The sequence below is a fragment of the Meiothermus cerbereus DSM 11376 genome (assembly GCF_000620065.1).
GTDB lineage: Bacteria > Deinococcota > Deinococci > Deinococcales > Thermaceae > Meiothermus > Meiothermus cerbereus.
Genome location: NZ_JHVI01000015.1, coordinates 57,235 through 98,058 on the forward strand (window position 1 = coordinate 57,235; position 40,824 = coordinate 98,058).

Below are 40,824 nucleotides of genomic sequence, written 5' to 3' on the forward strand. Positions count from 1 at the left end.
AGGCACTATAGTTTAGTCTTGCTGGCAGGTATGCCAGAAATGTGCGGGCGTGCCGGGATGGCGGAATTGGTAGACGCACCCGACTCAAAATCGGACGGTTAACAGCCGTGTGGGTTCGAGTCCCATTCCCGGCACCAACCAATCCCAAGCGCAGTGGAGGCCTTACGTGGAGTTCTTGCAAAACGTCCTAATTTTCTTCTACATCGCCGTGGCCGGGTTCCTGGTCTATCTGGTGCTTTCCCAGGAACCCAAACAGGGCGCAGGCGATATGTTTGGTGGTTCGACCGATCTTTTCAGCACCCGTGGGGTTACCGGTGGCCTGTACCGTATTACCGTAGTGCTGGGCATACTCTTTGTGGTGCTGGCCTTCTCGTTCCGCTTCTTCCCTCGATAAACGCCGCTTGGTGAAGGCCTTGCTTTGAGCCTCGAGGCCTCTGTACCGGGCGCTCGCAGGCCTGGCGTTTCCCAAAACCGTTGTGCTGGTCACGCGAAACCGTGCTTGATAAGGCGCTAAAACCCGCCTTTCCCTGCGGTTTTGTGTGCTTGCCGGCCCGGCAATAAAGTTGCTTTGCCAGTGGAATGTCGCAGCTTAATCTGCGGAAGCCTGCCCGCCCAAAGCTGGCAACCCCTAAATCCCAAGCCCGCTGCCCAGGGCCGATTATATTGTTCTGGACGCTATTTGACTCACATCAAAAGCGCTGCGACTAAGCCTTATCCACCGTTCGGTGGATGTAATTTCGACTGCATTTACACCTCCAGGCCTTGACAGCCGCTTGATGGCTTTATAGCTTTGTACCAAGTCCATCTGGCTCTGATGCTTTTTTTACAAAAGAGCGAGGGTGGTGAACTGTCCAAACTATAGTAGGAGGCTAAGAATGAAGAAACTGTTGGTCTTAGGAATGCTTGCCCTGGCTGGACTGGCTATGGCCCAGCCCAAGGTGTTCAAGGGCACTGAGCCAGGCCGTGCCGGTGGTGCGTATCGGGTTACCTCCATCTCCGACCCCCGCACCTGGAACCCCTTTGTGGCCCGCGAAACCTCGTCCACCGACATCATCGCGCTATTTTTGCCTTATCTGACCACCTACGACCCCTATACCCAGGCCCCCGAAGGACGTCTGGCGAAGTCGTGGGAGGTGCGCAACAACGGCTTGACCGTTATTTTCAAGCTGCGCGAAGGGGCTAAATGGTCGGATGGACAGGCCATTGATGCCGACGACGTAATTTTCAGCGCCACCGTCCATGCTGACCAGCGGGTTAACTCCAACTCCCGCAGCAGCTTCATCCTGGATGGTCAGCCCATCAAGTGGACTAAAGTAGACCAGTTCACCGTGCGGGCCGACTTTCCCAAGCCCTACGCACCGGCCCTGATCCAGGGCTGGTATATCGTGCCCGAGCACATTTTTGGCCCTGCCTATCGCGCTGGAGTGCAGCAACTCCAGGCCCTGTGGAACCTGGACACCCCCCCGGCCCAGGTGGTTTCGGGTGGTCCCTTCAAGCTGGATAGCTATGTCAAGGGCGAGCGGGTGGTTCTGGTGCGCAACCCCAACTACTGGGGCGTGGATGAGCGCAACAACCCGGTGGCCTACCTCGAGCGCTACACCGTGCAGATCGTGCCCGACCTGAACGCCCAGCTCGCGCGGTTCCTGGCCGGGGAGGCCGATACCTTCTCGGCGGCCAACGCCGACCAGGTGGCCCAGGTGCTGGAGCGCATCCGGGCCAACCGTCTGCGGGCCGAGATCTTCCCCAACGTGGACGTAACCCTGGGCACCAACTTCATCGTGTTCAACTGGAACCACAAGGATCCCTTCAAAGAAAACCTCTTCCGTCAGGTCAAGTTCCGCCGGGCCATGGCCCACCTGATGGACAAGAAGTCCATGATTGAGGTGGCCCTGGGCGGCCTGGGCCAGCCCCAGTGGAGCCCCATCTCCATCCCCAACAAGGCCTTCTTCACCGACGATGTGGCCAAGTTTGAGTTCAACCCGCAGCGGGCCCTACAGCTCCTGGCCGAGCTGGGCTTCCGCAGCAAGAACCGCGATGGCTGGCTGGTGAATGCCGAGGGCAAGGTGCTGGAGTTCAACCTGGTAACCAACCAGGGCAACAACGTGCGCGAGCGCATCGCCCAGATCTTCCGCGACGAAGCCCGTAAGGTGGGTGTGAAGGTGGAGTACCGCCCCATCGACTTCAACGAGCTGGTGCGTCAGCTCACCAGCCCCGCCGCCGATGGCACCCGTGAGTTCGATGCCATCCTGATCGGCCTGACCGGCGGTATTGAGCCTGCCTTCAGCCGCAACGTTTGGGAGCTCAACGGCTCTCTGCACGCCTGGAACCAGGGCGTGGGAGGCAAGAACCCGGCCAAAGTGGAAGCCTTCGAGGTGCTCATCGACACCCTGATGAAGCGCGGGGCTACCACCCTCGACCAGGCCCAGCGCCGTCAGATCTACGTGCAGTTCCAGAAGGTGGTGGCCGAGAACCTCCCGCTCATCTACACGGTGGCTCCGGCCTACAACCCGGCCCGGCTGACCCGCCTGGGTGGTATGTTCCCCAAAGAACAGATCAACTCCATCGTTGGTCAGTTCCCCTACATCGAGACCGTTTTTGCCAAGGAGTAAACGCCTTCTGGGGCAAGGGGTGGCCCTCCACCCCTTGCCTTCATGCTGAGGTTCTATGTTCGCTTACGTTGTACGAAGGCTACTCCAGCTCGTCCCCACCTTCTTTGGGGCGACCTTGCTGGCTTTTCTGGTGATTCAGCTTGCGCCAGGGGATTTTGTAACCCGGCTCGAGCTCGACCCCACCCAGGATCGCGAGTCCATTGCCAACCTGCGCCAGCAACTGGGCCTGGACCAGCCCCTGCCGGTGCAGTACGCCAAGTGGCTCTCGGGCATCCTGCAGGGTTACCTGGGCCTCTCGCTCTCCTATAAAACCGACGTGTGGAACGTGATCGGCCAGCGCATCCTGAACTCCATGGTTCTGGTGGTGCTGGCTACCTTGATGATCTACTTGATTGCCATTCCCATTGGGGTGTACTCGGCCATCCGCAAGTACACCTGGCCCGACCGCACCTTCACGGTGCTGGCCTTTTTAGGTCTGGCTATCCCGAACTTCTTCTTTGGTCTAATCATGCTGTTTTTGGCGGTCTGGCTCAACGACTTGACCAACATGCGCATCCTACCCATCGGCGGCATGACCACCGAGTTTATCCACCTGGGTAACTTGACCCGCGCCGCAGGGCTGCTCTTCCCGGTGGCGTTACTGGGAACTCTGGTGTACGCAGGCCTCTTTTGGTGGAAGAGCAACCACGGCCAGCCCGTAAGCTTTGGTGTCTGGGTGGGGCTGGTGATGTTTGGCGTGAGCACATTGCTCATGCTTTTCCCTTTGTTGCAAGGCCCTGGTCTACCCGAGCGGCTGCCCTACACCGAATCGCCCCTCTGGGCCAGGATTACCAACGTCTTGTGGCACGCCTTCCCGGTGGTCATCGTGGTGGGCACTTCGGGCCTGGCCGGCTTAATGCGGGTCATGCGGGGCCAGATGCTGGATGTGCTCTCGCAGGACTACATTCGCACGGCGCGCGCAAAGGGCCTGAATGAGCGGGTGGTGATCTACAAGCACGCCCTGCGCAATGCGGTGATTCCCTTTATCGCTGGAATCGGAGGGTTGCTGCCGGCTCTGATTGGGGGTGCTGGGCTGGTGGAGGTTACCATGGCCTGGCCGGGCATTACGCCCGCTCTGCTGGAGGCTATCTCGGCCATCGACATCTACGTGATTATGGGCCTGATCACCATCACCACGGTGCTGCTGATGATCGGTAATGTGGTTTCGGATCTACTGCTGGCCTGGGTAGACCCGCGCATCCGCTACAGCTAGGGGGTATGACATGCTACGAAGAGCGCAAATGACGTCCACCCCCCCGGCCAACCGAAGCTTTTTCCAGCAGGCCTGGATTCGCTTCAAGCGGCATCCGCTGGCCCGCTTGGGCGCCGCAGTTCTGCTGGTGTTTTATCTGGGGGCCTTATTCGCCGACTTCCTGGCTCCTTATCCGGAAGAGAAAAGCTTCCGCGATTTCTCCTTTGCCTCGCCCACCCAGATTTTCTGGCGCGACGAAAACGGGCGCCTGACCCGCCCCTATGTGTGCGCCTCCGAGCGACGCAGGAACCTCGAGACCTTCAAAGTCGAGGTCATTACTGATTGCGAGAAAGGCCGCTATCCCATCTACTTTTTTGTACAGGGCGAGCACTACCGCTTCCTGGGGCTGATCCCTGCCGACCTGCGCTTGATGGGTGGACCGTGGCTGCTGGAGGATAAGGCCAAGCTCTTTTTGTGGGGAACCGACGACTTTGGCCGCGACATCTGGGGCCGTATCTGGTTCGGGGGGCGCATCAGCCTGACCATCGGTATTTTTGCGGTGGCTTTGGCCCTGGTAATAGGCATCTTCATGGGCAGTATCTCTGGTTTCTACGCGGGCCGGCCGGTCACCTTCAGCATCGGGGTTTTGAACCCACGCTTCTGGGCCTTTGTGCGTAGCAGCCGATGGTCGGATCACCTGCTGGCCTTTCTGGGCTTGGCCCTGGTGGCGGCCTTGTTGTGGGGCATGTTTCAGGGGTACGAGCGCTACATCCGACCTGACCTACAGCGGGTGAGCACCCTGGCCCTGGGGGGGCTGGGCCTGGTGCTGGGCCTGGTGGTGCTGGGCCTGCTGTTATACAGCCTGGTCTGGCGCAGCCATCTGGTGCGGGCTTTGCTCTGGCTTTCGGCCTGGATTGGCATTGCCTGGCTGCTCTGGATCACGGTATGGGGCTTTTTGCAAAGCAGCCGCGGCCTCGAGGCCATTGTGGCGGGCCTGATTGGCGCAGCGTTGCTGGGGGCCATCGGCTACATTCTGCTGTGGCCGCGCATTGAGCTCGACCTCGACACCATCATCATGCGTACGGTTGAGGTGCTGGCGGCCATCCCCGACCTCTTTTTGCTGATTATTCTCTCGGTGCTGATACCTATGGAAGTGCCACCCGCGGTGCGTTTCGTACTGGTGGTAACGATTCTTTCCTTTGTGAACTGGGGCGGTCTGGCCCGTATTATTCGCAGCCAGGTGCTGCAACTGCGCGAGATGGAGTTTGCCCAGGCCGCGCAGGCTTTGGGGGCCGGCGATGCCCGCATCATCATTCGCCATGTGCTGCCGGGAACCTATACCTACCTGATTGTCGCCGTCACGCTGGCTATTCCCGGGTTCATCCTGGGCGAGTCGGGCCTTTCCTTCCTGGGCCTGGGCATCCAGGAGCCCGCTACCTCCTGGGGGTTGATGCTCTCCAAGGCCCAGGCTACTGGCATTACGGCATTTACCGAGCGTCCCTGGCTCCTGATCCCGGGGGTGTTTATTCTGCTGGCAGTTTTGGCCTATAACTTCATGGGTGACGGCTTGCGCGATGCCCTCGACCCGCGCACTAAAGTGTAGCCTGGGGGCCAGGCTGGGTTTGCTGCACCCTTGAAGCGAAACCACCAAAAGCGTAGTGCCCCAGGTGGGCACATCGAGAAGCAGGGTACTCGGGTGGGCCAGACCCAGTTGGCGATATAATGTCGCAATCTGCTGTTGCAGTGCTTAGGAGTAGGAATGGACGAGAAACGGCTGGTGGATGTAAAAGATCTCAAGGTTCACTTCTTTACCGACGATGGCGTGGTCAAAGCCGTCGATGGGGTGTCGTTCCACATTGACAAAGGCGAAACCCTGGCGGTGGTAGGGGAGTCGGGCTCGGGCAAGTCGGTTACGAGCCTGGCTATGATGCGCCTGATTCCAAACCCGCCGGGCAAAATCGTGGCAGGGCAGATGCTGTTTCGGGGCAAGGATGGCAAGGTGCGCGACCTGGCTAAAGAAGACGAAGCCACCATGCGCAAGATTCGTGGCAACGACATCGCCATGATTTTCCAGGAGCCCATGACCAGCCTCAACCCGGTCTACACCGTGGGTGATCAGATTGCCGAAGCGATTGTGCTGCACCAGGGTAAAAGTAAGAAGGAAGCCCTCGAGCAAGCCGCTGAGATGCTCGACCTGGTGGGCATACCCGAGCCCAAAAAGCGTCTGGCCAACTACCCCCATCAGATGTCGGGGGGTATGCGTCAGCGGGTGATGATTGCTATGGCGCTGTCCTGCAACCCCTCGCTGCTAATTGCCGACGAGCCCACCACGGCCCTAGATGTGACCATCCAGGCGCAAATTCTGGAACTCATGAACAAGCTTCGTGAAGAGATTGGCATGAGCATTTTGTTCATCACCCACAACCTGGGCGTGGTGGCCGAGATGGCCGACCGGGTGGTGGTGATGTACGCAGGGCGGGCGGTTGAAGAGGCCGATGTGGTGCCCACCTTCAAAAAGCCCCTGCACCCCTACACCATGGGGCTTTTGAACTCCGTGCCCCGGCTCGACCTGGCTGCTACGCACCAGCAACGCCTGGAAGCTATTCCGGGCAACGTACCCAACCCGCTTAATCTGCCCCCGGGCTGCGCCTTCCACCCCCGCTGTAAATTCTTCAAGCCGGGGTTGTGTGATCAGGACATCCCGGCCTTGCAAGATGCCGGTAATGGCCATATGGTGCGCTGTGTACGCTGGGCCGAAATTCAAAAAGGAGAGGCGGTGGAAGCATGAGTGCATCTGTTGCCGAAACCACGACCGCCAACCTGGTAGAGGTTACCAACCTCAAAAAGTGGTTCCCCATCCGTGGGGGAATCCTCTCTCGAGTTGTCGCCAACGTAAAAGCAGTTAACGATGTCAGCTTTTTTGTCAAGAAAGGTGAAGTACTGGGTTTGGTGGGGGAGTCCGGTTCGGGCAAGACCACCGTGGGCCGCACCATCCTGCGCCTGATTGAGCCCACCGACGGCACCATTCGCTTTGACGGTGAGGACATCACCCATATACCTAAGAACCAGCTTCGGGCCTACCGGCGCAGGATGCAGATTATCTTCCAGGATCCCTTCGCCTCGCTCAACCCCCGTATGACGGTGGGCGACATCATTGGTGAGCCGCTGGTCATTCACAACCTGGAGGGCTCGGCCCAGGCCCGCTACGAACGGGTGGCAGAGTTGCTTGAGCTGGTGGGCCTGAACCCGGGTCATGTGCGCCGCTATCCCCACGAGTTTTCCGGCGGTCAGCGTCAGCGCATTGGCATTGCACGGGCGCTGGCGGTACGCCCCGAGTTTATCGTAGCCGACGAGCCGGTCTCGGCCCTGGACGTTTCGATTCAGGCCCAGGTGGTCAACCTGCTGCAAGACCTTAAAGAACAGCTGGGTCTGACCATACTGTTTATTGCCCACGACTTGGCAGTAGTGGAGTACATCTCCGACCGCGTCGCGGTGATGTACCTGGGCAAGGTGATGGAGCTGGCCCCTTCGCGCGACCTCTACCTGAGACCGCGCCACCCCTACACCGAGGCTTTGTTGTCGGCCATTCCCACCCCAGACCCCACCATCAAGCGGGAGCGCATTGTGCTGCAAGGGGACATTCCCAGCCCCATCAACCCGCCTTCGGGCTGTGTCTTCCGCACCCGCTGCCGCTATGCCATAGCCGAGTGCGCCCATACCGTGCCCGAACTAAAAGAAGTGGCCCCTGGACACTTCAAGGCCTGCATCCGCGACGACATCCGTGGCTTGAGCTAGCCTGCCTTTATTCAAAAAGCGCCTCCCGGGAGGCGCTTTTTTGTTTGGCGCAGATGCCCAAGCTTTTTGGGCGGGCGCGCCCACCTTCAAGGCTTCATCAGCGCCCTCTCACCCTGCTTGGCAGACAAGGTGATTTACTGAACATATGCCAAAGCTAATTTTGTTATGGATAGCGCTGCTTTTGGGGGTAGTAGAGGCTCAAGAGGCGGTCATTTATCGGGGTTTTGCTGAGCTCAGACAACCCCAGACCCTGCCGCTAAACGAATGGGTCTGGGAGCCGGGCGAGGCCTTGTTTCAGAGCCTGGTGCCCGGCACCCTGCGCCTGATTGGGGTGACCGAACAATCGCGCCGGGTGCAGGTAGCGGCCCCGCAGAACCCCCTCACGGCCTATGTGGGCAAGGAGGTGCAGTTTTACTGGGAGGGCCAGTGGCGCAAGGCCACGCTGGTGAGTGCCGAGCGCAATCTATACCTGTATGAGGGCCGCTATCTGGTGGGGCTTCCGGGAACGGTGGCCTACCCCGACCCCAGCGGATTTTCTTCTGTGCCTGGCCCTAAGGTGGTCTTCCGTTACCAGGGGGGTGGTGCGGGTACCCTGGCTTATCTGACTCGAGGTCTGTCCTGGAGCCTGCGCTACACGCTGGAGGATGGCGAGCTAATCGGCTGGGCCACCCTGACCAATGGGCTGGGCCGACCTTTGCGCCTGGGCCGCACCGAACTGGTGGCCGGGAGCGTGCCTTTGCTGGAAGGGGGCTTTGAAGTACCGGCTTTGCGCCCCGAAACCCGGATGCTACAGAAAGCGCCTGCCGCAGCGGACGTATCTGAGGCGGAGTTCGTGGGGGAGGCAGGGGGCACCTACCGCTACCGCTTACCGGGAGAGGTGACGCTCGAGCCCGGCCTTACCGAACTGCCCTTTATTCGTACCCGTGTACAACCGGCCTACCTCTGGCGCTTGCAGACCGGCTTTAGCACGGAACGCGAGCTTGCTTTTGTGCGGGGCTTTCGCTTTGCTGCTCCGGAAAACCTAGCCGCCGGGGTGGTCAGCATCCGTGAGCAGGGGGTGTTTGTAGGGCAGGCTGGCACCGGCGATACTACCAAAGGTAACAACGTGATCTTGATGCTGGGCCCCGACCCCGAGGGCCGGGCTACCCGGCAGGTGGAGCAACAGGCCCGCAACCTCTTCCGCGTGACCACCCGTGTACGCAACCCCAAGTCCTATCCGGTGGAAGTCGAAATCCAGGAGGTAATGCCCCAGCCCTTTACCCTGGAAGGGGAGGGCCTCGAGCGCACCCCAGAAGGCTACCGCATTCGCTTTACCCTGGCCCCAGGCCAGAGCCGCTCGTATACCTATACCCTTACCTTGCAACAACACTGAGTAGGGAAGTACCCCTCGCCCCCATGCCTCACCGGCTTCCCCTGCTGACCCGGCGGTCAGGTAAAGTATAGGGGTGAACACCGACCTGTTGTATCAACTTCGTTTCCTGTCCGATCTGACTGAAGGCCCAGCTGGTAAGCCGCTATTTATCTACACCGATATCGAGCGGCCCGAGAAGGAGCCTCCCCGCTACCGTTCGCGCCTGGCTACTTGGGACGGAGGGTTGCGCTTCCTAACCCAAGGCGAGGCTAAAGCACCCTTCTGGCGCGGTAATTACATTTACTTCACCCGCAAGGTAGATAAAGCCAGCCAACTCTTTCGCTTGCCCCTGGCGGGCGGCGAGGCCGAGCAGCTCACCCAGTTCAAGTCGGGGGTCGAAGGCTACAAGGTGAGCCCTGATGGAAGCCGCATTGCCCTATTGACCCGGGGTGATTACGAGCCGCCCAGGCCAGATGAGCCCCGCACCTACCAGACCTGGCCGGTAAAGTTTGATGCCAGGGGCTTGTTGCCCGATCAGCCCAGGGAAATCTGGCTCTGGGAAGACAAAGAAGCCAGACCCCTGGTCAAGTTTTCGCAAGACATCGAAGAGGTGGCCTGGAACACACCGGGCGACGGGCTCTTCTTTACTGCTTCAGCCACACCGCAGGAGCGCTGGGCCTGGGTCCAGCGGGCCTACCAGGTGGGTCTGGATGGTCGGGTGGAGGAGCTATTTGGCGGGGTGGGGCCTGTGGGCGGCCTCGAGCCTACCCCGGATGGCGGCCTGGTCTACCTGGCGCACGCCTGGGAGCGGGGCGGGGGTACACAGTCCAGGCTTTATTACCGAGGGCGGAACGGGGCCATCCGGCTGTTGGCCGAAGGTTCCTTTCTGAATTCGGTGAACTCGGATATGCGCATCGGCGCTGGCTCCCAAACCCCCAAGCTGGGGCCCGATGGTCGGGTATATGTGGTGGTTACCCTCGAGGGCTCGGCCCGCCTGCTGGCGGTTACGCTCGAGGGGCAGGCCCAGCTTGTTAGCTCGGCAGAATCCAGCACCCTGGGCTTTGTCTTCTGCAACAACGAGCTCTACACCCTTTCGGAAAACTTTACCCGCGGGGCTTGCCTGGCCCGTGGTGAAGAGGTGCTGTATGACCCCAACGCCGGGATATTGCCCGAGCTACCCACCCCACAGGAGGTACGCCACCAGGCCCCCGAAGGCCATACCGTGCAGGGCTGGGTACTGCTTCCAGAGGGCGAAGGCCCCCACCCGGTAATTCTGTACATCCATGGCGGGCCACACACTGCTTTTGGCAATGCCCCGATGCTTCAGCTGCAATTGTTTCGGGATGCAGGCTTTGCTGTGGCCTTCTGTAACCCGCGGGGTTCAACAGGCTACGGGCAGGACTTCACCGACCTGGGGCAGCGCTGGGGGGACATTGACGAGAAAGACCTGCTGGGCTTTTTGGATGAGGTGCTGACCCGCTTTCCCCTGGATCCGAGCCGGGTGGCGGTGGCAGGGGGTTCATACGGGGGCTACATGACCAACTGGCTTACCGCCCGCCACCCAGACCGCTTCAAGGCGGCTGTAACCGACCGAAGCATCTGTAACTGGACAAGCTTTTATGGTGCTTCCGACATTGGCCCGCGCTTTACCTTCCTAGAGCTGGGTTCTAGGCCCTGGGAAAACCCCGAGCTGCTCTGGCAAAAAAGCCCGCTTTCGCTGGCCCATCAGGTGCAAACCCCCACCCTGGTGGTGCACTCCGAGCAAGACCACCGCTGCCCCATAGACCAGGGCGAAACCTGGTACACCGTTCTGTTGCAAAAGGGCGTGCCCAGCCGGTTTTTCAGGGTTCCCGAAGAAGGGCACGAACTCAGCCGCTCGGGTCGTCCCGACCGCCGCATTGCCAGGCTTAATGCCTACCTGGAATGGTTCAAGCGGTATTTGTGATATGAACCCCACCTGAAGCTTTCTGTTTAGGGCAGGTCAAAGCCGGCCAGATGCAAGGGCAGTTCCTGACACAGCTTCAGGTGGGGGCCCCAGCAAAAAGAACAAATCAAAGACATTTCTTTTGATTGCACCACGCCCTCGGAAGGCTGCCCTATCGCACCCTTCAAAGACGTTGCCTCCCATCCGGGAGGCAACTGTGCTGTGCAGGACAAAGAAATCAGGTTTTGAGCGGCTTAATATTGTCTAGGCCTTGGAAGTGTCCATGGCTTCGGGGATAACCCCGTAGGTTTCTTCGTAGCGCTGAATGTTTTCAGCCAGGCTACGCAGCAGCGCTTTGGCGTGCTGTGGGCTGGTGATAATCCTGCTGGTGACGACAGCCACCACCTGATTGGGTTGCCCGCTGGGTTGCATTAGGGCAAAGTCGAGGTAGAACTCGTTTTTTTGATGCGAGAAAATGGCAAAGTTGGCGTACTTGCCAAGGGCGGTTTCGCGGTCAATGTCTACGCGCAGCTCGGGCACCTGTGAAACTTCACTCACGATAAAGCCTCCTTGAGGCGTGGAACACTTTTTTTCAGCTGGAAGCGCACCCGACCCAGGCTTTGCATGGAGTCCATCAGCACCACCAGCAGGTATCCACCCTCGAGCGGAACCAGCAAAACTGGTCCCTCGGGGTACTCTACCATGACTTCTTCCACCTCGCCGCGCTTTAGCTCCTGCGATAAAGCCCGTGCAGACGCCAGCGCTGTGGAAGCTGCGCCGCCAAAAAAATCTATGTCCGGAGCCTGCTCGGTACGCATGCTTTCCACCACAAAGCCGTCCTCGGCCATTAGCGCTGAGGCCACCACCCCTTTGGTTGCTTGCAGTTCGCCAAGAACTTCTTGAACCATAGAATCACTCCTAAATGGTCTGTGCCAAACGCATAGCCAGACGCAGAAGCTCGAGGCCGATACTTTTTCGGTCGGTGCCCTTCTCGACCACAGCGCCCAGACAGTAACCGCTGAAAACCACCACCAGCACTTCACGCTGCTCGGTGGCGATGGTGAAGCGCCTGAGCTCCCCGCCTAGGCTTTTGGCCAGGGTACGGCTGGCTCTGGCCAGGCTTGCCAGCTCGGCGGCGAGCAGCTCGGGTGCGGGCGTATCCTTGCCAATGCTTTCGATAACCAGTCCATCCTGACTGGCCAGAACAGCCTGGCGCGCACCAAGTGGTACCAGGGTCTCGAGCATTTTCATGCCAGGCCCTCGCAATCGTTCCAGATCATACGGGATTTAGCCTAGCATAGCCTCTGCCAAAGACCTGGGCAATTGCACACCACACCGTTACGTGAGGCCAGCCAGGTCTGTTTCCCATCACTGGTAGCCCCGGCGGTTTTCCAGCGCCCTGGCCAGGGTAACCTCATCGGCGTACTCGAGGCTACCCCCCACCGGTAAGCCATAGGCCAGGCGGGTCGAGCGAATATGCATCTGGTTTAGCCGTTCGGCCAAAAAACCTGCTGTGGCCTCGCCCTCTACGGTCATCCCGGTTGCCAGGATTACTTCGCCGATGCCCTCCAGGCGGGAGAACAGCTTTTCCAGGTTGAGCTGCTCTGGCCCGATGCCTTCCAGTGGGTTTAGCGCGCCGCCCAGCACATGGTAAAGGCCGCTGTACTCACCGCTGCGTTCGATAGCCATCAGATCCGAGATGGTCTCGACCACACAGATGACGCTTCGGTCGCGCTCTGGGTCGGCGCAGATGGGACATAGCTCCTCTTCGGCCAGGTTGCCGCACACCGGGCAGGGGTGCAGGGCTTGCGCGGCCTGCAGGCTGCCCAGCAGTTCCGAGGCTATATCGGGATTCTGCACCAGGAAAAGCCCAAGCTTTTGTGCGCTCTTAGGGCCAACCCCTGGTAAACCAGCCAGGGCCCGCACCAGTTTGAGTAGACGCTCAGGGTAGCGCATAAGCGGGCCAGTCAGTGATAGCTTGTAGCACTCGCTGCAAGCTATCGGCTTTAGAACATGCCCCCCAGCATGTTGCCGATGCCGCCCAGCTCCCGGCTCATCTCCTTCTCGGAGAGGTCGTGGGCTTTACGCTGGGCGTCCTGAATGGCTACCAAAATGAGATCCTCGAGGGCCTCGAGGTCGTCTTTGTCCACTGCATCGGGCTTGAGCTTAATGGCCTGAATCTGCCCATGTCCATTCGAGGTGACCTCTACCAGCCCCCCGCCAGCGCTACCGATGACCAGCATCTGACCCAGGCGCTCTTGCACCTCCGCTGCTTTTTTTTGGGCCTTCTGGGCCTCTTTCATGATTTTTTGAATGTTCATTCGTGCCTCCAAAACGACAATACATTATTGCACCTAGAAACCTTCTGCACCATTAGCTGGCCTTGGTTTCGCTCAAGGGAGTGGGAATGCCCCCCCGCACATAAACCACCAGAACTGCCAGAGAAACGGCTGTTCCGCTCAGAATCAGGACGGCCAGTACCCCCAGGCGGGGCTCGAGTACACCTGCTAAAAAAGTGCCGATGAGAACTGCACTTTGCATGGTGCTCCCGAAGGCTGCCAGGATGCGTCCGCGCAGTTCGGGCGGGGCGGCGGTCTGGACAATGGAGCGGGCCGGAACGATAAACATGCTGTTTAGCAAGCCCATTGCAACCATGGCAATGCCGGCCCAAAGCGGGAATGGAAATAGTCCGGTAGAGGCCAGAAATAGTCCCCAGATGCCCAGGCCCATCAAGAACACGGTTTCACGCGACAAACGACCGATGAGGAAGGGGGTGATGAGCGCGCCCAAAACGGCACCTGCCGCCATGAGGGCCTCGAGCACCCCAAAGCCCTGCACCCCGATCTTCAGGGCCCCTATGGCATAAACGATGCCCAGCGCCGCTTCCACCGAGCCGAAAGCTGCGGCTAAAGCCAGGGTGCCGACGGTTCGGCGCAGAACCGGGTTTTGCCACAGCGGACGCAGCCCCTCGGCCACTGCCGCGAAATAGTTGCCTTTACCGGCCTTGCCCGGCAGCGTAGGCAAAAAAACCAGAAATGCGGCGGCTATAAGGTACGAGACCACATCAATCCAAAAAGCGGGTGCAGGTCCCACACCGGCCACCAGCACGCCTGCCAGGGCCACAAAGCTCACATCGGCAAAGCGATCCACAAAGGTGATGAGGCTGTTTGCGCTATCCAGCTCCGACTTGGACACCAAATCGGGTATGGCGCTGTTGCTGGCGGAGTAGTAAATGGACTCAAAGACCGCCATCAGGAAGGCCAGCACCATGAGCAGGGGCATCGAGCCCATGGCAAACAGGGGAATGCAGGCGACCAGAAAGGCCCGAACCAGGTTGGAGATAACCATCAGGGTTTTGCGGTCGTAGCGGTCGGCCAGCGGTCCCAGCAGCGGCCCTAACACTGCTTTGGCCAGAAACTGGGCCCCCAGTATGAGCGATACCCAGACGGCATTCTGGGTCTCCTGGTAGGCCACAAATAGCAGGGCTACGCGGTGAATTTTGCTTCCGATAAGGGAAACCAGTGTAGAGAAAAACAGCCATCGGAATGCTTGATGTTTTAATGCGCTCCACATAGGTTGACCTATCATAATGAGTCAATGGTCGGTGGTAAAGTTAGACCAGGTTTAGATAAGGCAGTATGAGCATCACGGGCCACCGGGGCTGGAAATATGGGCCATGCCGAAGCCAGTATTCTGGCTTGCCGCCAGGTAAAAAGGGCAAAAACCCCGTGTACACCTCAAAGTTTTGCCTCCAGGGGGTGTATGCTGACCAGCCTGTGGGCCACCCGCGCGCCTTCTCGAGCCAGCACCAGCCCGCCTTCGGGTACCAGCCAGACCAGGAGGTCTTGTAGTTTACGGGGTATCAGACCGGTGGCCGAAACGTAGACGCTGTCGTCCTGATAGCGCAGCGAAAGAACCGCACTGCCCGCTTTAATGGTACTGGGGCTATCACCGACCGTGGTCGAGCCCACATCGCCCCCTAAAGTGTCGCGGGAGGGTGGGTTAAACCCGAGCCATTCGGAGAGCTCGAGGTGCAGTACCTGGGCATAGCCCTCAAGCCCCAGCATTCGCGCAATTTCGGCCAGGCGGGCTGTCCACTGGGGGTTTCGTTCGATGCGGCCCCTGACCACCTCGAGGCCCTTGCGGGCAAAGTCCTGGAGATTGTCTACCGGAGCCTCGCTGTACTTGCTGGCCGACTCCGGGCCAAACTGGCCGTAGTTGATCTCGCCCTTCAGACGCGCCGAAAGGGCCCGCAGCAAGCGCAGGTAGGCAAAGTGATTTTCCGGCCACATCAGATAAGCGAGCACCCGACCTTCGGCCAGAAGACTGGCCAGGCTGGCCGCTTCGCGTGGCCCGATACGCAGGTGCAGATAATCTTTGTAGCGAATAACATGCAGCTCGGCGTCGGGCAGGGTCAGACTGAAGGCCGCCTCTTCCTCGATAATCCGCTCCTGTTCGGCTACGCTTATGCCAAAGACTTTTCCTGCCTGCGAAATACCTACCTCGTGATTCCAGAAATAGAAGCGCTGGGGCATCAGGCGCAGGGTAAGCGCTTTGGCCTCGCGTGGAATGGCCTCGAGGGCGTATTCGGGGTTCTGGCTTCCCAGGATTTTCTGAGGTATTTGCGGCCAGCCGGCTTCGCCCATCGGACTGGGTAGGTAGCGGGTGAGCAGGCTGGTAAGGCGCTCAATGGCAGCCGAGAATCGCGCCCGGTCTTCTTCAATGACCAGCGACATGCGCCGTTCTTCGGCGGCGGCATTTTGCAGGCGTTCTTCTAAGGCCCGAATCTCGCCTAGGCTAAGGTTTTGCCGTCGGGCTTCCTCGAGTGCCCGGTGCAGGGCCTCGAGGCTAGGCCCGCGCGAGCTGGTTCGTAGCGAGCCCTCGCTTTCGAGTATCCGCCGGGCAAACCGCCTTATATAAGGCACGATTTCTTCGGGTGGGAGCTTGAGTTTGGGGGAGAGGGCAAAAGCCTCACGAAACAGCTCTAATAGCAGGTTTTTGGCGATGGTGAGGTTGTCGAGGTGAACCCTGGGGTCTGAAACGCTGGGAATGGGATGGGCAAGCGTGAAGCGCGAAAGGTTATAGTCCTGCGAAAAATGGGGGCTTTTGGAATAGGCCTCGAGGTTTTGCAGAATGGCAAAGGCCATGCGCAGCTCATCGCGCTTACCCTGGTTGAGAACTTTCGCCGTGCGAAGCAGGTCGCGGTCGAGACGGCTCCAGTACACCGCCTCGGCCAGTTTGCCCAGGGCTTCCCGCTCAGGGCTAAACGAGGCCTGCTCATCTTCAATCACAATTGCGCTTAGGTCAGGGGCGCTGCTTTCGTCCACGGTGGTTTTGTACCCCGGGCGGTGGGCCTTGAAGCGCCCATCAATGTCCCGAAACTTCTTGGCCAAAGGACCCGGCAGGTTGGACTGAATCAAAATTTGGCGCAAACGGGTGAGGCCGGCCATTCCCCCTTTGGGTTCGTTGCCTGCCACAAGGTCATCTACCTTGTACTCATATAACTCAAGTAATTCAACCAGGCCTGCTTTCATTCAGACGGTATTATAAGGTGTCATGCGATTGGCACGGCTCGAAATTGCCACAGAATCCAACATTGGCCGGCGTCGTCGGAACAACGAGGACTTTCACCGTGTAGCAGTGCATCCGACCCCAGCCGGAAACCTGGTACTGCTGGCTGTGGCCGATGGTATGGGGGGGGCCGAGGCGGGTGAGCTGGCCAGCAAGCTGGCTATTGAAGGGGTTAGCTCGGCAGTCAAATCTTATGCCGAGCACGCCGCAACAGGCCGCCCGGGCGTGGGGCTCAACCTGGTCATGGATAAGGCCTTTAAGCTCTCCCAACGGCGCATTTTACAGGAAGGGGAGCGGGTGCCCTCGCGTAAAGGCATGGGCACCACGCTGACTGCGGTAATACTCACCGAGTGGAACCGACAAGCCGTAATCGGACATGTGGGTGATACCCGCGCCTACCGATACTCATCGGGCCGATGGACGCTTTTGACCCAGGATCACTCCTGGGTGGCCCAGCAGGTACGCCAGGGCGTGCTAAGCGCAGAACAGGCCGAAGATCATCCCTGGAAGCACATGCTTACCCAGGCCCTGGGGCTCTCCGATGTTAAGCACGACATCATCTCGGTAAGTTTTGCGCCCGGCGAAGTGCTGGTGCTGGCCACCGATGGCCTGTATGGGCTGGTGCCCCCGGAGGAATGGAGTATTGGCGGCGACCTTCAATCGGCCCTCGAGAGCTGGGTGGCAAAGGCCTTGGTGCGGGGCGGCACCGACAACATCACGGTTGTAGCAGCGAGGTTCAGATGAGTTACCTGCTGGCTTTATTGTTGGTTGCTATTTCCACGGCCCTGATCCTGCGCTTAGGGCGTAGCTGGCCTATGCTGGCCTTGCTGGCCCTCATGCTGGGGGGCCTGGTGGTGTTGGGGGCCGAACCCTGGCTGCTGGCTGCTGCTTTTTTGTTGGGGCTGGGGGCTATTTGGGTTCCCAGGACTACCCGCGTGGCCTTCAAGCCTCGCCCTAAACCGACCCCCCAAACTGCCAAAGGCAAAAACAACCCAAAAGTTTCGGCCTCGAACAGCGTTACGGGCCTCGAGGCCCTGTACGAAATCCAGGAAAAAGTTGGCATTGGGGGCATGGCTACCGTTTACAAGGGCCGTAGCAAAAAAGACGGACGCCTCATAGCCCTAAAAATCCCCCAGGAAAAATACGTTGGCGACCCGCGCTTTGTGCGGCGTTTCCACCGTGAGGCCGAGCTGCTGGCCCACCTCGATCACCCCGGTATCGTCAAGGTGTACGACCATGGCAACCAGGGCGATACCCACTACATCGCGATGGAGTTTCTCGATGGCGAGGGACTTGACCGGCTTATCGAAAGCAAGCGCCTGTCCATCAAGAGCATAGTGCAGATAATGAGTCGAGTGGCCGAGGCCCTGCAGCACATCCACGCCCAGGGCATCATTCACCGTGACATCAAGCCCGGAAACATCATGGTGCTTAAAAATGCGCTGCGCGAGGACGGCAGTGTAGACCCACGTGGGGTGCGCCTGATGGACTTTGGCATTGCCGCCGGCAAGGTGCTGACCCGCCTGACCATCACCGGCGCCCGCATTGGAACCCCGGTCTACATGAGCCCAGAACAGGCCAAGGGCCAGCGCATCGACCACAAATCGGACATCTACAGCTTTGGGGTGGTGTTCTATGAGGCCCTGTGCGGACAGCCCCCTTTCCAGGGCGCCTATGAGGCGGTCATCCACCAGCAGATTACCCAGATGCCTGCCCCTCCCAAGCAGGTCAACCCCGAGATTCCCCAGGTGCTCTCCGACCTGATTTACCGGATGCTGGAGAAAGACCCGGAAAAGCGCCCAGGTTTAGAAACGGTGCTGGAGGTGTTGCGCGGTAAGTGGGAAGAAGACCCGGGCCTCACCGCGCCTTCCTACCTGGCCCTGGCGGTCGAGACCAAAAAGGGCACCCTGCGGCTGATGGACCTGAGCGGCACCTTAATGCGGATGTGGAGCGGGGTGGGCAGTGGACGGGGTATGTTCCCATCCCCCCCGCTGGCGCTGGCTGTTGACAGGGACGGGGGCTTTTGGATCAGCTTATTTGAGTATGGCGGTGGGGCAGTGCGCCTGGTGCACCGCTTTGATGCCGAAGGCGAGATTACCCACTCGATTGCACCTTACGGCATGAAGCTGGGCGAGCTCTTGTACCCGGTCTCGTTGGCGGCTTTGCCAAATGGCCTGCTGGTGCTGGACGGTGAGGCCTGCACCATCACCCGCTTTGACCTTGCGGGCAACCCCGTAACCCGTTTTGGTGGAGCCGGGCCGGGCCGGGGAACCTTTGAGTCGCCGAGGGTACTGCTGGCCAGCCAGAACTATATCTTTGTGCTCGATTACGGCAACCGCCAGGTGCAGCGCCTCGACCACAAAGGCCAGTATGTTTCACGCTATGCCTTCCGCAAGAGCCGGGAGTCGCAAGAGCTGCGGCTGCTGGGGGGGCTGGGCCTGACCCCTCAGGAAGAGCTTTTGATCTACGATGTGGACAGCCAGAAAATTCGCAAACTTTCTCTCGAGGGCGAGGTACTGCTCTCGCTGCCGCTGCCCGTGGCCGAGGGCGAAGACCCCAACAGCCAGGTGGATATGGTGGTGCTGGGCGATACCATCTACGCTATCCGCCGAGGCGGCAGCAAAATTCACCGCATCAAGCTGGATGGCCAGGCCCTGCCTAGCCTCGAGGTATACGCCCCATTGCGTGGCATTGCCATCTGGCACAACACCCTGCGCAGCAAAACCGAAGCACCAACGATACCAGATTCGGTTAGTTCGTCACCGAACGGTGACGAACTAACCCGACCGAAGGGAGTGCTCTAGGATTCAAAAAGATAGCCCCTTGATGTTTTTTGTTTGAAGAGTATCTTTTTGAATCCGGTATGAGCCGCTCGGCCCACTAGGGTCTTTTGATGGCCAGGCTACCCGCATCCCTTTTGCTGGGCGCTAACGGTCTGTCCTGAAGGGGATCGTCCTGTACAAAGCCATTAGCGGACCCTCGAGCCCAATGTTGTGCTGCCTTACGGCCAGGCTAGCGTAAAACCTTCATGCTAAAAGCATGAAACTCAAACCCGGCGACCCCGCTCCGCTGATTCAGGTACAAGACGCGCTGGGCCGAACCATAGACCTGGCTGAGCTGGTACGGCAGGGGCGCTACATTGTGCTGTGGTTTTACCCTAAGGCCAGCTCGCCCGGTTGTACGGCCCAGGCCAGGCAGTACGCCGAGCTGCGCAATGCTTTCCAGCAGCTTGGTGCGGAGGTGTTCGGGGTGAGCCGGGACCCTGCCTCGGCCCAGTGTGATTTTATCGATAAGCTGGCCCTCGAGGGCGGCATGATTCCCGATCCATCGGGTCTGTTGGGGCGCGCGTTGGGGGTTGGCGGCTTTTTAGGATTGGGCGCACTGCTGGGTTTGTATAACCGCGATACTATCCTGATTAACCCCCAGGGCAAGGTCGAGCAGGTCTGGCGCAACGTCAACCCCTTCCGCGATGCCCAGGTGGTGCTGGAGTACCTGGAGTCGAAGGTGAAAGCCCTTGGGCAGCTCGAGGCCGCTTCAAGATGAAGCCTGGCCTACAGCCGATGGTGAACTTTGCCATCAAACTTTAGTCATGCGGCGCTTGTGGTGGATGATCCTGTTACTGGCCCCGGTGCTGGCGCTGGCTCCTGGCGACCCGGTGGCCTTGCCCAAGGTACAAGATTCCTATGGCAGGCCCGTAGACCTGGCGGCCATAGCTAAGGAGGGAAGGTATCTGCTGTTTTGGTTTTATCCCAAGGCCAGCTCGCCCGGCTGCACCGCCCAGGGCAAGCGCTATGCAGAGCTTTCCGGCGAGTTCGACAGGCTTGGGGTCGAAATTTTTGGCGTAAGCGCCGACCCTGCCTCCGAGCAATGCGCTTTTATCGAGCAGATGGCCCTCAAGGGCGCCATGCTGCCCGACAAGGACGGCACCCTGGCCCGGCTGTTCAAGGTGGGGGGCTTTTTGGGCTTCTACAACCGCGACACCATTCTGGTCAACCCCAAAGGCCGTATTGAACGCATATGGCGCAACGTTAACCCCTTTCGCGATGCCGACACGGTGCTGGCCTATGTGCGCGAGCTGAAAAAGTAGGGGAAGGGGCTTCCGTAGGATTTCATGAGAGTTGTGGTTATTGGTGCGGGGGTGGGGGGGCTAACCGCGGCGGCTCTGCTGGCCAGGGCTGGCCTCGAGGTCACCGTGCTTGAGCACCACACCTATCCCGGTGGCTCGGCGGGTACCTTCTGGCACCAGGGTTTTCGTTTCGATGCGGGGGCCACCCTACTGGCAGGTTTTGACCAGGATGGGGTGTTTACCCGCTTGGAGGGCCTGCTGGGGGTGCGTTTTCCCGTGCGCAGGCTGTTTGCTGGCGAGTCCCTGATGGAGGTCTGGCTGCCCGATGGTCGGATGGTGCCCCGTCCGGTGGGCCGAACCCATGAGATCGAGGCCCAGCTCGAGGCGTTCGGTAGCAGCGTGCGGGGCTTCTGGGTCTGGCAGGCCAGGCGGGCCCTGGCCCTCTGGCAGCTGGCCCAGGGCCTGCCTTTTCCACCAGCCGATGGGCAGGAGCTCTGGCGTTTGCTGCAAAAAGGGCTTCCTTGGGCTATGAAAAACTGGGCGGGCCTGCCGGGTATTCTGGCTGACCTGGTACGGCGTACCGCCGAGCACGCACCCCGCCACCCTGGATTCCGGCGTTTTTTAGACGCCCAGCTTCTGATTGCGGCTCAAGCTGATGCTAGGCGTACCTATGCCCTCTTTGGTGCTGCAGCCCTGGACCTGCCTCATCGGGGCCCGGCCATGCCGCTGGGCGGGATGGGGGCTATCGCAGAAACCCTGACCCAGGCTGTAGTTCAGCACGGGGGCCGGGTGCTTTACCGCCACCGGGTGGATCAGTTAAGGGTCAGAGACGGACGGGTGGAAGCGGTGGAGGTGATGCTGGGGGGGCGGCGGCGGGGGGAGCGCGAGACGTTCGAGGCCGACATTTTTATAGCCAACCTGACCCCAGGCGACCTGGCTGCCCTGGTTCCGGGGGGTAAAAAGCCAGCCCCACCTGCCGATGGCTGGGGGGCTTTTATGCTGCATGCGGCTATTCCTCAGGCGGCAGTTCCACCTGGTGCACCCTACCGGCAGTGGGCAGGCGAGGGTGAGTGGGTATTCCTGAGCCTTTCGGATCAGGGCGATACTTTGCGAAGCCCACCAGGTTTGAGGGTGCTGTCGGCCTCGGCGCATACCCGCCTGACCGACTGGCAGGGGCTTTCTAAAGAGGAATACCAGGCCCAGAAACGGGCCTGGCAACAACGGCTTGTGGGTCAGGTAGAGCGGCTGATACCGGGTTTTAGGGAGTCGGCAGTTCTGATACTGGGCGCCACCCCACGAACCTATCATTTCTATACCCGTCGGCAGGAAGGTTGGGTGGGGGGATACCCTCAGGTACACCCCTTGCGCACCCCCAGCCCCAAAACGCCCTTTTCCAATCTCTGGCGGGTAGGGGAGACCGTCTTTCCAGGCCAGTCGGTGCCAGCGGTAGCGATGGGAGGGGAGCGGGTTGCTGCTTTGGTGCTCGAGCGGCTGGGCCTTAGCGCAACGCCAAAGGCTGCCCGACTTTCCAATACGCGGCCATAACCTTTTTAGCTGCCGGAAGGGCCACACCGCTGCCCTCACCGCCGTTTTCAAAGAAAGCCACTACCACTAAAGGGGGGCGTGGGTCGGTGGGGTCTGTCGGCCCGTAGCCCATGTACCAGGCGTGCTCGAGGCCTGGGGTGAGGCTTTCGTTCTGGGCCGTTCCGGTCTTACCCGCGGTGGCTACCGGAAAATCACCCAGCACGTGCCGGGCAGTACCCCAGGTTACGGTTTTTCGCATGCCTTCTTGCAACTCGCGCCAATAGCGGCCGCTCACCAAGGTGGTGGGCCGCTTGATCTGCTGGTTGCCAATTCGGCGAACCAGATGCAGCTCGGGCTGCTGACCGTTCTGGGCGATGGTGGCCAGCATTCGGGCAATCTGTACCGGCGTGGCCTTGTTGTACCCCTGCCCAATCATGATCGAGAGGGTCTCGCCCGGCCACCAGCGGGGGTCTTTGGGGATGTTTTGCTTCTTCCACTGCAGGGTGGGCACAATCCCGGTTTGTTCGCCGATTTCCAGGCCTGTAGGCCGCCCCAGCCCGAGCTCGAGGGCCCGCTTGTGCAGCTTATTTACCATGCCGATTGGATCGAGCATGGCGACCTGGTAGTACCAGGTGTTGCAGCTTTGCGCGATGGCTTCCTTGACGGTCATCATGCCCATGTCCACCTTAGCCCAGTTGCGCCGTATGCCACCAAAAACGATGTAGGGGCTGCAGCGGAACGCAGTGTTGGCTGTTATATAGCCGCTTTCTAAAGCCATGCTCGAGCTGGCCAGCTTGTAGGTGGAGCCGGGCGGATAGGCGTTGACGGCGCGGTTCAGGGTAGGGCGGTCCTTGTCGGCGAAAAGCTCGCGGATTTTATCGTTGGGACGGGGCCTGCGGCCAAACAAGTTGGGGTCGAAGGCGGGCGCTGTAGCCATGGCTAAAACCTCGCCACTGCGCGGATCCAGCGCCACGATGGCACCCTTGGCCCGGCTGACCAGAGGAAGACCATAGCGCTGACGGATGCGATTAATGTCGGCTACGGCCTCCTGCAAGGCCTGCTCGGCGGCCTGTTGCAAGTTCAGATCCAGGGTGAGGTAGACGTCGGTACCAGCCTGAGGTTCTTTGATTTCCTCAAAGCGCACCCGCTGGCCTCTGGCATTTACCTCAGCCAGCACCACCCCCTTGACACCCCTGAGCTGAGGTTCCAGGGCGGCCTCGAGGCCCGAAGCGCCCACCAGCTCCTCTGGCTCGTAGCCTTCTTTGAGCTGCTCCTGGCTGGGCAGGGCCGTATAACCGATAACCGGCCCCGCGATTGGATTGGGATAGACGCGTTCGATGCGCTCGAGAAGCTTCAGGTTGGGTTCGCCGGCAGCCAGCTCGGCCAGGGTGGGGACAAGGGCTTCGGGGATGTTGACCATCAGTTCCACTGGCTCACGCCCTGCCTCGGGTAGGGCTTTGAGTCCGGTCAGGGCCAGAAGCCGATCCTTGAACTGCACCTCGCCCCCCATATAAAGCAAATCTACTGCCAGCCGGTTGGTTGCGATTACCCGGCCGTTGCGGTCAAATATCCTCCCCCGGGGGGCTAGGGTGGTCTCGGTGCGCAGGTAGTTGCCTTGGCTGCGGGTGGCGTACTGCTCGTACTGCACCACCTGGAGCTGCCATAGCCGCGCTGCAAACAACACCAGCATCAGGTAAAAAATCCCCAGCAGGATCCAGACACGGCTGTTCACGGAGTACTCCTATTTGCTGCGACCTGCATAAAGTTGCCGATATAGCCCAAATGCCAGGGGGGCAATCAGTAGGGTCAGCAGCATCTCCGGTACCATAACCGACCAGAGGGTGAGAGGGTTGAACTGGCCCAGTCGTAGCCAGAGGGCCACCAGCATGATCCCGAGCCACTTGGCCACAAAGCTTCCCCCCAGAATAACCATTTGCCCGGCTAGCTCGTCCCAGTGCACCAGGCGCGAAAGTCGGTAGTATGCGTACGCGGCCAGCAACAGCCCCACCGCATGTAGCCCAGGGTATCCGGCCGAGAGCAGGTCTTGCAGTAGCCCTATCGAGAAGGCCAGGGGCAAGCCAAAAAAAGGCGATAAAGAAGCGACCACCAGCAAGGTAGCCAGATAAATTAGATCGGGTGGCGGGATGGTGTCACCCAACAGCCCGGATGAAAAACCCTGGAGTATAAACGCCAAAACGATAAGCAGAATCAGTCGCATAGGTGGGTAGGGATGTTCAGCATGATAAAAAACCGGATGTGGCAGAAAGGCACAGGGGGCTTTGCAAGGATATGAGCTTTTGCCAACCTGAAATCATAGCGGCCTTAGTACCTGCACTTCCTCCAACAGCGAGAGCTGCACAGCCGGCCGTACCAGCAAAACCTTTTTCAAAGCTCCTGGTGATACAGGGAGCACCTGCTCGACCGTGCCTACCGTAATACCGGCAGGGTAGAGCCCCTGCAGGGCGCCCGAAACCACCTTATCGCCGGGCTTGACACTGGCTTCGGGTGCAATTTCAACCCGCAGCATTCGCGGTGGAGCGCCATAGGCAATACCCCGACCTGGTGCGCCTGCCAGGCGAACCCCCACCCTCGACTCGGGGTCGAGGATGGTTCGTACAACAGCGTTGTTGGCCGTAACCTCGGTAATAACGCCTACCAGCCCATTGGCAGAGGTTACAGGCATTCCCACCCGCAGCCCCTGGGCCGCACCAGCCCCCAAGAAAAGCCGCCGGTACAGCCCCGAGGGGTCGTCGTCAATGACCGGCGCCACTGCAACTACCCCCAGGCCCTGAACCGCCTGTACCCGCAAGGTGGCCTGTAGACGACGGTTTTCCAGGGTTAAGCGCTGGTTTTCTTGTCGCAATAGCTGCAACTCTGCCTGCATGCGCCGCTGCTCCGCCCGCAGGTCACGCCGGTCAAAGATGGCAGCCAGGCTAGCCCTGGTATTCTGGCCCAGGCGAAAGGAAAAACCAAACAAAGGTGCAATGCTCGCAGCAAACTCCCCCGGCAGGCTGGGGGCCGATTGGCGGGTGATGGTTGCCAGAAGTATGCCCAGCAGCAGTAGCCCCGCCAACAAACCCCGACGCAATAAGGTATCGCTCACGACCTACCACCCTCGAGGCTATATAAATGAATGTGGCTTGCCATTAAACCTCTCAACAACCCAACTCCCAAACAAGAGTCTAGCCTACCTTAGGCTACTCCGCTCCATACCGGCCCTTCTGGGCCGCTAAGCAGGAATATATTACTCAGTTATAGTTTGAGAAAGGCTGCATGGCGCCCAAGAGCTTTGGCAGGCCCAACGGCGTTTGCTAATAATCACCCCAAAAAACACCCGCCAACGAGACGGGTGTTTGACAGAACTGCAGTGCCCAGGTGAAGCCCAGCACACTTCCTTCGATCGGGGCGAGCAGTCACCAAGCTCGGTATTGTGCGTGCTGGCAACAGCTTTATTTCTTCAGTGCATCGCGGATTTCGCGCAACAGGACAACTTCCTCGGGTGGGGCCGCAGGAGCCTCGGGCTCTTTTCTTTTGGACATCTCCTGCAGCTTGTTCATGGGCGTGACCACAAAGAAATACAGGGCGAAGGCCACCATCAGAAAGCTCACCACGGCATTGATAAACTTGCCGATGTTCAGCGCCCCCAGCTTGAGGGCCGAGAAGTCGGGTGCACCAAAAATCATGCCAATTAAAGGGGTGATGATGTCCGCAACTAGTGAGTTAACAATGGCCCCGAAGGCGCCCCCAATAATCACACCCACCGCCAGGTCGAGCACATTTCCACGCATGATGAACTTTTTGAACCCTTCCAGCATACCAACCTCCTTGTTTGGTGCCAGGCCAGCACACCGTTTGGTGATAAGCCTACACCAGGGATGTGAAAGGCGTTTGTAAGGCCAAATCTGGGAGAACCTGGAGGTCATCAAACCGAGGATTCTGGCTCGAAGGTTTTGTTTTTTATAGCCAGCCGGTAAACCTGCTCATACTGATGGGTAATGTGGTCGGGGTTGAAATGGGCCTGGGCATAGTTACGGGCCGCCTCGCGCATCTGGGCTAGGTTGGGGGATGTAAGCAGTTCTACTACTGCTTGTGCAAAGGCCTCGAGGTCGCCAAACTCTACCAGGCGGCCTACTTCCGGGGTGAGCCATTCGGGAATACCGCCAACCCGGGTCGCTACTACCGGAACTCCACAGGCCAGGGCCTCGAGGCCCGACTGGCCGAACCCTTCGTACTCCGAGGCCAGTAAGAACACATCCGCCGCACCGATGACCTCTTCGGGGTTTTTGGCCGTAGCGAGCGAGGTTACGCTGTCGTCTACCCCCAGGTTATGGGCAATCGAGAGGGCCTCGGCCCGCTCCGGCCCGCTGCCCACCAGAACCAGCCGGGCCCTTACCTTCTGGCGGACTTTGGCGAATACATGCACGATGTCGCCCACCCGCTTGACCGCGCGAAAGTTAGAGGCGTGTACCAGCAGAAACTCGTCCTGGGCTGCATAGAAGCGTTTGGCCTGGGGGTTGGGTCGAAAGCGTTGGGTATCTACGGCGTTGTAGATGACCTGCGGGCTTACCCCAAAGATGCGCTGAGCCTGCTGGGCCAGGCTATGCGAGACCGCCGTTACGGCAGCAGCTTTTTGCAGGGCTCTGGCGGTCAGGGCCTGATAGGCCGGGTCTATGCCCAGGAGGGTTACGTCGGTGCCGTGCAGGGTGTGCACCAGGGGAATGCGGCCTTCCGCGGCCAGCTCGGCGGCTACAGCGTGGGGGATGGCGTAGTGGGTGTGGAGTATTTCCAGGTGTTCTTCACGAATGGCCCGCTCGAGCGCCCCCGCCAGGGCCAGGGTGTAAAGAGGGGCCGGAAATACCGGATAATTAGGCACCTCCACCGGTACAAACCGCACCGGACTCCCTGCGGGCAGGCGCATGGGAAGCTCGGTGGCAAACAGATAAACCGTATGACCCCTCTGGGTCAGCCGATCGGCCAGCTCCGAGGCCACAATCCCGCTGCCCCCCAGGCCTGGATAACACACCATTCCGATTCGCATGGCCTTAGCCTAATGAACCTGCTACGCCTGCATTGGTGCGGGGTTCACGGTTGGGGGACTTGCCTGGGGTTTTTGCATCTACAGTTTTATCCTTTGCGCCGCTACCCTTGACGCACGGCCCGCTACTGCCGACAATCGGGGAGTGAAGGCCTTTAAGCCCCACCTACAGGGACTGCCCAGCTACCCTTACAAAAAGGTAGAAGCGCCCATCAAGCTCGATCAGAACGAAAGCCCCTACGACCTACCTGCCGAGCTCAAGCAGCGGGTTTTAGAGCGTTTGCAAAACCTACAATTCAATCGGTATCCCCATTTGCACGCCGAGGATGTGCGGGAAAGGCTATCGGCGCATCTGGGCTGGCCCATGGAAGGGCTGGTGGTTTCTCCGGGCTCCAACCTGCTCATTCAAGCCCTGGCCCTGGCGGCGGGGCAGGTGCTGGATACTGCGCCTTCTTTCCCTCACTACGCGCTCAGTGCAAAACTGGCGGACACACCTTATCGGGCCATTTCCCTGGGCCCTGGCTTTGACCTACCGACCGGGGCTTTGCTAAAGGCCATGGAGGCCGAGCCAGGGGTGCTGTTTCTGCCCAACCCCCACGCGCCCACGGCCCGGCTTTTTGCCGAAGAAGACCTTCGCCTTCTGGCCGAAAAGGCCGCGCAAACGGGCTGGTTGCTGGTCTTAGACGAAGCCTACCACCAGTTTTCGGGCACGGATTATTCGCCGCTGGCTCGAGCCAACCCCAACGTAGCCATCCTGCGCACCTTCTCCAAAGCCTGGGGGCTGGGGGGTATCCGGGCGGGCTACCTGCTGGCCTCGCCGGAGGTGGCCAGCGTGGTGCAGAACTTCGTTCCACCCTTTGGCCTGCCGGCCCACACCGCCCAGATTTTGCTCACGGTGCTGGAGGCACCCGGCTACGTGCAGGGGATTGTGCAAAGCCTGCTGGCCGAGCGGGAAAAGCTGTTCCGGGCGCTGCAGCAGCACCCCACCTGGCAGGTGTATCCGAGCCAGACCAACTTCCTGCTCATCCGCACCCCCGACGCCGCCGCCGCCTACAGCGGGCTGCTGCGACAGGGCATCCTGGTGCGGCGGCAGGACCACTATCCTGGCCTGGAAGGCTGCATCCGGGTCTCGCTGGGTACGCCCCAGGAAAACCAGCGTTTTTTGCAGGCTGCCTTCGCCTTGACCGAGGTGCCCCATGCGTAGCGCCTTCATCGAGCGCAACACCGCCGAGACCCAGATCAAACTGAGCCTGAGCCTTGATGCTGCGCCGGGTGGGCAGATCTCGACCGGCCTGGGGTTTCTCGATCACATGCTGGTGGCCCTAGAGCGGCACGGGCGGTTTGGCTTGAGCATCGAAGCCAAGGGCGACCTGGCCGTGGATGTGCACCACCTGGTGGAAGACGTGGGCATCGTGCTGGGTATGGCCCTGCGGCAGGCGGTGGGGGAGGGTAGGGGCCTCGAGCGCTACGGCGAGGCCACCGTGCCCATGGACGAAACCCTGGTGCAGGTGGTGCTGGATCTGTCCGGGCGCAGCCACCTGGCCTTTGTGCCCGAAGAGCTGAGCATTGAAGGGAGCGCCGGGGGTCTGAATGCCTATCACCTGCGCGAGTTTTTGCGGGGGCTTTGCAACCAAGCTGGCCTGACCCTGCACGTGCGGGTCTTGGCGGGGCGCGAAGCCCACCATGTGCTCGAGGCCACCTTCAAGGCCCTGGCCCGGGCCCTCTACCAGGCCACCCGCCTGACCCGGCCCGACCTGCCCAGCACCAAGGAAGTGCTGTAGCGCCATGAAAACCCTCTTGATCGACTACGGCTCGGGCAACCTGCACAGCGCCGCCAAGGCCCTGCAAGCCACGGGCTACCGGGTCACGGTCTCGGACGACCCCCGTCAGGTAGCAAAACACGACTTGCTGGTGTTGCCGGGACAGGGCCACTTTGGGCAGGTCATGCGCTCCTTCCAGGCCTCGGGATTCGAGGAGGGGGTGCGCCAGCACATTGCGATGGGCAAGCCTTTTTTGGGCATTTGCGTGGGGATGCAGATCCTGTTCGAAGGCTCCGAGGAAGCGCCCGAAACCGCCGGGCTGGGGCTGGTGCGGGGCCGGCTGGCCCGCTTCCAGGCCGCGCGGGTGCCGCAGGTGGGTTGGAACACGGTGGAATACAGCGCCCACTTCGAGCACCTGTCGGGCCGCTATTTCTATTTTGTGCACTCCTACTTTGCCCCCCTGGTGGAGGGGAGCATTGGCATCACCGAATATGGCGGAACCCGCTTCACTGCACTCTACGCGCGGGACAACATGGTGGCCCCACAGTTCCACCCGGAAAAAAGCGGCAGGGTGGGGCTTTTGTTGCTCGAGGCCATTCGGCAGTATTTGGTTTGCGGGCTGTAGGATGAACCCCGCCTGAATCGTTGCGTTAGGGACAAGGTGGAACACCATCGTTTTTTAGCCGTTATACCGGCTTCGAGCTCTGCAATGAGGTACATCCCTGTAAAGCCTGGTGCACTTCCAGGTGAGCAGCCGCGCTACTGATCCGCCCTGAGAGGGATCGCCCCTTCGCTCGAGGTGAACTGTTCTCTACAGCGGTGGCTGCTCACCCAAATTCGGTATGAGTAAGCCTACCGGGCCTGCAAAAGGTCTTCCTCAGTAATCAGCCGTCCCTGTCCGCCAATTGCCGTGGCTGCCAGCGAGCCGGCCAGATTCCCCAGACGGGCGGCGACGAAGGGATCCTTGCCTTGCAGGATGGCGTGGGCGAAGGTGGCTGTGAAGGCATCGCCGGAGCCGGTGGTATCTACCACTTCCTCTAGGGGATAGGGTTCTATCAGTTCCTGGCGGGTTGGTGTAATCACGATGGAGCCCATCGCCCCAACCTTTACCACTACCGTTTCGTGGCCCCAGCCCTTTAACTCAGCAACCCCATCGCTTATGGAGGAAGTACCCGTCAGCGCCTGTAGTTCCACTTGGTTCATCAGCAGATAGGGAACCCCGCGCAGGATATCCAGTAGCTCTTTTCCAGCAGCGCGCACTGCGCCAGTGCCCAGGTCGGCAAAGATGGGCAACTCGCGCTTACGGGCTGCGTCCAGGGCGTTGATAGCGTATTGCCGCTGGGGCCCGCCCACAAAGGCGTAGGCAGAAAAAACAACTGCGTCCACCTGGTCTAGCATTTTGGGCTTAAACTCGGCTGCATCCAGGAAGCGGCTGGCGCCTCCAGCAGAAATCATGGAGCGTTCACCGCCCGGAACCAGCAGAATCAGAATCGAAGAGGTGGTTTGCTCCGGGTCTACCTGTAGATATTTGAGGTCAACCTTAACTTTTTCGAGCTGCGATAGGGCCACGCTGCGGAAGGGGTCATCCCCCACCCGGCTGGCCAGGTACACCTTATTGTCCAAGCTGGCCAGGTGGGCCGCTAGGGTGCCTCCTGCGCCTCCAGGCTTCATCACGGCGCGCTGAGCGGGAATTTCCTCGCCTGGCTCGGGGATTCGCTCGAGAAAGTAGATGAGGTCAACCGATACATCTCCTACGACAAAAAATCGCATTCCGGCCTCCCAGCCTTATCTCCCTACTTACAGGATTTACCACAGTCTACCGGCATCCTGAACTGATGTGTAGTAGGCTACCCCAGACCCATGAGAAATCTCTAACAAGCCGAGGCTACCCCATGCGATCTGCCAGCTGTTCAAACTGCTGCAAACTGAGGGCCTCGCCACGCACAGTCAAGGGAAGGCCAAGCTCTTCCAGCGCGTTTGCCACCCTTTCTGGCGCATAGCCGGCGGCTTTTAGGGCATTCACCAGGGTTTTGCGGCGTTGGGCAAAAGCAGCTTCGGCTAAGCGAAAGAGGGCTGGATGGTCGGGCTTGTCGTTGGGTTCCAAACAGACTACAGAGCTCGTTACCTTGGGTGGGGGAAAGAAAGCGCCCGGGGGCACATCCACAATCCGCCGGGCCAGGGCGTGGTACTGCACCCTTAGCGAAAGCAAACCGTACTCGGGCGTGGCGGGCCGGGCGGTCATGCGCAGCGCCACCTCTTTTTGCACCAGCGCAACAATCCGCCGAAACCGACCCGAAAGCAAGAGCCTGGTTATAAGTGGCGTGGCAATGTTGTAGGGCAGGTTGCCGGCAAACAAGCTCTGCGCGGGCAGGCTGGCCCAGTCAAAAACAAGCGCATCACCCCAGATGATCTGTACCGGCAAGCCGGCCAGGGTTTCGGCGTAGACGGCCTCGAGCCGGCGATCCATCTCGATGCTGATTACCTTTGCGCCAGCCTCTGCTAAAGCCCTGGTTAGGGTTCCCAGTCCAGGCCCCACCTCATAAACAGTGTCGCCAGGCTGCAGCCCTACCGCTTCGACAATTTTCTGCAAATAGCCCCGCTCGACCAGGAAGTTCTGCCCGAATCGCTTATCTGCGCTCAGGCCATAGCGACCCAGCAGTTCCCGAACAACCTTGGGCGATGTGAGGTTCACGGTTTGGGTAAAGCAGGACAGGTGCGGTGGATGGTAGGGAGATGTAATGTATGTCTGTTCATGCGGGTAATTCTGCCATTTGCTAGCTGGCTAAAAGAAGCTTGCTCCTACGGGAGGAATCTCTACTATTTCCCAGTCCAGTCTGTTCTCATCAAGAATAAGTTCCAGGTACTGGTTATGGTCGAGCGCGTCGATCAGGGCCAGCTTATCCTTGATCAGAATGCCGTTTTTCATCACGGTGTGCCCGTATACGCCAAAGCGGTAACCCATTCGCTCGACATAGTCGGCATTGCTGAGCCACCACTCCTTGGCTTCACGCCCGTTGTAAAACATTTCATCGTAGGTTTGTAGCCAGGGCACCGGCCCCACGTGGGCAAAATTGACCCCATAGAGATTGATCTGAGTGGGAAAAGTTTGTATCCAGTTTTTTATCTCTTCGGGCAGCTCTACCCCGCCCAGCTCGGGGTGGAACTCTTTGTGCTCGAGGTGGGCGTTGCCCAGCACCATATCGCCTGAAATAGCGGCATAGTCGTGATTACCCATCAGGATGGTGATGTGTTCCGGAGCAGCTTCCTGAAAACGCTTGATGCGCATCAATTCGCGAATCTGTGCCTTAGCCGCCATGCGCAGGTGATCCGGGTTGTGGGGGTCGTAGTCTTCCAGGCCGGTCAGGCGGCGGTAGTCGGCCAGGAGCTTCGGATGTACCAGGTCGCCCATCAAAACCACGCGGTAGGTACCGCGCCGCAGGGGGTCGGAAGGCAGCCAGTCCTCTCCCACGGCGTAGGAATTCCTCAAAGCCCGCCACAGCTTAGGAAAATCGGCGTGCAAGTCTCCAATCGCAATAACCTTGATCACAGTTACCCTTAGCTCAAGAGGCCTGACCTTTCAGCAAAGCCCGAAGCTCGCCGTAAAGTTTACGGGTTTCCTCGGGGTGTTTGCCATACCCCCCATATTTCATCACGATGAGCGCAGCTTGCTTACCCAGACCCGCATGCTTAAGGCGCTCGATCAAGCGGTCTATAAGCTCTTGTGGTTCAGGCTTGGCTTCGCTGGCAGTGGGGGGACTTACGGGGCCTTGTTGAGGCTGGGCCTCGAGGGTGGCCTCGAGGGTGGGCTTGCTATAGCCATCGGCCACACCAGCGAGGTTGGGTGGGCCGAACTTTCCACTGGCGGGGTCGTAGTCGACCCACTGCTGCTCGAGCCCAACCAGGAAGCGGCCCACGCCAAACTTAACCGCCGCTCGCACAAGCGCTTCGGCAAAAGCAGCTTTGAGGCTGTCCCCCTCGCCCACATCCTCTTTGCAAATGTCCATGATGGTCAGCCTGCACTTTACGGCATAAAGACCAGCAGGCTGGGCCGGGGCCTGAAGCACCTCGTAGCTATCTTGCCAGCCCTGTACCCCCACCACCTCGTCAAGCCGATCCAGCACGGCTTTGTGGCTTACATAAGGAGCTACCAGGGCCCTTCGCTTGTCTTTAGATAAGGCTTCCACCCGCCACTGCAGTTCTTCGGGTGAAAAAGGCTCGCTCAACATATCCCAGACGTCGTTCATTGGGCCCCATTCTATCAGCCTGGCAAAGCTTCAATGCCTGGCGCCGCCAAACCGCAAAAACCACCTTGTAATAGGCCAGGTTCTTTTGTATACTTCCTGCTTGGTGTCCTTCCCCGGTCGCGCAATCGACCGTGAAGGCAGCCAAAGACAGCGACGGGCTAAAAGGCCTTAATCATGTCGCCGAGGCGCTCGTAGGGAAGCGTTTTCGTGGTAAAGCGTTGGGAATTCCCTAGTCCCAAATCAAGCTGGGGTTGATGTGGGTTGTCTGTCGCCAGACGCCGCGTTGCAAGCCCCAACCAGGAGGAACTTTGCCTAGCAAGCGCAACATCGAAAACCTCGAGGCGCTCACCGCTACCCTGAAAGGAGCGGCAGGCTCGTTCTTCTTGGTGAACTACCAAGGGTTGGGGGCAGGTCCCACCGGGAAGCTGCGCAAAGTGGTGCGGGAGAAAGGCGGCGAGATTATCGTTGCCAAAAATACCCTCATCCGCAAAGCCATGAGCGACCTGGGGCTGCCGGAAATCGAGGGCCTCAGTGGCCCCTCGGCGGTGGTGGTCTTCTCTGACCCCGCCGCTGTTGCCAAGGCCCTTAAGGAGTTCGCCAAGACGAACGATAAAGGCATTCCTGCTCTTAAGGCGGGCGTGCTCTCGGGACAGGCCCTTACCGGCCAACAGGTGGAGGTCCTGGCCGACCTTCCCAGCCAGAAGGAACTGCAGGCCGAACTCGTTGGAGTGCTGTCGGCTACCATGTCCAACTTCGTGGGTGTGCTGGGGGCAAAGGCCCAGGAATTCGTCGGCATCTTGGATGCCCAGGTTCAGAAACTAGAGGCCGCTTAGGCCAAGTAGGAGGAAAAGAATGGCTCTGGATATCGCTGCTATCAAGGCTCAACTTTCTGGCGCAACCGTGCTGGAACTCAAGCAACTTATCGACGAACTCAAAGAAGAGTGGGGCGTAACCGCTGCTGCTCCGGTGGCCGTGGCCATGCCCGGTGTTGCCGCTGCTGCTGCACCTGCTGTCGAAGAGAAGACCGAGTTTGATGTGGTGCTCAAAGACGCTGGCGCCCAGAAGCTCAACGTCATTAAGGAACTCCGCGCCATTACGGGTCTGGGCCTCAAAGAAGCCAAAGACCTGGCCGAGCAGGGCGGTGTGGTCAAGGAAGGCGTTTCCAAAGAGGAAGCCGAGAAGATCAAGAAGCAGCTCGAGGATGCGGGCGCCAAGGTCGAACTCAAGTAACCTTGCCCCTATGCAAAACCCCAGCCCTGCGGCTGGGGTTTTTTCTTTCTATCGCCCCTGTGCAGGGAAGAGGCCAGTGCTACCCGGAGGATTGTAGGGGCCGGCCACAAACTCACCCATACCCTTAGCCAAAACGCCTTGCCCTTGCCAGGTTCCACTGCCCACCACCGGGCCTTCCCAGTAGGCCACGCGGGTGGAGGAGGTCAGGAGCTCCTGGTCTTTGCGCAAGGGCTCGAGGCGAAGACTTAACCCCTCGGCCTCGACCTGCCATACAAGGTGATAGTTGCGCCCACTGGGTGAAGTCCAGCTCTCGAGTGGTGTCATCTGCAGGTTTTTGAGTTCTCGAACCTGACCCTGGGGGTCAATGGCTGTGGCTGCGAGCTGTACAACCTCGCCTCTGGCATTTTTAACGCGATAAAGCATCAGGTCTACCCCATTGGAAAGGTGCAGCCCAAACCAGTCCCAGAGCGCCCCCAAGGCCGGGGAGCTACCGCCCTGGCTTCCGATCTGATCGCCCCACTGGTGATCCATCCAGGCCTCGCCCCGCACTGGCCGCCCGGCGATGACGCCTTCCAGGGCCAGGCGGGTAAAAGACACGTAGTACATTCGTCCGGTTTCGGCGGTGCCCGAGTACCCTGGCGGGTGTACCACGGCGGGCTTGAGTGGGGTCAGGCGCACCTGGATGGGGCCTGCGGAAAGCTGATAGCTGCTGCCATCCTGGATTAGCTTCCAGTCGCCCTGCTCGATACGCAAAGGTGGAAACAGCACCACCGCATCGCCGCGGGGGCGGTCGGTGCGGAAGTCGAAGCGCTCTTCGAAGAACTTTTGGTTGGCACGAAGATCGGTAACGGCGATGTGCGAGGCGTGGTATGGGCCAGGAAAAAAGATGGCCGGGTTAATAAAGCCAATCTGCCAGTTTTGTGGCGCGTAGGCTTTGAACAGCGCCCAGTGAAAGGCCAGCCCTTCCTCGGGTAGGTAGCCAGACACATACCACCACTCCAAAGGAGCATTGTTGGGCCCCCAGTTGTCGGGGGTGGGCAGGCGGTCGGGGTCTACGGCTTGCAGTGAGGGTAGACAGCCAGCCAGGGCTAGCAAAAGTACCATGAGCCAGTAGCGCATAGGGCTAGTGTATGCACGCGATGGCTATTTGGGTTGTAGTCTGGGGCGTAAACTGGGGCTCGGTGGGATTTAGCATGACCGATACCCATTGCCACCTCGACTATATGGAACCCGAAGAGACCCAGGCTGCTATTCAGGCCTCGAGGGAGTTTAAAGCCATCCTAACCATCGGCACAAACCCAGTGCGCAACCGCAATGCACTGGCCTTAGCGGAAGCGCACCCCCATATCTGGGCAGCCGTGGGTCTACACCCTACCGAAGCCCCGCTGCTTTCACCTGAGCTGGAGGCCGACCTGAAGTATCTGGCCCAGCACCCGAGGGTACGTGCCATTGGCGAAACCGGGCTGGACTTTTACTGGACACCCGAGACCCGCCAGGCCCAGTACCGGGCGCTGGACTTTCAGCATCAGCTCGCAGTGTCGCTGGGTTTGCCGCTTATTTTTCACGTGCGTAGCAAGGAAAGCGATCGGGCAGAACAAGAGATAGCGGAGTGGTTGCTGCAAAACCGCCCCTCGAGGGTTGTTCTTCATGCTTTTGGGGGGCACCCCAGGCTAATAGATGTGGGGCTGGAGCTTGGGGCCTATTTTGGCTTTGCTGGGCCCCTAACCTACAAGAAAAATGCAGCCTTGCGAGAGGCAGCCCGGCAAATTCCCCTTGAACGACTAATGGTCGAAACCGATGCGCCTTTTTTGCCCCCCGAGCCTTACCGGGGCCAGCGCAACCACCCGGCCCTGGTTAGGTTTACCCTGGCCAAACTGGCCGAAATCCGCGGGCTGAGCCTAGAGCAGATGGAGCAGATTACCGACCAAAATGCTCAGGCCTGCTTTGCTTTCAACCGCTAAATCAGGCACACCCACCGCAGCTCTGACATCACAGCGCTATAAAGAAGCGAAGTCTGGGTAGAGGCTTCTTATACCGGATTCAAAAAGATAATCTTCAAACAAAAAGCGCTAAGAGGCTATCTTTTTGAATCCTAGAGCACTCCCTTCGGTCGGGTTAGTTCGTCACCGTTCGGTGACGAACTAACCGAATCTGGTATTACGCCACACGACCAGAACGCTACCCAATCCTGAAGGTTGAATGCTTGGCCTTGTGGTCGGGTTCCACATGGATGGTGGCAGTGACGCCATCCATGCTGGCCTGTAAGGCGTTCTCGAGCCGGTCACAAATCTGATGGGCCTGCTCCACCGAGGTATGCCCAGGTACCACCAGGTGAAACTCCACAAAGGTGCGCGGCCCAGCCCGTCGGGTGCGTAGGTCGTGGATTTCCAGTACCCGGCCTTCGGATGCCAGACCCTCGAGGGTATAGCTGAGCGTGTTGCGAATGTCGGCCAGTTCGGCCTCCGAAACCGATTCGTCCATCAGACCCCCCACAGAGTCGCGCACCAGCCGCCAGCCAACCCACAAGATATTGAACGCTACCGCAATAGCCAGCAAGGGGTCGAGCACCCACCAGCCGCTTAGCCAGGCCAGCCCGATGCCCAATAGCACACCGACCGAGGTCAGCACATCGGCCAGGATGTGCTGACCATCCGCCACCACCGCGGGCGAGCGCGCTTTGCGTCCAGTGCGAATTAAAAACCATCCCAGCCCGGCGTTTATAGTCGAAGCCCCCAAGGAGATCAACAATCCTGTGTCTAAGCCCCCAATGGGTTGCGGTGCGAATAGCCGAGGCCAGGCTTCGCGCACGATGGCTAGAGCCGCCAATACAATCAACACCCCCTCCAGTACAGCCGAGAAGTACTCGGCTTTGGTGTGCCCGTAAGGATGGTTGCTATCGGCTGGGCGACGCGAAACCAGCACCGCAATCAGTGCGCTTCCAGCGGCCACAATGTTTACAATGGACTCCAGCGCATCGGAGTATAGAGCTACCGAACCAGTCAGGGCGTAGGCCAGCCACTTCAGACCTAGTACTACTCCCGCCACAACGAGGCTTAGGGCTAAAGCGTGCGTCGGGGTCATAAGGCCTTCGGGGGTTGGGGACAGGGGGTTTGCTCAAGTGGATGCACAGTAGCTTCACTAAAGATATTAGCGTGTCTGCAACCACTGCGGCGCAGTGCCCCATAAATGTCGGACTAGAGGGCTCTAAAAAAAGCTCCCGCACAGGGAGCTTTTTTGAATGCGGGTTTTTACGACTGGTGCGCCGTGCTGGTGCTTACCCTGATGCTGGGCCCCATGGTCGTGGTGAGGTAGATCGAGCGCAGGTAGGTGCCCTTGGCGCTGTCGGGTTTGGCGCTCTCAACAGCTTTGATAAAAGCCCGTACATTCTCGGCGATTTGCTCCGGCGTAAAGCTGGCCTTGCCCACAGGGCCATGCACCACACCGGTCTTGTCGTTGCGGAACTCGATACGACCGGCTTTAATTTCGCGCACCATATCACCGATGTTAAAGCCAACTGTACCGGCTTTGGGGTTGGGCAACATGCCCTTCGGACCCAGGATACGACCGAGCTTCGAGCCCACTGCACCCATTACGTCAGGGGTGGCGACAACCGCATCGAAGTCGGAGCGGCCATCCAGGATTTCCTGGATAATTTCCTCTCCGGCGGCGATGTCGGCGCCAGCGGCCTGGGCCTCGGCGATTTTCTCGCCTTTAGCAATCGCCAGCACGCGTACGCTGCGGCCCGTTCCGTGTGGCAGGGCTACCGTAGAGCGCACGTTTTGATCCGACTTTTTGGGGTCGATGCCCAGCTTAACGTGCACCTCTACGGTCTCATCAAACTTGGCGCTTTTAATCTGAGGAATCAGGGCAGCGGCCTCTTCGACCGAGTAAACCTTATTCAGGTCTACTTTTTCCAGCAAAGCCCGATAGCGCTTTCCATGCTTAGGCATTGGGCACCCCCGTCACTTCCACGCCCATGGAGCGAGCCGAACCTGCAATCTGGCGGGCTGCAGCCTCTACATCCCCGGCATTCATATCTGGCATCTTTTGCTTGGCAATCTGCAGGCACTGCTCCCAGGTGAGCTTGCCCACTTTCTCACGCCCACTCTTGCCCGAGCCTTTCTCGATACCGGCAGCTTTGCGAATCAGGTAAGAGGCGGGGGGAGTTTTGGTGATGAAGCTAAAAGAGCGGTCGGAGAAGATAGTGATCTCCACGGGTACAATGGCGTCGCCCATGTTGGCCGTGGCCGCGTTAAACTGCTTGACGAACTCCATGATGTTGGCACCGTGTTGACCCAGTGCCGGGCCTACTGGGGGTGCAGGCGTGGCCTTACCGGCCGGAAGCTGCAGCTTGACCACAGCATTAATCTTTTTCATTTTTTTTCCTCCTTTGCGTTGACCCACATTCTGTGGGGGGTGGCTCCCACGAACTTCGTGGTGGTATCGCCTTGCTTACAGCTGATAGCAACTAGCCAGGGGCTTTAGATTTTGCTATCAGCAATCAGCCGCTGTCAATAAGCTTCTGCGCTATGCGCGAACGACCTGCGAAAACTCCAGCTCGACTGGGGTTTCGCGTCCGAAAATGGACACCAGCACCTTGACTTTCTGGCGCTCGAGGTTGACCTCGCTCACCACGCCGGTAAAGTCGGCGAAGGGGCCTGAAGCAACCCGCACCACGTCGCCTTCCTTGAAGGTAACCTGAGGCTTGGGGGCTTCTTTCTTTCCGGCCAATCCGGAGATTTCTAGCAGGTGCTGCACCTCGTCTGGTGTGAGGGGTACTGGATGGGTTGCGGTGCCCACAAAGCCTGTCACGCCAGGGGTGTTGCGTACCACTTCCCAGGCTTCGTTAACCTCGCCGGGGGTATCGCCCAGGTCCACAAGCACATAGATATAGCCGGGGTAGAGTTTACGGCGCACCACTTCTTTTTTGCCCCCCTCGCGGTGCTCCACAACCTCCTCGGTTGGAATCAAGACCTGGAAAATCTTGTCCTGCATACCGAGGGCTTTTACCCGTTGCTCGAGGTTCTGTTTGACCTTCTCCTCGTGGCCAACATAGGTGTGGACGGCATACCATTCAATACTCATAGCTCGCACCAATGCATTCAGGGTAGGCGCACTGTGATGAAGCGGAAGATGGTGTCAATAAGGCCCAGTACGATCATCGCCACAACGGCAAACACCAGGATAACCTGGGTGGATTCGATGACCTCTTGACGGGTAGGCCAGGTGACACGGGACAGTTCGGCCCGGGCTTCGCGGAAGTAGTTAATAATCCGCGCACCAAGCGGGCGCCGGGGGGCAGCATTCTGCTCTTGGGCCATATGTCCGCCTTAAACCTTTACTTCCTTGTGGGGCAGGTGCTTATTGCACCAGGGGCAGAACTTCTTGAGCTCGAGCTTGGCGGTGGTATTGCGGCGGTTTTTCTCCGTCGCGTAATTGCGCCGCTTACACTCGGTGCACTCCAGGAGTAACTTGATTCGTACGTCGCTCGCCATGTTGATCCTCTTTCAGCCTCCGGCCCAGTCAGACTTTCAAGCGCCTGACCGGGCCAGCAAGCCATTAGTGTAGCACTTTACTCGATAATCTTAGCCACCACACCAGCGCCCACAGTGCGACCGCCTTCACGGATGGCGAAGCGCAGACCTTCCTCCATGGCGATGGGCTTGATCAGCTCCACCGTAAAGGTGACGTTGTCACCCGGCATCACCATCTCTACCCCTTTGGGCAGCTCCACCACCCCGGTCACATCGGTGGTGCGGAAGTAGAACTGCGGACGGTAGTTGTTGAAGAAGCCGGTGTGACGTCCACCCTCTTCCTTCTTCAGGATGTACACCGAGGCCTCGAACTTGGTGTGCGGCGTGACGCTGCCGGGCTTGGCCAGCACCTGGCCCCGCTCCACGTCTTCACGGCTCACCCCGCGCAGCAGCAGGCCCACGTTGTCCCCGGCAATCCCTTCGGTCAGGGTCTTGCGGTGCATCTCCACCCCGGTCACCACCGTCTTCTGGGTATCCCGCAGACCCACAATCTCCACTTCCTCACCGGTCTTGATGCGGCCCCGCTCAATACGGCCCGTGGCCACCGTACCGCGACCGGTAATGGTAAAGACGTCTTCCACCGGCATCAGGAAGGGCTTGTCCACATCCCGCTGGGGGGTGGGAATGTAGCTGTCGATGGCATCCAAGAGCTCCCAGATGCGGTCGACCCACTCGTTCTCGCCCCGCTGGGTCTTGGGGTTGGCCATCATATGCTCCAGCGCCTTCAGGCCCGAGCCGCGGATGATGGGGGTATCGTCACCCGGGAACTCGTACTGGTTCAGGAGGTCACGGATCTCCATCTCCACCAGATCCAAGAGTTCGGGGTCGTCCACCATGTCGATCTTGTTCAGGAAGACGATGATGTAAGGCACCCCCACCTGACGCGAGAGCAGGATGTGTTCGCGGGTCTGGGGCATGGGGCCGTCGGTTCCCGAGACCACCAGGATGGC

44 protein-coding genes and 1 tRNA gene (1 of these 45 only partly in view) are annotated in these 40,824 nt (G+C 59.6%); 21 read left to right on the forward strand and 24 right to left on the reverse strand.

What is annotated here, in order from left to right; translation table 11 throughout:
* The 10 genes from lnt to Q355_RS0107115 all read left to right on the forward strand — a co-directional run.
* Positions 1–16: the end of an apolipoprotein N-acyltransferase gene (gene lnt / locus Q355_RS0107070; RefSeq protein ID WP_027877154.1), read on the forward strand. 1,382 nt of this gene lie to the left of the window's left edge; the window shows 16 of its 1,398 coding nt (coding positions 1,383–1,398); its start codon lies off the left edge, out of view; it ends in the stop codon at positions 14–16.
* A gap of 35 nt (positions 17–51) precedes the next feature.
* Positions 52–137: transfer RNA gene (locus tag Q355_RS0107075), tRNA-Leu, on the forward strand.
* Between the two features lie 29 nt (positions 138–166).
* Entirely contained in the window at positions 167–394 is a 228-nt protein-coding gene (gene secG / locus Q355_RS0107080; RefSeq protein WP_027877155.1) for a preprotein translocase subunit SecG, read from the forward strand.
* Positions 395–875: 481 nt separating this feature from the next.
* Positions 876–2,609, forward strand: a complete 1,734-nt coding sequence (locus Q355_RS0107085) for an ABC transporter substrate-binding protein (RefSeq protein WP_027877156.1) — start codon at positions 876–878, stop codon at positions 2,607–2,609.
* Between the two features lie 55 nt (positions 2,610–2,664).
* Positions 2,665–3,861, forward strand: coding sequence for an ABC transporter permease (locus Q355_RS0107090; protein WP_027877157.1), 1,197 nt, complete (start codon positions 2,665–2,667; stop codon positions 3,859–3,861).
* A gap of 10 nt (positions 3,862–3,871) precedes the next feature.
* Positions 3,872–5,443 carry an ABC transporter permease gene (locus Q355_RS0107095; protein WP_027877158.1) on the forward strand — a complete coding sequence of 524 codons (1,572 nt, stop codon included), beginning with the start codon at positions 3,872–3,874 and terminating at the stop codon, positions 5,441–5,443.
* A gap of 156 nt (positions 5,444–5,599) precedes the next feature.
* A complete protein-coding gene (locus Q355_RS0107100) occupies positions 5,600–6,628 on the forward strand; it encodes an ABC transporter ATP-binding protein (protein WP_027877159.1) in 1,029 nt (342 codons plus the stop codon).
* Positions 6,625–7,635: an ABC transporter ATP-binding protein gene (locus Q355_RS0107105; protein WP_027877160.1), complete on the forward strand. Its 1,011-nt coding sequence runs from the start codon at positions 6,625–6,627 to the stop codon at positions 7,633–7,635. The genes Q355_RS0107100 and Q355_RS0107105 overlap by 4 nt, the downstream gene beginning before the upstream one ends.
* Before the next feature lie 145 nt (positions 7,636–7,780).
* The gene (locus Q355_RS0107110) at positions 7,781–9,007 is read left to right on the forward strand and encodes a DUF4139 domain-containing protein (protein ID WP_027877161.1); all 1,227 of its coding nucleotides are present in this window, start codon (positions 7,781–7,783) and stop codon (positions 9,005–9,007) included.
* A gap of 73 nt (positions 9,008–9,080) precedes the next feature.
* On the forward strand, positions 9,081–10,931 hold the full coding sequence (locus tag Q355_RS0107115) for a S9 family peptidase (protein ID WP_036258929.1): 1,851 nt from the start codon (positions 9,081–9,083) through the stop codon (positions 10,929–10,931).
* A 243-nt stretch (positions 10,932–11,174) separates the two neighbouring features.
* Here the strand turns inward: Q355_RS0107115 and Q355_RS0107120 are convergent, their stop codons facing one another.
* The 7 genes from Q355_RS0107120 to Q355_RS0107150 form a co-directional block, all read right to left on the reverse strand.
* Entirely contained in the window at positions 11,175–11,450 is a 276-nt protein-coding gene (locus Q355_RS0107120) for a DUF3467 domain-containing protein (RefSeq protein ID WP_027877163.1), read from the reverse strand.
* Between the two features lie 14 nt (positions 11,451–11,464).
* A complete protein-coding gene (locus tag Q355_RS0107125; protein ID WP_027877164.1) occupies positions 11,465–11,818 on the reverse strand; it encodes a roadblock/LC7 domain-containing protein in 354 nt (117 codons plus the stop codon).
* A gap of 10 nt (positions 11,819–11,828) precedes the next feature.
* The gene (locus tag Q355_RS0107130; protein WP_027877165.1) at positions 11,829–12,161 is read right to left on the reverse strand and encodes a roadblock/LC7 domain-containing protein; all 333 of its coding nucleotides are present in this window, start codon (positions 12,159–12,161) and stop codon (positions 11,829–11,831) included.
* A 117-nt stretch (positions 12,162–12,278) separates the two neighbouring features.
* Positions 12,279–12,866, reverse strand: a complete 588-nt coding sequence (gene recR / locus Q355_RS0107135) for a recombination mediator RecR (protein ID WP_027877166.1) — start codon at positions 12,864–12,866, stop codon at positions 12,279–12,281.
* 50 nt (positions 12,867–12,916) lie between these two features.
* Complete coding sequence (locus Q355_RS0107140) at positions 12,917–13,231, reverse strand: YbaB/EbfC family nucleoid-associated protein (protein WP_027877167.1); 315 nt, start codon at positions 13,229–13,231, stop codon at positions 12,917–12,919.
* 52 nt (positions 13,232–13,283) lie between these two features.
* A complete protein-coding gene (locus tag Q355_RS0107145; protein WP_342665520.1) occupies positions 13,284–14,498 on the reverse strand; it encodes an MFS transporter in 1,215 nt (404 codons plus the stop codon).
* Between the two features lie 149 nt (positions 14,499–14,647).
* The gene (locus tag Q355_RS0107150; RefSeq protein WP_027877169.1) at positions 14,648–16,444 is read right to left on the reverse strand and encodes a hypothetical protein; all 1,797 of its coding nucleotides are present in this window, start codon (positions 16,442–16,444) and stop codon (positions 14,648–14,650) included.
* Between the two features lie 22 nt (positions 16,445–16,466).
* On the opposite strand from Q355_RS0107150, the gene Q355_RS0107155 reads away from it, so the two are divergent.
* From Q355_RS0107155 to Q355_RS0107175, 5 genes are all read left to right on the forward strand, one after another.
* A complete protein-coding gene (locus Q355_RS0107155) occupies positions 16,467–17,225 on the forward strand; it encodes a PP2C family protein-serine/threonine phosphatase (RefSeq protein WP_027877170.1) in 759 nt (252 codons plus the stop codon).
* Positions 17,222–19,285 (forward strand): protein kinase domain-containing protein, encoded by a 2,064-nt coding sequence (locus Q355_RS15550; RefSeq protein WP_084496077.1) that lies wholly within the window; start codon positions 17,222–17,224, stop codon positions 19,283–19,285. Before Q355_RS0107155 ends, Q355_RS15550 begins: the two co-directional genes overlap by 4 nt.
* Before the next feature lie 235 nt (positions 19,286–19,520).
* Positions 19,521–20,024, forward strand: a complete 504-nt coding sequence (locus tag Q355_RS15555; RefSeq protein ID WP_051529346.1) for a peroxiredoxin — start codon at positions 19,521–19,523, stop codon at positions 20,022–20,024.
* Between the two features lie 46 nt (positions 20,025–20,070).
* Positions 20,071–20,568, forward strand: a complete 498-nt coding sequence (locus Q355_RS0107170) for a peroxiredoxin (protein WP_027877171.1) — start codon at positions 20,071–20,073, stop codon at positions 20,566–20,568.
* A gap of 24 nt (positions 20,569–20,592) precedes the next feature.
* Complete coding sequence (locus tag Q355_RS0107175) at positions 20,593–22,092, forward strand: phytoene desaturase family protein (protein ID WP_027877172.1); 1,500 nt, start codon at positions 20,593–20,595, stop codon at positions 22,090–22,092.
* Here the strand turns inward: Q355_RS0107175 and Q355_RS0107180 are convergent.
* From Q355_RS0107180 to bshA, 5 genes are all read right to left on the reverse strand, one after another.
* Positions 22,046–23,803, reverse strand: a complete 1,758-nt coding sequence (locus Q355_RS0107180; RefSeq protein ID WP_027877173.1) for a penicillin-binding transpeptidase domain-containing protein — start codon at positions 23,801–23,803, stop codon at positions 22,046–22,048. The genes Q355_RS0107175 and Q355_RS0107180 overlap by 47 nt on opposite strands.
* A gap of 9 nt (positions 23,804–23,812) precedes the next feature.
* Entirely contained in the window at positions 23,813–24,289 is a 477-nt protein-coding gene (gene mreD, locus Q355_RS0107185) for a rod shape-determining protein MreD (protein WP_027877174.1), read from the reverse strand.
* A 93-nt stretch (positions 24,290–24,382) separates the two neighbouring features.
* Positions 24,383–25,174 (reverse strand): rod shape-determining protein MreC, encoded by a 792-nt coding sequence (mreC, locus tag Q355_RS0107190; protein ID WP_027877175.1) that lies wholly within the window; start codon positions 25,172–25,174, stop codon positions 24,383–24,385.
* Between the two features lie 346 nt (positions 25,175–25,520).
* Positions 25,521–25,886, reverse strand: a complete 366-nt coding sequence (gene mscL, locus Q355_RS0107195; protein WP_027877176.1) for a large conductance mechanosensitive channel protein MscL — start codon at positions 25,884–25,886, stop codon at positions 25,521–25,523.
* Between the two features lie 107 nt (positions 25,887–25,993).
* The gene (gene bshA, locus Q355_RS15560; RefSeq protein ID WP_051529347.1) at positions 25,994–27,109 is read right to left on the reverse strand and encodes an N-acetyl-alpha-D-glucosaminyl L-malate synthase BshA; all 1,116 of its coding nucleotides are present in this window, start codon (positions 27,107–27,109) and stop codon (positions 25,994–25,996) included.
* Between the two features lie 142 nt (positions 27,110–27,251).
* On the opposite strand from bshA, the gene Q355_RS0107205 reads away from it, so the two are divergent.
* From Q355_RS0107205 to hisH, 3 genes are read left to right on the forward strand one after another with little or no spacing between them, the layout of a single operon-like run.
* Complete coding sequence (locus Q355_RS0107205; protein ID WP_027877177.1) at positions 27,252–28,310, forward strand: pyridoxal phosphate-dependent aminotransferase; 1,059 nt, start codon at positions 27,252–27,254, stop codon at positions 28,308–28,310.
* Positions 28,303–28,887 (forward strand): imidazoleglycerol-phosphate dehydratase HisB, encoded by a 585-nt coding sequence (gene hisB / locus Q355_RS0107210; protein WP_027877178.1) that lies wholly within the window; start codon positions 28,303–28,305, stop codon positions 28,885–28,887. Before Q355_RS0107205 ends, hisB begins: the two co-directional genes overlap by 8 nt.
* A gap of 4 nt (positions 28,888–28,891) precedes the next feature.
* Positions 28,892–29,491 carry an imidazole glycerol phosphate synthase subunit HisH gene (gene hisH, locus Q355_RS0107215; protein WP_027877179.1) on the forward strand — a complete coding sequence of 200 codons (600 nt, stop codon included), beginning with the start codon at positions 28,892–28,894 and terminating at the stop codon, positions 29,489–29,491.
* 227 nt (positions 29,492–29,718) lie between these two features.
* On the opposite strand, the gene Q355_RS0107220 is transcribed toward hisH, so the two are convergent.
* From Q355_RS0107220 to Q355_RS0107235, 4 genes are all read right to left on the reverse strand, one after another.
* Positions 29,719–30,636, reverse strand: a complete 918-nt coding sequence (locus Q355_RS0107220) for a carbohydrate kinase family protein (protein ID WP_027877180.1) — start codon at positions 30,634–30,636, stop codon at positions 29,719–29,721.
* Positions 30,637–30,751: 115 nt separating this feature from the next.
* On the reverse strand, positions 30,752–31,558 hold the full coding sequence (gene rsmA, locus Q355_RS0107225; RefSeq protein WP_027877181.1) for a 16S rRNA (adenine(1518)-N(6)/adenine(1519)-N(6))-dimethyltransferase RsmA: 807 nt from the start codon (positions 31,556–31,558) through the stop codon (positions 30,752–30,754).
* A 90-nt stretch (positions 31,559–31,648) separates the two neighbouring features.
* Entirely contained in the window at positions 31,649–32,410 is a 762-nt protein-coding gene (locus Q355_RS0107230) for a metallophosphoesterase (RefSeq protein WP_027877182.1), read from the reverse strand.
* A 16-nt stretch (positions 32,411–32,426) separates the two neighbouring features.
* Entirely contained in the window at positions 32,427–33,110 is a 684-nt protein-coding gene (locus Q355_RS0107235) for a Rad52/Rad22 family DNA repair protein (protein ID WP_027877183.1), read from the reverse strand.
* 308 nt (positions 33,111–33,418) lie between these two features.
* Between Q355_RS0107235 and rplJ the strand changes: the two genes are divergently transcribed.
* Both rplJ and rplL read left to right on the forward strand, forming a co-directional pair.
* Positions 33,419–33,943 (forward strand): 50S ribosomal protein L10, encoded by a 525-nt coding sequence (rplJ, locus tag Q355_RS0107240; RefSeq protein ID WP_027877184.1) that lies wholly within the window; start codon positions 33,419–33,421, stop codon positions 33,941–33,943.
* Between the two features lie 19 nt (positions 33,944–33,962).
* Positions 33,963–34,340, forward strand: a complete 378-nt coding sequence (gene rplL / locus Q355_RS0107245; protein ID WP_027877185.1) for a 50S ribosomal protein L7/L12 — start codon at positions 33,963–33,965, stop codon at positions 34,338–34,340.
* Positions 34,341–34,388: 48 nt separating this feature from the next.
* On the opposite strand, the gene Q355_RS0107250 is transcribed toward rplL, so the two are convergent.
* On the reverse strand, positions 34,389–35,459 hold the full coding sequence (locus tag Q355_RS0107250; protein ID WP_027877186.1) for a lipocalin family protein: 1,071 nt from the start codon (positions 35,457–35,459) through the stop codon (positions 34,389–34,391).
* A gap of 74 nt (positions 35,460–35,533) precedes the next feature.
* On the opposite strand from Q355_RS0107250, the gene Q355_RS0107255 reads away from it, so the two are divergent.
* A complete protein-coding gene (locus Q355_RS0107255; RefSeq protein WP_027877187.1) occupies positions 35,534–36,301 on the forward strand; it encodes a TatD family hydrolase in 768 nt (255 codons plus the stop codon).
* A gap of 217 nt (positions 36,302–36,518) precedes the next feature.
* Here the strand turns inward: Q355_RS0107255 and Q355_RS0107260 are convergent, their stop codons facing one another.
* The 7 genes from Q355_RS0107260 to tuf all read right to left on the reverse strand — a co-directional run.
* The gene (locus Q355_RS0107260; protein ID WP_027877188.1) at positions 36,519–37,421 is read right to left on the reverse strand and encodes a cation diffusion facilitator family transporter; all 903 of its coding nucleotides are present in this window, start codon (positions 37,419–37,421) and stop codon (positions 36,519–36,521) included.
* A gap of 167 nt (positions 37,422–37,588) precedes the next feature.
* Positions 37,589–38,290 carry a 50S ribosomal protein L1 gene (gene rplA / locus Q355_RS0107265; RefSeq protein WP_027877189.1) on the reverse strand — a complete coding sequence of 234 codons (702 nt, stop codon included), beginning with the start codon at positions 38,288–38,290 and terminating at the stop codon, positions 37,589–37,591.
* The gene (gene rplK, locus Q355_RS0107270) at positions 38,283–38,717 is read right to left on the reverse strand and encodes a 50S ribosomal protein L11 (RefSeq protein ID WP_027877190.1); all 435 of its coding nucleotides are present in this window, start codon (positions 38,715–38,717) and stop codon (positions 38,283–38,285) included. Before rplK ends, rplA begins: the two co-directional genes overlap by 8 nt.
* Positions 38,718–38,867: 150 nt before the next feature.
* Positions 38,868–39,425 carry a transcription termination/antitermination protein NusG gene (gene nusG, locus Q355_RS0107275; RefSeq protein ID WP_027877191.1) on the reverse strand — a complete coding sequence of 186 codons (558 nt, stop codon included), beginning with the start codon at positions 39,423–39,425 and terminating at the stop codon, positions 38,868–38,870.
* Positions 39,426–39,442: 17 nt separating this feature from the next.
* Positions 39,443–39,661, reverse strand: a complete 219-nt coding sequence (secE, locus tag Q355_RS0107280) for a preprotein translocase subunit SecE (RefSeq protein WP_051529348.1) — start codon at positions 39,659–39,661, stop codon at positions 39,443–39,445.
* 9 nt (positions 39,662–39,670) lie between these two features.
* Positions 39,671–39,835 carry a 50S ribosomal protein L33 gene (gene rpmG, locus Q355_RS16425; protein ID WP_013013465.1) on the reverse strand — a complete coding sequence of 55 codons (165 nt, stop codon included), beginning with the start codon at positions 39,833–39,835 and terminating at the stop codon, positions 39,671–39,673.
* A gap of 77 nt (positions 39,836–39,912) precedes the next feature.
* Positions 39,913–40,824, reverse strand: a 912-nt coding sequence (gene tuf, locus Q355_RS0107290) for an elongation factor Tu (protein ID WP_027876114.1), incomplete at its 5' end; no start/stop codon positions are given.

What these genes read in the sequence shown, in the direction of transcription:
- Q355_RS0107260 (WP_027877188.1), bottom strand. Translation starts at nt 37,421, where the DNA reads ATGACCCCGACGCACGCTTTAGCCCTAAGCCTCGTTGTGGCGGGAGTA.
- secE (WP_051529348.1), bottom strand. Translation starts at nt 39,661, where the DNA reads ATGGCCCAAGAGCAGAATGCTGCCCCCCGGCGCCCGCTTGGTGCGCGG.
- Q355_RS0107105 (WP_027877160.1), top strand. Translation starts at nt 6,625, where the DNA reads ATGAGTGCATCTGTTGCCGAAACCACGACCGCCAACCTGGTAGAGGTT.
- Q355_RS0107155 (WP_027877170.1), top strand. Translation starts at nt 16,467, where the DNA reads ATGCGATTGGCACGGCTCGAAATTGCCACAGAATCCAACATTGGCCGG.
- bshA (WP_051529347.1), bottom strand. Translation starts at nt 27,109, where the DNA reads ATGCGAATCGGAATGGTGTGTTATCCAGGCCTGGGGGGCAGCGGGATT.
- hisH (WP_027877179.1), top strand. Translation starts at nt 28,892, where the DNA reads ATGAAAACCCTCTTGATCGACTACGGCTCGGGCAACCTGCACAGCGCC.
- Q355_RS0107255 (WP_027877187.1), top strand. Translation starts at nt 35,534, where the DNA reads ATGACCGATACCCATTGCCACCTCGACTATATGGAACCCGAAGAGACC.
- Q355_RS0107085 (WP_027877156.1), top strand. Translation starts at nt 876, where the DNA reads ATGAAGAAACTGTTGGTCTTAGGAATGCTTGCCCTGGCTGGACTGGCT.
- Q355_RS0107130 (WP_027877165.1), bottom strand. Translation starts at nt 12,161, where the DNA reads ATGAAAATGCTCGAGACCCTGGTACCACTTGGTGCGCGCCAGGCTGTT.
- Q355_RS0107110 (WP_027877161.1), top strand. Translation starts at nt 7,781, where the DNA reads ATGCCAAAGCTAATTTTGTTATGGATAGCGCTGCTTTTGGGGGTAGTA.
- Q355_RS0107175 (WP_027877172.1), top strand. Translation starts at nt 20,593, where the DNA reads ATGAGAGTTGTGGTTATTGGTGCGGGGGTGGGGGGGCTAACCGCGGCG.
- Q355_RS0107145 (WP_342665520.1), bottom strand. Translation starts at nt 14,498, where the DNA reads ATGATAGGTCAACCTATGTGGAGCGCATTAAAACATCAAGCATTCCGA.
- rplA (WP_027877189.1), bottom strand. Translation starts at nt 38,290, where the DNA reads ATGCCTAAGCATGGAAAGCGCTATCGGGCTTTGCTGGAAAAAGTAGAC.
- rplL (WP_027877185.1), top strand. Translation starts at nt 33,963, where the DNA reads ATGGCTCTGGATATCGCTGCTATCAAGGCTCAACTTTCTGGCGCAACC.
- recR (WP_027877166.1), bottom strand. Translation starts at nt 12,866, where the DNA reads ATGCGCTACCCTGAGCGTCTACTCAAACTGGTGCGGGCCCTGGCTGGT.
- Q355_RS0107140 (WP_027877167.1), bottom strand. Translation starts at nt 13,231, where the DNA reads ATGAACATTCAAAAAATCATGAAAGAGGCCCAGAAGGCCCAAAAAAAA.
- Q355_RS0107095 (WP_027877158.1), top strand. Translation starts at nt 3,872, where the DNA reads ATGCTACGAAGAGCGCAAATGACGTCCACCCCCCCGGCCAACCGAAGC.
- mscL (WP_027877176.1), bottom strand. Translation starts at nt 25,886, where the DNA reads ATGCTGGAAGGGTTCAAAAAGTTCATCATGCGTGGAAATGTGCTCGAC.
- rpmG (WP_013013465.1), bottom strand. Translation starts at nt 39,835, where the DNA reads ATGGCGAGCGACGTACGAATCAAGTTACTCCTGGAGTGCACCGAGTGT.
- Q355_RS0107235 (WP_027877183.1), bottom strand. Translation starts at nt 33,110, where the DNA reads ATGAACGACGTCTGGGATATGTTGAGCGAGCCTTTTTCACCCGAAGAA.
- Q355_RS0107125 (WP_027877164.1), bottom strand. Translation starts at nt 11,818, where the DNA reads ATGGTTCAAGAAGTTCTTGGCGAACTGCAAGCAACCAAAGGGGTGGTG.
- Q355_RS15555 (WP_051529346.1), top strand. Translation starts at nt 19,521, where the DNA reads ATGAAACTCAAACCCGGCGACCCCGCTCCGCTGATTCAGGTACAAGAC.
- rplK (WP_027877190.1), bottom strand. Translation starts at nt 38,717, where the DNA reads ATGAAAAAGATTAATGCTGTGGTCAAGCTGCAGCTTCCGGCCGGTAAG.
- Q355_RS0107170 (WP_027877171.1), top strand. Translation starts at nt 20,071, where the DNA reads ATGCGGCGCTTGTGGTGGATGATCCTGTTACTGGCCCCGGTGCTGGCG.
- mreD (WP_027877174.1), bottom strand. Translation starts at nt 24,289, where the DNA reads ATGCGACTGATTCTGCTTATCGTTTTGGCGTTTATACTCCAGGGTTTT.
- Q355_RS0107220 (WP_027877180.1), bottom strand. Translation starts at nt 30,636, where the DNA reads ATGCGATTTTTTGTCGTAGGAGATGTATCGGTTGACCTCATCTACTTT.
- Q355_RS0107090 (WP_027877157.1), top strand. Translation starts at nt 2,665, where the DNA reads ATGTTCGCTTACGTTGTACGAAGGCTACTCCAGCTCGTCCCCACCTTC.
- Q355_RS0107150 (WP_027877169.1), bottom strand. Translation starts at nt 16,444, where the DNA reads ATGAAAGCAGGCCTGGTTGAATTACTTGAGTTATATGAGTACAAGGTA.
- hisB (WP_027877178.1), top strand. Translation starts at nt 28,303, where the DNA reads ATGCGTAGCGCCTTCATCGAGCGCAACACCGCCGAGACCCAGATCAAA.
- Q355_RS15550 (WP_084496077.1), top strand. Translation starts at nt 17,222, where the DNA reads ATGAGTTACCTGCTGGCTTTATTGTTGGTTGCTATTTCCACGGCCCTG.
- nusG (WP_027877191.1), bottom strand. Translation starts at nt 39,425, where the DNA reads ATGAGTATTGAATGGTATGCCGTCCACACCTATGTTGGCCACGAGGAG.
- Q355_RS0107250 (WP_027877186.1), bottom strand. Translation starts at nt 35,459, where the DNA reads ATGCGCTACTGGCTCATGGTACTTTTGCTAGCCCTGGCTGGCTGTCTA.
- Q355_RS0107100 (WP_027877159.1), top strand. Translation starts at nt 5,600, where the DNA reads ATGGACGAGAAACGGCTGGTGGATGTAAAAGATCTCAAGGTTCACTTC.